General features: G+C 61.9%; 53 protein-coding genes, 1 tRNA gene and 1 pseudogene (1 of these 55 running past the window's edge). 46 read left to right on the plus strand and 9 right to left on the minus strand.

Going from position 1 to position 56497, the window contains the following annotated elements:
• Nucleotides 1–98 precede the first annotated feature (98 nt).
• The 4 genes from ACT3TS_RS01340 (at nt 99) to ACT3TS_RS01355 (ending at nt 4235) form a co-directional block, all read left to right on the plus strand.
• Complete coding sequence (locus ACT3TS_RS01340; RefSeq protein WP_444529697.1) at nt 99–701, plus strand: FABP family protein; 603 nt, start codon at nt 99–101, stop codon at nt 699–701.
• A 111-nt stretch (nt 702–812) separates the two neighbouring features.
• Nucleotides 813–1910, plus strand: a complete 1098-nt coding sequence (gene ygfZ, locus ACT3TS_RS01345) for a CAF17-like 4Fe-4S cluster assembly/insertion protein YgfZ (RefSeq protein WP_444529698.1) — start codon at nt 813–815, stop codon at nt 1908–1910.
• Nucleotides 1911–2070: 160 nt separating this feature from the next.
• Nucleotides 2071–2694 carry a PadR family transcriptional regulator gene (locus ACT3TS_RS01350; protein ID WP_444529699.1) on the plus strand — a complete coding sequence of 208 codons (624 nt, stop codon included), beginning with the start codon at nt 2071–2073 and terminating at the stop codon, nt 2692–2694.
• 35 nt (nt 2695–2729) lie between these two features.
• On the plus strand, nt 2730–4235 hold the full coding sequence (locus ACT3TS_RS01355) for a DHA2 family efflux MFS transporter permease subunit (RefSeq protein ID WP_444529700.1): 1506 nt from the start codon (nt 2730–2732) through the stop codon (nt 4233–4235).
• Here ACT3TS_RS01355 and ACT3TS_RS01360 read toward each other — a convergent pair.
• On the minus strand, nt 4174–4905 hold the full coding sequence (locus ACT3TS_RS01360) for a GNAT family N-acetyltransferase (protein ID WP_444529701.1): 732 nt from the start codon (nt 4903–4905) through the stop codon (nt 4174–4176). The two genes, ACT3TS_RS01355 and ACT3TS_RS01360, sit on opposite strands and share 62 nt — an antisense overlap.
• Before the next feature lie 340 nt (nt 4906–5245).
• Between ACT3TS_RS01360 and ACT3TS_RS01365 the strand changes: the two genes are divergently transcribed.
• The 3 genes from ACT3TS_RS01365 to ACT3TS_RS01375 all read left to right on the plus strand — a co-directional run bounded on the left by ACT3TS_RS01365 (nt 5246) and on the right by ACT3TS_RS01375 (nt 10515).
• Nucleotides 5246–7996 (plus strand): LPXTG cell wall anchor domain-containing protein, encoded by a 2751-nt coding sequence (locus tag ACT3TS_RS01365; RefSeq protein ID WP_444529702.1) that lies wholly within the window; start codon nt 5246–5248, stop codon nt 7994–7996.
• A gap of 80 nt (nt 7997–8076) precedes the next feature.
• Nucleotides 8077–9534, plus strand: coding sequence for a SpaH/EbpB family LPXTG-anchored major pilin (locus tag ACT3TS_RS01370; RefSeq protein WP_444529703.1), 1458 nt, complete (start codon nt 8077–8079; stop codon nt 9532–9534).
• Nucleotides 9535–9612: 78 nt separating this feature from the next.
• Nucleotides 9613–10515 (plus strand): class C sortase, encoded by a 903-nt coding sequence (locus ACT3TS_RS01375; RefSeq protein ID WP_444529704.1) that lies wholly within the window; start codon nt 9613–9615, stop codon nt 10513–10515.
• 215 nt (nt 10516–10730) lie between these two features.
• On the opposite strand, the gene ACT3TS_RS01380 is transcribed toward ACT3TS_RS01375, so the two are convergent.
• The 3 genes from ACT3TS_RS01380 to ACT3TS_RS01390 all read right to left on the minus strand — a co-directional run bounded on the left by ACT3TS_RS01380 (nt 10731) and on the right by ACT3TS_RS01390 (nt 13706).
• Nucleotides 10731–11756 carry a 6-phosphofructokinase gene (locus ACT3TS_RS01380; protein WP_444529705.1) on the minus strand — a complete coding sequence of 342 codons (1026 nt, stop codon included), beginning with the start codon at nt 11754–11756 and terminating at the stop codon, nt 10731–10733.
• A 127-nt stretch (nt 11757–11883) separates the two neighbouring features.
• Entirely contained in the window at nt 11884–12156 is a 273-nt protein-coding gene (locus tag ACT3TS_RS01385) for a hypothetical protein (RefSeq protein WP_444529706.1), read from the minus strand.
• Between the two features lie 80 nt (nt 12157–12236).
• A complete protein-coding gene (locus ACT3TS_RS01390) occupies nt 12237–13706 on the minus strand; it encodes a PspC domain-containing protein (protein ID WP_444529707.1) in 1470 nt (489 codons plus the stop codon).
• A gap of 115 nt (nt 13707–13821) precedes the next feature.
• Between ACT3TS_RS01390 and ACT3TS_RS01395 the strand changes: the two genes are divergently transcribed.
• Together ACT3TS_RS01395 and ACT3TS_RS01400 are read left to right on the plus strand one after the other, a co-directional pair.
• Entirely contained in the window at nt 13822–15141 is a 1320-nt protein-coding gene (locus tag ACT3TS_RS01395) for an ATP-binding protein (RefSeq protein ID WP_444529708.1), read from the plus strand.
• Nucleotides 15138–15794 carry a LuxR C-terminal-related transcriptional regulator gene (locus ACT3TS_RS01400; RefSeq protein ID WP_444529709.1) on the plus strand — a complete coding sequence of 219 codons (657 nt, stop codon included), beginning with the start codon at nt 15138–15140 and terminating at the stop codon, nt 15792–15794. The genes ACT3TS_RS01395 and ACT3TS_RS01400 overlap by 4 nt, the downstream gene beginning before the upstream one ends.
• Before the next feature lie 164 nt (nt 15795–15958).
• Here the strand turns inward: ACT3TS_RS01400 and ACT3TS_RS01405 are convergent, their stop codons facing one another.
• Nucleotides 15959–17194 (minus strand): pyridoxal phosphate-dependent aminotransferase, encoded by a 1236-nt coding sequence (locus ACT3TS_RS01405; RefSeq protein ID WP_444529710.1) that lies wholly within the window; start codon nt 17192–17194, stop codon nt 15959–15961.
• A gap of 279 nt (nt 17195–17473) precedes the next feature.
• Between ACT3TS_RS01405 and ACT3TS_RS01410 the strand changes: the two genes are divergently transcribed.
• From ACT3TS_RS01410 to rplL, 9 genes are all read left to right on the plus strand, one after another.
• Nucleotides 17474–17546, plus strand: a tRNA-Trp gene (locus tag ACT3TS_RS01410).
• A gap of 120 nt (nt 17547–17666) precedes the next feature.
• Nucleotides 17667–17957 (plus strand): preprotein translocase subunit SecE, encoded by a 291-nt coding sequence (gene secE / locus ACT3TS_RS01415; protein ID WP_444529818.1) that lies wholly within the window; start codon nt 17667–17669, stop codon nt 17955–17957.
• 87 nt (nt 17958–18044) lie between these two features.
• Nucleotides 18045–18851 (plus strand): transcription termination/antitermination protein NusG, encoded by an 807-nt coding sequence (nusG, locus tag ACT3TS_RS01420; protein ID WP_444529711.1) that lies wholly within the window; start codon nt 18045–18047, stop codon nt 18849–18851.
• Nucleotides 18852–18981: 130 nt separating this feature from the next.
• Nucleotides 18982–19413 carry a 50S ribosomal protein L11 gene (rplK, locus tag ACT3TS_RS01425; protein WP_444529712.1) on the plus strand — a complete coding sequence of 144 codons (432 nt, stop codon included), beginning with the start codon at nt 18982–18984 and terminating at the stop codon, nt 19411–19413.
• A gap of 168 nt (nt 19414–19581) precedes the next feature.
• Nucleotides 19582–20289, plus strand: a complete 708-nt coding sequence (rplA, locus tag ACT3TS_RS01430; protein WP_444529713.1) for a 50S ribosomal protein L1 — start codon at nt 19582–19584, stop codon at nt 20287–20289.
• A gap of 114 nt (nt 20290–20403) precedes the next feature.
• On the plus strand, nt 20404–20967 hold the full coding sequence (locus ACT3TS_RS01435) for a GNAT family N-acetyltransferase (protein WP_444529714.1): 564 nt from the start codon (nt 20404–20406) through the stop codon (nt 20965–20967).
• Between the two features lie 4 nt (nt 20968–20971).
• The gene (locus tag ACT3TS_RS01440) at nt 20972–22108 is read left to right on the plus strand and encodes a GNAT family N-acetyltransferase (protein WP_444529715.1); all 1137 of its coding nucleotides are present in this window, start codon (nt 20972–20974) and stop codon (nt 22106–22108) included.
• 347 nt (nt 22109–22455) lie between these two features.
• Nucleotides 22456–23043 carry a 50S ribosomal protein L10 gene (gene rplJ, locus ACT3TS_RS01445; RefSeq protein ID WP_444529716.1) on the plus strand — a complete coding sequence of 196 codons (588 nt, stop codon included), beginning with the start codon at nt 22456–22458 and terminating at the stop codon, nt 23041–23043.
• A gap of 163 nt (nt 23044–23206) precedes the next feature.
• A complete protein-coding gene (gene rplL, locus ACT3TS_RS01450) occupies nt 23207–23584 on the plus strand; it encodes a 50S ribosomal protein L7/L12 (RefSeq protein ID WP_444529717.1) in 378 nt (125 codons plus the stop codon).
• Nucleotides 23585–23685: 101 nt separating this feature from the next.
• Here the strand turns inward: rplL and ACT3TS_RS01455 are convergent, their stop codons facing one another.
• Nucleotides 23686–24201, minus strand: coding sequence for an aminoacyl-tRNA deacylase (locus tag ACT3TS_RS01455; protein ID WP_444529718.1), 516 nt, complete (start codon nt 24199–24201; stop codon nt 23686–23688).
• A complete protein-coding gene (locus ACT3TS_RS01460) occupies nt 24201–25397 on the minus strand; it encodes an acetyl-CoA C-acetyltransferase (RefSeq protein WP_444529719.1) in 1197 nt (398 codons plus the stop codon). Before ACT3TS_RS01460 ends, ACT3TS_RS01455 begins: the two co-directional genes overlap by 1 nt.
• A gap of 503 nt (nt 25398–25900) precedes the next feature.
• Between ACT3TS_RS01460 and rpoB the strand changes: the two genes are divergently transcribed.
• The gene (gene rpoB / locus ACT3TS_RS01465; RefSeq protein ID WP_444529720.1) at nt 25901–29419 is read left to right on the plus strand and encodes a DNA-directed RNA polymerase subunit beta; all 3519 of its coding nucleotides are present in this window, start codon (nt 25901–25903) and stop codon (nt 29417–29419) included.
• A gap of 104 nt (nt 29420–29523) precedes the next feature.
• Nucleotides 29524–33426: a DNA-directed RNA polymerase subunit beta' gene (locus tag ACT3TS_RS01470; RefSeq protein WP_444529721.1), complete on the plus strand. Its 3903-nt coding sequence runs from the start codon at nt 29524–29526 to the stop codon at nt 33424–33426.
• A gap of 139 nt (nt 33427–33565) precedes the next feature.
• Here ACT3TS_RS01470 and ACT3TS_RS01475 read toward each other — a convergent pair whose 3' ends face one another.
• Complete coding sequence (locus tag ACT3TS_RS01475) at nt 33566–34564, minus strand: patatin-like phospholipase family protein (RefSeq protein WP_444529722.1); 999 nt, start codon at nt 34562–34564, stop codon at nt 33566–33568.
• Between the two features lie 419 nt (nt 34565–34983).
• Between ACT3TS_RS01475 and rpsL the strand changes: the two genes are divergently transcribed.
• From rpsL to ACT3TS_RS01510, 7 genes are all read left to right on the plus strand, one after another.
• Nucleotides 34984–35358, plus strand: a complete 375-nt coding sequence (gene rpsL / locus ACT3TS_RS01480; RefSeq protein WP_038464715.1) for a 30S ribosomal protein S12 — start codon at nt 34984–34986, stop codon at nt 35356–35358.
• 1 nt (nt 35359) lies between these two features.
• Complete coding sequence (gene rpsG, locus ACT3TS_RS01485) at nt 35360–35830, plus strand: 30S ribosomal protein S7 (protein WP_038464713.1); 471 nt, start codon at nt 35360–35362, stop codon at nt 35828–35830.
• A gap of 72 nt (nt 35831–35902) precedes the next feature.
• Complete coding sequence (gene fusA / locus ACT3TS_RS01490) at nt 35903–38017, plus strand: elongation factor G (RefSeq protein ID WP_444529723.1); 2115 nt, start codon at nt 35903–35905, stop codon at nt 38015–38017.
• Between the two features lie 161 nt (nt 38018–38178).
• Entirely contained in the window at nt 38179–39369 is a 1191-nt protein-coding gene (tuf, locus tag ACT3TS_RS01495) for an elongation factor Tu (RefSeq protein WP_444529724.1), read from the plus strand.
• Between the two features lie 226 nt (nt 39370–39595).
• The gene (locus ACT3TS_RS01500; protein ID WP_444529725.1) at nt 39596–40147 is read left to right on the plus strand and encodes a hypothetical protein; all 552 of its coding nucleotides are present in this window, start codon (nt 39596–39598) and stop codon (nt 40145–40147) included.
• Between the two features lie 4 nt (nt 40148–40151).
• Entirely contained in the window at nt 40152–40637 is a 486-nt protein-coding gene (locus ACT3TS_RS01505) for an SRPBCC family protein (RefSeq protein ID WP_444529726.1), read from the plus strand.
• Nucleotides 40638–41151: 514 nt separating this feature from the next.
• On the plus strand, nt 41152–45138 hold the full coding sequence (locus tag ACT3TS_RS01510) for a hypothetical protein (protein WP_444529727.1): 3987 nt from the start codon (nt 41152–41154) through the stop codon (nt 45136–45138).
• A gap of 81 nt (nt 45139–45219) precedes the next feature.
• On the opposite strand, the gene ACT3TS_RS01515 is transcribed toward ACT3TS_RS01510, so the two are convergent.
• Nucleotides 45220–46509 (minus strand): MFS transporter, encoded by a 1290-nt coding sequence (locus ACT3TS_RS01515; RefSeq protein WP_444529728.1) that lies wholly within the window; start codon nt 46507–46509, stop codon nt 45220–45222.
• Nucleotides 46510–46939: 430 nt separating this feature from the next.
• Between ACT3TS_RS01515 and rpsJ the strand changes: the two genes are divergently transcribed.
• The 19 genes and pseudogenes from rpsJ to rpsE form a co-directional block, all read left to right on the plus strand.
• On the plus strand, nt 46940–47248 hold the full coding sequence (gene rpsJ, locus ACT3TS_RS01520; protein ID WP_038464699.1) for a 30S ribosomal protein S10: 309 nt from the start codon (nt 46940–46942) through the stop codon (nt 47246–47248).
• 17 nt (nt 47249–47265) lie between these two features.
• The gene (gene rplC / locus ACT3TS_RS01525) at nt 47266–47916 is read left to right on the plus strand and encodes a 50S ribosomal protein L3 (protein ID WP_444529729.1); all 651 of its coding nucleotides are present in this window, start codon (nt 47266–47268) and stop codon (nt 47914–47916) included.
• Nucleotides 47917–47920: 4 nt separating this feature from the next.
• Nucleotides 47921–48586: pseudogene (gene rplD / locus ACT3TS_RS01530) on the plus strand (50S ribosomal protein L4); the annotation flags it as partial.
• Between the two features lie 6 nt (nt 48587–48592).
• Nucleotides 48593–48757, plus strand: coding sequence for a sunset domain-containing protein (locus tag ACT3TS_RS01535; protein WP_444529819.1), 165 nt, complete (start codon nt 48593–48595; stop codon nt 48755–48757).
• Entirely contained in the window at nt 48754–49059 is a 306-nt protein-coding gene (gene rplW / locus ACT3TS_RS01540; protein WP_038464693.1) for a 50S ribosomal protein L23, read from the plus strand. Before ACT3TS_RS01535 ends, rplW begins: the two co-directional genes overlap by 4 nt.
• A 30-nt stretch (nt 49060–49089) precedes the next feature.
• Nucleotides 49090–49929, plus strand: coding sequence for a 50S ribosomal protein L2 (gene rplB / locus ACT3TS_RS01545; protein WP_444529730.1), 840 nt, complete (start codon nt 49090–49092; stop codon nt 49927–49929).
• A gap of 12 nt (nt 49930–49941) precedes the next feature.
• Nucleotides 49942–50223, plus strand: a complete 282-nt coding sequence (rpsS, locus tag ACT3TS_RS01550; RefSeq protein ID WP_018773666.1) for a 30S ribosomal protein S19 — start codon at nt 49942–49944, stop codon at nt 50221–50223.
• Between the two features lie 38 nt (nt 50224–50261).
• Nucleotides 50262–50627: a 50S ribosomal protein L22 gene (gene rplV / locus ACT3TS_RS01555; RefSeq protein WP_038464687.1), complete on the plus strand. Its 366-nt coding sequence runs from the start codon at nt 50262–50264 to the stop codon at nt 50625–50627.
• Nucleotides 50628–51476: a 30S ribosomal protein S3 gene (gene rpsC, locus ACT3TS_RS01560; RefSeq protein ID WP_444529731.1), complete on the plus strand. Its 849-nt coding sequence runs from the start codon at nt 50628–50630 to the stop codon at nt 51474–51476.
• The gene (rplP, locus tag ACT3TS_RS01565) at nt 51477–51893 is read left to right on the plus strand and encodes a 50S ribosomal protein L16 (protein ID WP_444529732.1); all 417 of its coding nucleotides are present in this window, start codon (nt 51477–51479) and stop codon (nt 51891–51893) included.
• Between the two features lie 2 nt (nt 51894–51895).
• Nucleotides 51896–52219 carry a 50S ribosomal protein L29 gene (gene rpmC / locus ACT3TS_RS01570; RefSeq protein WP_444529733.1) on the plus strand — a complete coding sequence of 108 codons (324 nt, stop codon included), beginning with the start codon at nt 51896–51898 and terminating at the stop codon, nt 52217–52219.
• Nucleotides 52216–52512, plus strand: coding sequence for a 30S ribosomal protein S17 (gene rpsQ, locus ACT3TS_RS01575; protein WP_444529734.1), 297 nt, complete (start codon nt 52216–52218; stop codon nt 52510–52512). The genes rpmC and rpsQ overlap by 4 nt, the downstream gene beginning before the upstream one ends.
• Before the next feature lie 566 nt (nt 52513–53078).
• The gene (gene rplN / locus ACT3TS_RS01580) at nt 53079–53447 is read left to right on the plus strand and encodes a 50S ribosomal protein L14 (protein WP_363843321.1); all 369 of its coding nucleotides are present in this window, start codon (nt 53079–53081) and stop codon (nt 53445–53447) included.
• 3 nt (nt 53448–53450) lie between these two features.
• Complete coding sequence (gene rplX / locus ACT3TS_RS01585) at nt 53451–53813, plus strand: 50S ribosomal protein L24 (RefSeq protein WP_444529735.1); 363 nt, start codon at nt 53451–53453, stop codon at nt 53811–53813.
• Complete coding sequence (rplE, locus tag ACT3TS_RS01590) at nt 53810–54394, plus strand: 50S ribosomal protein L5 (RefSeq protein WP_444529736.1); 585 nt, start codon at nt 53810–53812, stop codon at nt 54392–54394. The genes rplX and rplE overlap by 4 nt, the downstream gene beginning before the upstream one ends.
• A gap of 103 nt (nt 54395–54497) precedes the next feature.
• Nucleotides 54498–54896 carry a 30S ribosomal protein S8 gene (rpsH, locus tag ACT3TS_RS01595; RefSeq protein WP_444529737.1) on the plus strand — a complete coding sequence of 133 codons (399 nt, stop codon included), beginning with the start codon at nt 54498–54500 and terminating at the stop codon, nt 54894–54896.
• Between the two features lie 22 nt (nt 54897–54918).
• Nucleotides 54919–55455, plus strand: a complete 537-nt coding sequence (rplF, locus tag ACT3TS_RS01600; RefSeq protein WP_444529738.1) for a 50S ribosomal protein L6 — start codon at nt 54919–54921, stop codon at nt 55453–55455.
• A gap of 1 nt (nt 55456) precedes the next feature.
• Nucleotides 55457–55828 carry a 50S ribosomal protein L18 gene (rplR, locus tag ACT3TS_RS01605; RefSeq protein WP_444529739.1) on the plus strand — a complete coding sequence of 124 codons (372 nt, stop codon included), beginning with the start codon at nt 55457–55459 and terminating at the stop codon, nt 55826–55828.
• Nucleotides 55829–55854: 26 nt separating this feature from the next.
• Nucleotides 55855–56497 carry the 5' portion of a 30S ribosomal protein S5 gene (gene rpsE / locus ACT3TS_RS01610; RefSeq protein WP_444529740.1) on the plus strand. 38 nt of this gene lie beyond the right edge of the window, so 643 of the gene's 681 nt are visible here — the first part of the coding sequence; the start codon lies at nt 55855–55857; its stop codon lies beyond the right edge, outside the window.

The raw sequence follows: 56497 nt of genomic DNA on the forward strand, positions 1-56497 counted from the left end.
TCTTCTTCATTTGCCTATTGGCGTTGGCCGGCGTGGCCATGGCCTGGTTTGCCGGACTGGTGGTGTGGCGTCTCTTCAAGGGTCAGCAGTAACCTGCCATGGCCATTGAGATTCCCACTGATCTGACCCCGGAGCTTGTGCCGCTGTCATGGCTGCTTGGAACCTGGACGGGTGCCGGCCGCCTTGGCGCCGGCGAATCCGATTCCGAGTACTTCACCCAAACGGTCACCTTCGCCTCGAACGGGCTGCCCTATCTGCAGTACACGGCCGAGTCGTGGCTGACGGATGAACAGGGCACTGTTTTGCGGCCGTTGTCCGTTGAAACGGGCTTTTGGCAGCTTGACCGCACCCTGAACGATGCCGACGGCGGCCCGGGCCTGATCCCCGCGGACATGGTCCCAGCGCTGAGGACGGCCGACGACGTCGAAGCCCTGCGCAATGCGGACGGCGGCTTTGACATCATGGCCAACATTGTTCACCCCGGCGGCATCTCCGAACTGTACTACGGCACCATCAAGGGCCCGCAGATCCAGCTTTCAACCGACGCTGTCATGCGAGGCGCCGGGGCCAAGGACTACACCGCGGCAACCCGCATCTTCGGTCTGGTCAACGGTGACTTGTACTGGCGCTGGGACGTTGCCGCCCAAGGCAAGGCCCTCGACGCCCACGCCTCTGCCGCTTTGCACAAGACGGCTTCCTAACCGTCCCGTCCGGCGCTTTCCGGTACAGCTGATGTGCCCGTTCGACGTCGAACCCGGCGCGGCCTGCGGTCCGGGCGGAATAGGCCACCAAGAGAAGGCGTTGCAACCCGTATGAGCTATTTGAGTCCTTTGCTGAACCGAGCCGGCGCCGTGCAAGCCGGCGGCCTTGACGCTGGCGTTGCCTCCCACTACGGGGATCCGAACCGTGAACAGCGCCTGTTGGCGGGCTACCTGGGGAAGCCGGGAACCGCCGTCGTGGATCTTTCCCACCGCGGCGTGGTCACCGTGACGGGGCCCGACAGGCTGAGCTGGCTTAACACGCTCTCATCCCAGGAGCTGACCCAACTGGCACCCAATGTAGGCACCGAGCTGTTGCTGCTCACCGTCCAGGGTCGCATTGAATTTGACGCACGGGTTGTCGATGACGGGGAATCCACCTGGCTGATAGTGGAAACAGAAGAAGCCGCACCGTTGGCGCAGTGGCTAAATTCCATGAAGTTCACGTTGCGGGTGGAAATTGCCGATGTCTCGGCGGAATGGGCTGTTGTTGGTTCCGTGGCGGAGGTTCCGGAATGGGACAAGTTCCTGGCGTGGGTCGACCCTTGGCCTCACATTGGTGCCGGCGGCTACAGCTATGCGGCAATACCGGAGGACAAGCACCCCGGACTTGAACGCCCATGGCGCGAGCACTTGATTCCTGCCGCAGAGCTGGTGGCGGTTGTGGGTGAGCGCCCGCTGGCAGGGATATGGGCGGCTGAAGCCCTGCGTGTGGCGGCATGGCGCCCGCGCCGCGGTGCTGAGACAGATGAGAAGACGATTCCGCACGAACTTGACCTGATGCGCACTGCGGTGCACCTGTCCAAGGGTTGCTACAAGGGGCAGGAAACTGTCGCCCGCGTCCACAATCTGGGGCGCCCCCCGCGCCGGTTGGTGTTCCTTCAGCTCGATGGTTCCCTCCATACGCTCCCGGCAGCCGGCAGCAGCGTGATCTTGGATGACCGTGTGGTTGGAACTGTCACCTCTGCTGCCCAGCACTTTGAAATGGGCCCCATCGCGTTGGCGCTCGTCAAGCGCTCGGTCGACCCGGAAGCCGTGCTGACGGTTGACGACGACGGCGAAAAGTACCCTGCCAGTCAGGAAACCATTGTTGCCACCGACGCCGGCCAAGTGGTGGGCAGGCAGACGGGGTTCCTCCGCGCGCCCAGGTGACGGGACGCAGCAGACCGCGGCTCGCTGTACTGGTTGATGGCTGGCCGCGGTGGTAAAATTGGGCGCCAGTGTTCCACGTGGAATACTTCTTGTGGAACAGATCAGGGCCGAGGAAAAGCCGCGGCCCCATGATCGCGGCACAGGTACGTAAGGACGGTCAATGGCGGCAGTGAAACAGCTCTCGCCACTGGCCATGGCGGCTCTGGGCCTTCTGGCCGAGCGGGCAATGCACCCCTACGAGATGTACCAGCTGCTGGTGCAACGTCATGAGGAACGCGTGCTCAAGGTCAGGCCCGGGACGCTGTATCACGCGGTTGGCCGGCTGGCCGTGGCTGAACTTGTTGAAGCGGTTGGCACCGCTCGGGACGGCAACCGGCCGGAACGCACCACATACGCAATTCTTCCTGCGGGCCGGGCCAAACTGACGGACGGACTGCGCACGCTTCTGTCCCAGCCGGTCAAGGAATACCCGCGCTTCCCGCAGGCGCTCTCCGAAGCCCACAACCTGCCGGCAGGGAATGTCATGGAGCTCCTGGCGGAACGCACCGAGTCGATTGAAGGGGAATTGGCTGCGCTGGAAACAGAAAGTGCAGCGACCCGTGCACGCGGAGTGCCACAACAGTATTGGGTCGACGTGGGCTACCAGCAACACCAACTGCAGGCCGAACTTCAGTGGGTGCGAAAGCTGTGCGCCGACATTGGCGACGGGACGCTGCCTTGGACGCGAGACGCCCCACACGACCCCGACTCCCCAGGGGCCCAGGAAAACGCATCATCAAACTAGCAATGAATCGCAGTTCTCAACACTAAGGAACACCCATGGAAACCGTGGCAAAACCGTGGCCCGCGTTATGGGCACTAGTCCTGGGCTTCTTCATGATCCTCGTCGATTCAACCATCGTTTCGGTGGCCAATCCCAAGATCATGGACGGGCTCAACACCGACATCAACTCGGTGATCTGGGTGACCAGCGCCTACCTCTTGGCGTATGCAGTGCCCCTGCTTGTCACCGGCCGTTTGGGTGACAAGTATGGTCCGAAGAACCTCTACCTCATAGGCCTGACAGTCTTCACCCTGGCTTCGCTGTGGTGTGGGCTCTCGGGCGACATCGGCACGCTCATCCTCGCCCGCGTGGTCCAGGGCCTGGGCGCTGCCATGATGACTCCGCAAACGATGGCCGTCATCACACGGATCTTTGCCCCCGACAAGCGTGGCCCGGCCATGGGCCTGTGGGGTGCCACTGCCGGCGTTGCCATGCTGGTTGGCCCGATCCTCGGCGGTGTTTTGGTGGATGGCCTGGGCTGGGAATGGATCTTCTTCGTCAACGTCCCGGTTGGCGTGGTCGCCTTTGTGCTGGCATGGCGGCTGGTGCCCACACTCAAAACGCACGACCACAAGTTTGACCTGCCGGGCGTTGCCCTCAGCTCCGTGGGCTTGTTCCTGTTGGTCTTTGGCATTCAGGAAGGCGCCACCTACGACTGGGGAACCATCAAGGGCCCGCTGTCCGTCTGGGGAATGATCATTGCCGGTATCGTCCTGCTTATTGGCTTCGTGTGGTGGCAGGCGGTCAATAAAGGGGAACCGCTGGTGCCGCTGCACTTGTTCAAGGTGCGCAACTTCTCCCTCGCCAACATCGCCATCACCACCATGGGTTTCAGCGTCACGGCCATGAGCCTGCCGCTGTTCTTTTACTATCAGTTGGTGCGCGGCATGACGCCCACCCAATCCGCGCTCATGATGGTCCCCATGGCGTTGTTCTCCGGTGTCCTTGCCCCGTTTGTCGGCAAGCTGGTCGACATCGTGAACCCGCGTTACGTGGCCTGCACCGGCTTCATTCTCATGTCAGTCTCGCTGGGTTGGACGGCGCTGCTGATGAGCCCGGACACACCCATTTGGCTGTTCCTGCTGCCAAGCGGACTGCTGGGCATTGCCAGCTCCGGCATTTGGGCTCCGCTTTCGACGACGGCGACCCGCAACCTTGGGCCGCGCGAGGCTGGCGCCGGGGCCGGGGTGTACAACACGACACGCCAGATCGGTTCGGTTCTGGGCAGCGCGGCGATTGCTGCCTTGATTTCAGCCAGGCTGGCCGTTGAAATGCCGGCGGGTGCTGCCGGCGGCGCCGCTGGAGCTTCGGGGCCGCTGCCGGAAGCGCTGCACGCCGGCTTCCAGACGGCGATGTCCCAGTCAACCCTGCTGCCGGCGGCAGCCGTGCTGCTGGGCGCTGCCGTGGCGATTTTCTTTGCCAAGCCCCGCGAGGTCTCGGCTATTTATGCGGAGTTTGGTGAGCCTGAAGGGAAACCTGAGTCTGCAACCCGGCCACGTTGAGACCCATTGACGTGGCCAGTGCGTGGGCGCCGGCATTGTTGATGTCGGCCTGCCACTGCACAATGAGCCCGGCGGCAAGGGCCTCGTGGGCGGCAATGCTTGTGGCAAGGCTGCCCACGCCCTTGCGTCGGAAATCCGGTGCCACCAGTGTTCCCAGCTGAGCCAGGAGCCCCTGATACTCGCCGTAGGCGCTGCAGGCGACTGGGCCGGCGTCGGGGGCTCCAGACTCCATGACAGTGAATTTGTGCTCCCTTGAGGCCAGGGCCACATCGTTTGCGTCATCCGGGGGACACAGGGATTCCAGGGCGGCGGCCTGCTCCGGGCCCGTGGCGACATGGACGGTGTCCTGGGGCTGGTGCAGGGCCAGGTCATCGGCGTAGTACAGGGCCTGCGTGCCCAGTCCGCGTCCGCCGTCGTGCCTTGTCAGGCGCAGCATGGTGGAATGATCGCTGAGTTCGTCGTCGTCATAGGCATCCGCGGCGGCCAGCAGGTGTTTCGGCCCCGTGAGGATCGACTGGTCCCACAACCGGACGAAGGTCAGCGTCTGTGCCGGGACCGGGTGGCAGATCCGGCCATGCCCCGCCCCGGTCAGGAGCGAATCCGCAGGTAGCCCCAAGCCACGTTCCCAGGCGAGGAAAACGATGGGCGCGGAGGAAATATCGAAAGTCATGGCTTCAACGTTAGCGCCCCGCAGCACTTGAGTGCTCCGGGGCTTTTCCGTCGTCGAAGCATTTCTTGTTCGAGCCGGCGGGCGGCTCCGCAACTGGCCACCTCAGTTGCCGGGCGACACTCGTTTCGTGGCTCGAATCACAAATAGAGTGGTTTTGTCAAGAAATAGAGTGGTTGCTGCTGGAAATTAGAGTGTTCCCCACTCGTGTTTCAAGAGCACGCTTCTCCCTACGATAAGTTCGCGCACTTCGCGCCAACCATTATCTCTCTGGGGGAGTGTCATGCGTTTTTCCTCGTTTGCCCGACGCCGGCCTGAAGGCCGGCATTATTCCGGGCCTGCGATGTCGGTTTCCCGACCAATCACGCTGCGCGTCGCGACCGGTGTGCTCGGCCTGGCCTTGGTGGCCGGCCTTGGCGCCGGTGGGGTGGTGTCAGCGCCGCTTTCGGCACAGGCGTCCACTCCTGAAGCCACCGCGGCAGCCACGGACCCTGCCAACACAGGAGTCGCTTCGGCGAAGGCTGTCGACGCCCCGGCCGAGTCGGTTGACGACGCATCGCCCACTGCCGGCGCAATGCCCGCCGAGGACACTGCACCCGCCGAAAGCGCTGCGCCAACTGAGAGCGCGACATCGACCGAAAGCGCTGCTGGCGTTGAAGATGCAGAGCCTGCTGAGGGTGCTTTGCCTGCTGATGCGACGCCAACAGAATCAGAGCCTGCTCCCACAAAGGACGTGAAGAATCCGGAGACTGCCAAGGCGCCACTAAAAATCCAGGCACTGGCCGCGCCGAAGGTGCGAATGACTTGTGATGCGGACGTTGTCTACACAATTGGCGACGACAAAAAAATCCGCCGGGTCAACACCGGCACTGGTGGACAGACCGACATCGGCACCATCAACAGCCCAAATACACTCAACGGATTGGCCCTGACGAAAGACGCCAACTATGCGTTTGCAGTGCCTGCCCAACCCGACTCCGGCAATGACATGACGGTGTACCGCTATTCGGCAGATGGCGACACCCGCTCCTTTAAAGGCGTGCAGAACATTTCCAGCGGTGGCACCTTCGTAATGGGCGGCATCAATCCGGTCACTGGAATCTATTACTACGGACGAGTTAACGCCACGACCCTTGAACTTTATGCCTTCAACCCCGCGACAGAGTCCAGTATCGGCAAGGTGGGAACCATACCGGTGTCTAAGGATTCTGGGTCCTGGGTTCAGAATTGGCTAGGTGGCCGGAACTGGGTGAAGACCGATCGAGCCAACGGTGACCTTGTGTTCAGCTCTGACGGCACCATGTACTTCGTGGCCAGCTCGAACACAACGGCAGACGATTCAAACGTCTTGATGCGTGTAAACGAGCCGATTCCCTCGCGAGCCGGCATCGCGGCGCTGACAGCCACAGAGATCACGCCGCTAAACATCAATAACCAGCAGCGGCAGTTCAACGGAATTGCCTTTGCGGGCGGTTACCTCTACCTCGACACATCGGCCGGCCATCTTTACAAAGTGGATCCAAGCACTGGCAACCTGGTTGGCGGAGGGGCAATAACTAGCGGCTTGTCCAGCCCCGTGGACATGGCCTCGTGCCAGTACAACAACTCTCTGAAGGTTCAAAAGAACATCGTTAACCGTGTCGCAGGATCGGATCAGTTCACCATGACGGCCACAGTCGATAACAAGCCGATCGGTGCACCCGGAACAACCACGGGTACCACCACGGGTATGCAAACTGGCCCGGGCACTTTTGCTTCCAGCGTCCCCATCAGCGGCACCACCATTAAAATCCAGGAAACCGGCGCGTCCGGGACCAACCTGGCTCAATACACCTCCACTTGGGTCTGCACGGACGGAGCGCTGTGGAACGTCGTCGGTGAAGGCGCATCCGGCACGTTCGCCTTCCCTGACCAGTCCGGCGACGGCGTCAATGTCACCTGTGTATTCACCAATACTCCCAAGACCGCAAAAGTGACTGTCGCCAAGACTTGGATCAAGGCGGTTGCAGGCGACACGGCAGGCTTCAACGCCAACGGCGAAACAGGAACGTCCACAGCGCCCACGAACGGCAATGTCATCACTGCCACCTTCGCCCAGGGCACCACGGTGAATGTCGCCGAGGTTCTGGCCACGAACAACAAGGGCGTGTACACCACTACGCTCAGGTGCACCAACGCTGCAGGCACAAGCGTGGCTACGGGAGTGCTGACGGGTTCGTTTGTTCTCGGTGCCAGCGATGTCAACTGCGCCTTCATCAACACCAACACGGCGGCCACAGTCGTGGTCGAGAAGAAGTGGATCGTGGACGGCAAGCGTTACGACAACGGCCAGCAGCCTGCCGGCATTTTTGCCGCACTGACCCTGACCGGACCGGATGGTGGAGGCGCCCCCACGCCGGAGTGGGCGACCTTGCGCAGCGGCTACTTTGCAGGCAACACCGTGACTATCGGTGAAACCACGTCCATCGATGCGTCCATGGCCTGCAAGGTCATAGAATCCCAGGTGACCCTCGCTAATGGTAGTACGACGTCGGGCAAGGTCCCGTTTGCTGCGGTGCTGGCGCCCGGCGCCAACAGCTATACCGTCACCAACACGGTGGATTGCACAACGGTGCTGACGCTCCTCAAGTTCATCGACGACAGCAACGGCGGCGGCTTGGTCCCCGGCGACTTCACCCTGACGGCCAAGCCAACGGACGGCGAGCCTTGGGACGTTGCCGGAGCCAACACCGTTGCCGAAACAAACACGAAGTCCGTGACCGCTGGCTTGAACTACGCACTCAGCGAGTCGAGCGCCGACAAAGCCGCATATCTGCAGCTGAGCCTGCAGCGCTACACCGGCACCCTCAACTCCGACGGCAGCCTTGCCGATCCGGATGCATGGGCCGATGCCGGATCAGCATCCGTGTCCGTGGCGACAGGCCACCACGAGGTTTACCGCTTCGTCAATGCCAGCGCCCCGGCATTCGCCCTTCCGCTGACCGGAGGAACCGGACAATCGGCGTACATGTTTGTCGGCGGAGGCCTCATTTTGCTGGCGGCCCTGACCGGCGCCTGGCTCATTGCCAGACGAATCAAGTCCAAGCGAACCTGAACCCGGGCCAGCGCGGTCCACGTCACACCCAACTCCTCTTCATCTTCGATCGTCACCCACACCCGATAGGAAAGAATCACATGTCAAAAGCAAGAAACCCCCTCGCGCGGCGGTTCACCGCCGGCCTCGGCATTGCAGCCCTGGCCACCGCAGCACTCTTCGGCAGCATGCTGCCGGCCAGCGCCGCGGATGCCGGGAACATCAACCCGGATGCAGCAAAGTCACTGACGATCCACAAGTTTGTGCAGCCGACCGTGAAGGGCGATGCCCCCGATGGCAATGAGCTCCCGGCCGCGGATACGAGCGAGCTGACAGCACTCGAGGGCGTTGAGTTCACCATTCAGAAGGTGACCAACATTGACCTGGCCACCAACGCAGGGTGGGCAGCCACGGTTGGCCTGACTCCCGCCAGCGTGGATGCAGGCAATCTCGGTACCCCAAGAGCAGGCAAGACCAATGCGGCCGGCGTCTTGACCTTCGACGGTCTCGACCAGGCCGTGTACTTGGTGACGGAGACGGGCCCGGGTGAAAACAACATCGCCTTCGCCGCCCAGCCGTTCCTGGTGACGCTGCCGCTGCCCAACGAGAGCGACAGCACCTGGATCTACGACGTCCATGTGTACCCGAAGAACTCACTGGCCTCGGTGACAAAGACGGTTGACGATTCGGCGGCCACTGGCCTCGGATCCGATGTCACGTGGAACATTGGCGCCAAGGTGCCCAACGCATCAGAGGGCAATGGGCTGAAGAGTTTCGCCATCACCGACAAGCTTGACTCCCGGTTGAAGTACAAGAGCGAGACAGTGACCTTGTCAGCGGGAACTGTAGTGACCGCGGCGGCCGACTACACGATCGACACCAGCACCGTTCCGGGCACCGTTTCCTACACGTTTACGGACGCTGGCCTGGCCAAGCTCACGCCCGGTGACACAGTCAACGTTGCACTCGTGACCACTGTGGTCTCCCTCGGTGCGGAATCCGGCATCATCACCAACGAGGCAACAGTTTTCATCAACGACAAGAACTTCACCTCCGACCCGGCGCAGACCACCTGGGGCAACTTGGTCATCCACAAGGTTGCAGCCAACGACACCAGCAAGTCGCTGCAGGGAGCCGAGTTCGAGATCTACACGAATGAAGCTGACGCCAAGGCAGGCAACAACCCGGTCTCCGTCTCCGGCGAAACCACCTTTACCTCGGGCAACGAAGGCAAGGTGGCAATCGCTGGCCTGCGCGCAACCGTGAACGGCACAGCAACGTCCATTGACTACTGGCTCGTGGAAACCAAGGCCCCGACCGGCTACAACATTTCCGCCAGCGTCAGCAAGGCAACCCCGATGAAGTTCACGGTCAAGGACGGCAAGGTTTCAACCACCGTTGACATCGAAGTTTTGAACCCCCAGACCCCGCCGTTCACCCTCCCGCTCACGGGTGGGCCCGGCACGGTTGCCTTCATGATCGTCGGCCTCGGGCTGCTGTCCATCGCCGGTGGGGTAGCCATCCGCAAGCGCAGCACCCGCCGCGTTTCACAGGCATAGTCCACACCCGCAGTGTCCTGGCGGCAGACGCACACCGCGCCCGCCGCCAGGACCCTTGATTGAGGAGTCCGTCCGCGCATGGGACGACAAGACACACTGGAACATGCCGCCCCGACGCCCGGCCTGCGGGCCAGGGTCTCCGGTTCGGTGGTATTTATCGCAGTGCTTGCCTTTGTCGGAGTCAGCGTGCTTCTCTACCCGAGCGCAGCGAGCTGGTTTTCTGCGCTGCAGCAGTCGAAGGATGTCAACAGTTACGGCAACAGCGTCGAGATTCTTGGCCCGGAAGGCAGAGCCGCGGCGCTTGCTGCCGCACGCGAGTACAACACGACACTGACTGGTGGGTCCTTGCTGGACCCATTCAGCAACGCACCGGCCGGTGAACAAACCGGTGAACAAGCCGGCGCGGACTACCGCAAACAACTCTCGCTGAGCCCGGACGGAGTGATGGCGCGCTTGCGGATACCCTCCATCGACGCCGACCTGCCAATCTTCCACGGCACCAGCGATGTGGTGCTGCGGCGAGGCGTGGGACACCTGTTCGGAACCGCCCTCCCCGTGGGCGGATTGGGCAGCCACGCAGTACTCACCGGCCACACTGGAATTCCCGAGTCCACCCTGTTCACCCATCTTGACGACGTTAAACTGGGGGACACCGTTGAGATGGAGGTCTACGGGGAAGTGCTGACCTATCGCGTGAACAACATTGAGGTCGTCGAGCCAAGCGAAACCGAGTCGCTGCGGCCGGTTCAGGGTGAGGACCTGATCTCACTGATTACGTGCACACCAACAGGCATCAACACCCATCGACTGATAGTCACGGCGGAGCGTGTTCCCACCCCGTCCGGACAGACAGCAGCAGGGGCAGTGCCGGTGGACGTTGGATTTCCCTGGTGGGCGCTTGGAATTGGACTGGCTGCGGCCGGGTCCACCACAGTTTTGCTGGTTGCCGCCCGGCGCGGCCGCCAGCGCGAAGAGTCCTAGGACCTCCCCAAGGTTCAAGGATAGGACGCCGCACCCCCAGGCGGCGTCCGGATGAAGTTGCTGAGCGGTGCCCGATCTTCCCCCGGAGAAGGGCCCGCTCAGCAACGCCGCCCCGCCAGCGGGTGCGTGGAGACACAACAATGCCCCGCAGCACCGAGGTGCTGCGGGGCATTGTTGTGTCTCCAGTCGTATCCGGGCAGGAATACCCAGGAAGGTCAGCCGAACAGGATGGCGGCCTCGTCGTAGCGGTGCTGCGGCACAATCTTCAGATTGCCAAGGGCAGCCTCAAAGGGGACGTGCTCAATTTCGGTCCCCTTGAGCGAGACCATCGTGCCCCATCGCTCTTCCACGACCGAGTCGACTGCAGCCATGCCCAAACGGGTGGCGAGCACCCGGTCGAAACTCGAGGGGACGCCGCCGCGCTGGATGTGCCCCAGAATGGTGGCGCGGGTTTCGATGCCGGTGCGGGCCTCGATCTCCGGCGCGAGTTGCTCGCTGATGCCGCCCAGGCGGGGACGGCCAAACGTGTCCAGGCCGCGCTCGGAGTGGGCCGAGTCCTGATGATCCGGGACGAAGCCTTCGGCCACCACGACCAGCGGGGCACGGCCGCGGTCGTGGGCTTCCTGCACCCATTCAACGATCTGGTCCATGCTGGTTTTTTGTTCCGGGATCAGGACCGCGTGGGCTCCGGTGGCCATGCCCGCATGCAGGGCGATCCAGCCAACGTGCCGTCCCATGACCTCGGCAATCATGCAACGGTGGTGTGATTCACCGGTCGTGCGCAGGCGGTCGATGGCTTCGGTGGCGATCTGCACCGCCGTGTCAAAACCAAAGGTGTAGTCGGTGGCGTCGAGGTCGTTGTCAACAGTCTTCGGCACACCCACAATTTTCAGGCCGGCATCCGTGAGCCTGCGAGCCGCGGCGAGAGTGCCTTCGCCCCCTATGGCAATGAGTGCGTCAACGCCCAGACGGTCCATGTGGGCCTTGATTACCTCGGGACCGCCATTGCCTTCAAAGGGGTTGGTGCGGGAGGTGCCCAAAATGGTGCCGCCCTGTTTGGAGATGCCGCGCACCATTTGGCGGGGGAGGTCCATGACATCGCCCTCAACCACGCCGCGCCAGCCGTCCCGGAAGCCAACAAATTCGTGGCCATAAGCCTTGATGCCCTTGAGTACGATGCCGCGGATTACCGCATTCAGGCCAGGGCAGTCTCCGCCGCTGGTGAGAATTCCAATCTTCATAAGTGTTAAGGTCCTTCGAGGGATGGAGTCAATGTGGTTTGAGCGCACCATTGAGCTCCTCTGTAGATCATTCTAGACGTAGATGTGATCTCGGCAACCTCGCGTTCGAACCGTGGACGCGTCCCGGCTACCGCTGCGTCTTCCGCAGGAGCTTGATGGCGCCGCCGGCAACCATGGCCACGCCGGCCCCCAGCAGGAGCCACATGGCTGTGAGCCTGGCGTCCAGGTCCAGGCCGGTGCGGCTGGCAATAATGTTCAGGACGGCCAGGACAACGACGACGGCGCCCCAGACTATGGTGCCGACCCTCGCCGGGTGCTTGGCTGGCTTGGTTTGCTGCGCGCTGGCGGCGTCGGCGGGGACGTTCAGGGATTCCGTGGGCTGGTCTGTGGGCAGTTCCATTGTGTGCTCCGTGGGGTTGATGGGTGTTGTGCCGGCTTCGGGTGGGGGCCCAAAAAGGAAGGGATCGCGGTCCGTGGCCATCACTTCACCGTCACGATCTCAATATTGCTGGCCGCGCCCTCCAGGGCGATGACAATGCCCGGGCCGGTGGCGTTGGGGTTGAGTTCGGTTGTCAGGTCCTGGGCGAGTGAGTCGCCGTCGTTCTTGCCATTGACGGAAAAGGAGACGGCGGCCAGCTCACTGTGGATGGTGACGGGCACGGTGGCAGGAACTTTGACGGTGACGCTGGCGGCGACGGCCTTGAGCGGGAGTGCCAGCTCGCTGTCGAGGGAGGAGACGCCGTCGAGCTTGGTCAGGTCGAAGGTGGCGTTGCCCAGCACGATGGTTCGTCCCGCCTCCGCCGCGCTGATGGTGGTGGGCGTCCAGGTGGTGTTGTTGAACGCGGTGAACGGGCCGGTCTGGGCCGGCAGGCTCAGCAGGGAGGCGAACACGAGCGCGATGATGGAGAACGTTCCCAGCCCGCCGGCACTGCGGCCCATGATCCCCGCGGCAACGATGCCAACGCCGGCCGTGATGGCTGCGGCGGCTGCGGCGATCCCGGCCTGGTAGCCGTTGAGGTCAATGACGCCGGTGGCGTCCAACAGCAGAACCAGCGCGCCGATCACGGCGGCCAGGCCCAGCACGAGCAGGCTGGCCGCCGCGCCCAACCGTGGGGTCGTTTTAACCGGCCGGTGCTTGATGTACATCTGCGGATTGGGGACAAACTGCGGCCGGGTGGCGAAGCTGGTGGCACCCGGGCCAGCATTGCCCGCCTGGACCGGCGCCTGCCACGCGGTCTGGCTGTAGTCGTGGCCCTGCCAGTTGCTCCCGGGCCAGCTTCCTTCGGGCGGGGTCGCGCCCTGCTCCGGAATGCCGGCCGGGGCGTGGCCCTCCTGCGTTTTGCTGTGCTGCGATTTGCCGTGCAGTTCCTTGGACTTGTTGTAGTTGACGCCCCAGTAAAGGAAACCGGCGACGACGGCAATCCAGAACAGCGGCCACGGGAACCAGCCGTCGTTCCTCCCGAAGATGAACCCCTGCCCGGGGCCGACCAGACCCAGAAGCGTCACCACTCCGGCACCTGTCATCCCGGTTGACCAGTTTCCGCGGGCAACTTCCTCAACGTGGATGCGCCCGTCGGGCTCGGGGAGCAGCGCCCAGGCAACACCGTAGGCCAGCAGCCCGGCGCCGAAGAACAAGGTGAGGACAACGGCAAGCCCCCGCACAATGACAGGGTCAATGCCCCATTTGTTGGCCAGCCCGCTGCACACCCCGCCAACCCAGCGGCTGCTTCCACGCTGGACGCCCAGACCGCGGAGCCACTGGAAGAATTTTGCGGAATTGGCTTGCCCGGCGTGGGTTCCTGCCGGGTATCCGGCAGCGTCATTGGCCGGACCGCCCTGTCCCGGGATCGGCCCGGGGTTCTGGCCGGGGGCGGCTGCTTCCGGGCCGGGTGTGGGAGCTGCCGGTTGTTCTGGGTTGTCTTGCTCTGGGGTGTCCTGAGGATTGTTCATACTTCAATGGTGGCGGTCCACAAGGGCTGCTGACCATCGGTGGTGACCCTGAAAGAACCCTGAAGCAACCCCGGGAATCGCTGCGGGTGGGCTGTGGGCGTGCTTGGATTGAACCATGAGCGCAAAGATGTACCGTTCCCAAGAGCGCGTTGTCGCCGGGGTTTGCGGTGGACTGGCCGAACACCTCGGCATCAAGGTGGGGCATGTGCGCGCCATCATGATCGGCACCAGCTTCTTTTTTGGTGCTGGTCTGGTGTTTTACGCCTGGTTGTGGCTGCTGGTGCCCATGGCCGGCGAGCAGACCGATGCCGGAAGCAAGCTGCTCGACGCCGACGGGAACCCGCGGCTCAAACTCTTCCGCCCCACAGCGGCAGTGCCCGACGGCGGAGCACTGCCCGAGTCCGGTGTCACCAGCGACGACAACAGCAACACAAACAGCACTGGCGGGCGCCGGAAACCATCGCTCGCCTTCAAGGACGTGCTCATCGGCGGCGGTCTTGTCATAGCCGCCATCATCGTGTTTGGCCAGCAGATGGGCTGGAACCTGCAGCTGGGAACCCTGATCCCGCTGCTCGTCATTGCCCTGGGTGCCGTCCTTGCCTGGATGCAGCTGGACAACACCCGCCGGGTGGGGCTGCTCACCGCGGCAAAAATGGACACCCCCATGGCCATGCTCCGTTTGGGCGGCGGGGTCGCCTTAGTCATTGCCGGCGTCATTGTCATTGTGGCCGGTTCCGGTTCCTGGCAGCTGCTGTGGTCATCGGTGGTTGCCTCCCTGGCTGTCCTGGCCGGTGTCGGCCTCGTCCTTGCCCCCTGGGCGCTGAAATTTTGGCGGGAGTTTCAAAGCGAACGCGCCGGGCGCATCCGGGAAACCGAGAGGGCGGAGATCGCCGCGCACCTGCACGACTCCGTGCTGCAAACCCTGGCCTTGATCCAAAAGAACGCCGGCTCCGCCGTGGATGTGACCCGGTTGGCCCGGGCCCAGGAACGTGAACTGCGTGAATGGATTTATCAAGACAACGCGCACAATTCCGGGGCCCTGGTGGAGCGCGTCAAGGCTGTGTGCGCGGAGGCTGAGGACCTGTACGGGCAGGTTGTGGAAGTTGTTGCAGTGGGCGACGCCGAACTGACAGAGCGCGGACACGCACTGGTCCAGGCGGTGCGGGAGGCCGTGCTGAACGGCGTGCGCCACGGCGGAACCACCGTTTCCGTGTACGTTGAAGCCGGCGCCAAGGGCGTTGATGTGTTCGTCAAGGACCGTGGACAGGGTTTTGATGTCGGTGCAGTGCCGGCGGACAGGCTGGGAGTCCGGGAGTCCGTCGTGGGACGCATGCAGCGCAATGGCGGCACTGCTGAGATCATTAGTTCAGCGGAGGGCACCGAGGTGCGGCTGCACCTGCCCAGCGAAACACCTGCCACCGAGGAGGCCAAATGACATTGCCGGCAACACCCATCAGGGTTGTGATTGTGGATGACCATGCAATTTTTCGGTCCGGGCTCAAGGCCGACTTGGCCGCCGACATCGTGGTGTTGGCGGAGGCCGCGACGGTGGAGGACGCCATTGCCGCGGTCAACACGCAGCAACCCGACGTGGTCCTGCTTGACGTCCACCTGCCCGGCGGCCGCGGACAAGGCGGGCGGGAAGTCATCGCCGGCTGCACAGCCCAGCTGGCGACAACGAAGTTCCTGGCATTGAGCGTTTCCGATTCCGCGGAGGACGTGGTCTCGGTGATTCGGGCCGGCGCCCGCGGCTACGTCACAAAGTCCATTTCAGGTGCTGAAATTTCGGACGCCGTGCGGCGGGTGGCCGGCGGCGACGCCGTGTTCTCGCCTCGACTTGCAGGCTTTGTGCTGGATGCCTTTGGCACGGCGGAGGTTGCGGTTGAGGATGAGCTCGACAAGCTCTCGGCCCGCGAACTTGAGGTCATGCGCCTGATCGCGCGCGGATACTCCTACAAGGAGGTGGCGAAGGCGCTGTTCATCTCCATCAAGACAGTGGAAACCCACGTCTCTGCCGTGCTGCGCAAGCTGCAGCTGTCCTCACGCCATGAACTGACCCGCTGGGCGGCCGACCGGCGCCTGCTGTAACCCCCGGGCTCCCGCTGGAGGTCTCTCGCGGCGCTTCCGCGGGAGGTCCCTCGCGGGCAGTAAGATTTCCTCGGTCGCGGGGCGACCTCAAAAATCCATCCCCGCTCCGGGACCTCCCGCTGCAGCTTCGGCGAGGGACCTCCCGTGGACGCATGGAACAGGGACTATGCCTTGGCGGAGCCCAGGAACTCCTGCAGGCGGCCGACGCCCGTTGCCAGGTCCTCGTCGCCCAGGGCGTAGGACAGGCGCATGAAGCCGCTGGGACCAAAAGCCTCGCCGGGAACCACGGCAACCTCAACCTTGTCCAGGATCAAGGCAGCCAACTCGGCGGACGTCGCCGGGCGGATGCCGCCAATTTCGCGGCCAAGCAGGCCGCGGACATCCGCGTAGGCGTAAAAAGCTCCGTGCGGGTTGGGGCACTCCACGCCGTCAATGGCGTTCAGCGCGGCAACCATGGCCTTGCGGCGGCGGTCAAAGGCAAGCTTCATCTCGTCCACGGCGGTCAGCGGTCCGGACACGGCGGCGAGGGCTGCCATCTGGGACACATTGGCCACGTTGGATGTTGCGTGGGACTGCATGTTGGTGGCGGCCTTCGTGACATCCAAGGGTGCGATCATCCAGCCCACCCGCCAGCCGGTCATTGCATAAGTCTTGGCGACGCCGTTGAGAATGACGACGCGATCGCCCAGCTCAGGGGCGGCCGTGGCAATCGAGGTGAACGGAACGCCGTCGTAGGTCAGGTGCTCATAGATTTCATCCGTGATGACCCACAACCCCTTGGCTGCGGCCCACACACCAATCTCACGGGTCTGCTCGGGGGAGTAGACGGCGCCTGTCGGGTTGGACGGGGACACGAAGAGCAGCACCTTGGTGCGGGGTGTCAGCGCGGCTTCAAGTTGCTCGATGCTGACCAGGTAGCCCTGCTCCGGTCCGGCAAACACCTCAACGGGGACGCCGCCGGCCAGGCGGATGGCCTCCGGATAGGTCGTCCAGAAGGGGCTGGGCACGATGACTTCATCGCCCGGGTCAAGAAGGGTTGCAAAGGATTCGTACACGGCCTGCTTGCCGCCGTTGGTCACCAGCACTTGGGCAGGATCAACCGTGTAGCCGGAATCGCGCTGTGTCTTCGCGGCGATGGCGCTGCGCAGCTCCGGCAGTCCTGCCGCGGGGGAGTACCTGTGGAACTTGGGCTGGCGGGCCGCGGCAATGGCCGCCTCAACAATGTAATCGGGCGTGGGGAAATCGGGTTCTCCGGCGCCAAAGCCAATGACGGGGCGTCCTGCAGCCTTCAAGGCCTTGGCTTTGGCGTCAACGGCGAGGGTGGCAGATTCGGCGATGGCGGCGATCCGGGCGGAAACGCGGCGCCCGGAGGCTTGGTTGGCTGTCGGTTCGGCAGGCATCAGGATTCTTTCTTCGGGGGAGGCTCAAAATGCAAACTTCTGCACTATCCACTTTAGGCGCATACGGTTTGGGGCGCATACTGTGTCCAGTTCGACGAACCGCCCCAAGGATGCGTAGAATGGGTAACCGGTGTTCAAGCACGATGATGATCCACGCCTTGATGTCGGTCTCCAAGTCCGTTTGGAAAGACGGCTTTCAGACTGTAGGTTATTCATGGTTCTTAGCATCGAATGGATTTTTGGCCGCAGAAGACAGTGTGTTCTGTGAACGGATTCCAAAGGGTAGTGGCGCAATTGGTAGCGCAGCGGTCTCCAAAACCGCAGGTTGCAGGTTCGAGTCCTGTCTGCCCTGCGCATGGACGCAAGGGGTTTACTGCACAAATTCAACGTGCAGGCAGCCCGAGGCGTCCGGGCGAATATTTTGCACAATGCACGGTCCGGAATGCCGGAGGTGCTGGCATCCCAACAAATGATGAGTGAGGCACTGGTGACCGAAACTGCGGCAAGCAGCTCCAAGGGCCCTGCCAAAAAGACGGCAAAACCCGGCAAGCCCGGATTTTTCAGCCGGATAGCCATCTTCCTGCGCCAGGTCATCGGCGAGCTGAAGAAGGTTGTCACCCCCACTCGCAAAGAGTTGATCAACATGACCCTCGTCGTGTTGGTATTCGTGGTAATCGTGATGGGTATCGTTACCGTCCTGGATCTGGGATTCGGCAAGGCCGTGCTTTGGATCTTTGGCGGAAACATAAACGTCGAACAGTAAGACGCTCAACGTGGCCGACCCCGCTGAAATCTTTGGCATGGGGTCGGTTTGAGCCATTTAAGAACGCACAAGGAAAGCAGGAAATTCGTGTCTGAGCTGGAGCCCGAGGCAACAAACAGTGAGCAGGACCAGGACACTGTGGTTGCTGATGCTGCCATCAGTGCCGACCTTGCTGCACCCGCGGACGACGTCGCAACTGACGAAGCCCCTGAGGTCACCAACGCCGTGGCCGGCGAAGAGGGCGATTCAGCGGCTGACGCTGACGCCGCCGTCGAACCCGCCGAGCCCGAAGTTGACCCGGCAGAGGAATTCAAGGCCAAGCTGCGCCGCCAGGAGGGTGACTGGTACGTCATCCATTCCTACGCCGGCTACGAAAACCGGGTCAAGGTAAACCTTGAGTCCCGCAGCCTGTCGCTGAACATGGAAGATTACATCTTCGAAATTCAGGTCCCCATGGAAGAAGTCGTGGAGATCAAGAATGCCCAGCGCAAGGTTGTCAGCCGCGTCCGCATTCCCGGCTACGTCCTGGTGCGCATGGAACTGACCGACGCTTCGTGGGGCGTTGTCCGCCACACCCCCGGTGTCACAGGATTTGTTGGCAACGCCCACAACCCCGTCCCGTTGCGCCTGGATGAAGTCTTCTCGATGCTTGCCCCCATCTTTGAGGAGCAGCAGGCTGAAGAAACCGGCGTTCCGCTGCGTCACGATCCCGTTGACGCCGTCATCGACTTTGAAGTTGGCGAAGCTGTCATCGTCAAGGACGGCCCGTTTGAAGGCCTGTCGGCGTCGATCTCCGAGATCAAGCCCGAAGCCGCGCAGCTCGTTGTGCTGGTTTCCATCTTTGAGCGTGAAACACCCGTCACGCTTGCTTTCAACCAGGTCACCAAGATCTAGTTGTCCTAAAAATTTCGTTGCACGCGAACTTGCTTAGTTCTGCGTGTTGCGTTCGGCCGGACGCCATTCGGCCACCCACCTGGGACGCGCTCCGTCGTCCCAGGAAAGATATTGAGAGAAGGACCCTACATTGGCTCCCAAGAAGAAGGTCACCGGCCTTATCAAGCTGCAGATCCAGGCAGGCGCCGCCAACCCGGCACCGCCCATCGGACCCGCGCTTGGTCAGCACGGCGTCAACATCATGGAATTCTGCAAGGCGTACAACGCTGCAACGGAATCCCAGCGCGGCAACGTCGTTCCCGTTGAAATCACGGTTTACGAAGACCGTTCATTCACGTTCATCACCAAGACCCCGCCGGCTGCAGAGCTCATCAAAAAGGCTGCAGGCGTCGCCAAGGGTTCAGCTACCCCGCACACCGTCAAGGTTGCCCAGCTGACCAAGGCACAGGTCAACGAGATCGCCACCCAGAAGCTGGTTGACCTCAACGCCACCAGCATCGAAGGCGCAGAGAAGATCATCGCCGGCACCGCCCGTTCCATGGGAATCACCGTCGAGGCTTAATTCCCTCACCTGGTGCCAGAACCCGCAGCGTGCAGGTTCCAGTCACCGAAGCACCACCTATTTTATTAAGAACGACGCCGGTCAACCCGCCCAAGGCGGGCAGCGGCGGACGTAGTGGCAGGGCCCGCGCGGTCCTAACGACCACAACTGCACAAGGAGAAACGCAGCATGGCAAAGCGCAGTAAAGCATATGAGGCAGCTCAGGCCAAGATCGATGCGGAGAACGTATACGCACCCTTCGACGCCATCAAGCTCGCCAAGGACACCAACCCGTCCAAGTTCGACGCCACCGTTGAGGTTGCCTTCCGTTTGGGTGTAGACCCCCGCAAGGCCGACCAGATGATCCGCGGAACGGTCAACCTGCCTCACGGTACCGGTAAGACCGCCCGCGTCCTGGTTTTCGCAACCGGTGACCGTGCCGAGGCAGCAATCGCCGCCGGCGCCGACTTCGTTGGCACCGACGACCTGATCGAAAAGATCCAGGGCGGCTGGACCGACTTCGATTCCGCCGTTGCCACCCCTGACCTCATGGGCAAGGTTGGCCGTTTGGGTAAGGTATTGGGTCCCCGCAACCTCATGCCCAACCCGAAGACAGGCACCGTCACCAACGACGTGGCCAAGGCTGTTAATGACATCAAGGGTGGAAAGGTTGACTTCCGCGTCGACAAGCACTCCAACCTGCACTTCATCATCGGCAAGGTTTCCTTCGACGCCGTGAAGCTGGCTGAGAACTACGCAGCTGTTCTGGAAGAGGTGCTTCGCTTGAAGCCGTCCGCTTCCAAGGGCCGCTACCTGCAGAAGGCCACCGTCTCCACGACGTTCGGCCCCGGCATCGCGGTTGATTCCGCGGCAACCAAGGTTGTTATCGAGGGCTAGTCTCGATTGATTGACGGGAGGGCCGTTGTAGCACATTTGCTACAACGGCCCTCCCTTTTTTGTAAACTGTGGGGTAAGGCCCCGTCAGGGCCCGGTGGCAGGAGGAACACACGCATGGAAGTGACCATTCGCACGGCGGAGCCATCCGACGCCGCCGCCCTGGCCGAACTGGCTGCCGTCACGTTCCCGCTGGCGTGCCCGGTCGGCAGCGACGCCGACGATGTCGCTGCCTTTGTCAAGGACAAGCTCGGCAGCCAAGCCTTTGCAGGGTATCTGGCGGATCCGCGACGGGTGGTGTTTGTCGCCCAAGAGGGCGCAACAAAAGGTGCCGGCCCCCTGCTGGCCTATACGATGCTGGTGGACTCCCCGCCGTCGGACGTGGACGTTGCCTCCGTGGCAGAGCCGGATGCGGTGGAACTAAGCAAGTGTTACGCCCACCCCGACACGCATGGCGGAGGCGTCGCCGCGCAGATCCTGCGCACAAGCCTTGACTGGGTTGCCGGGAACGGCAACCGGGCGGTCTGGTTGGGCGTCAACAGTGAGAATGGGCGGGCCCGGACTTTTTACGAAAAGCACGGGTTCACCATTGCAGGAACCAAAAGTTTTCAATTGGGGAGCAGGGTCGAGCATGACTACGTCATGATGCGGCCTCGAGGAAAGTCAACTACGGGGTATTGAAGACATGAGTGCAGCAACCATCGAACAATTGCGGATTCCGGAGACGCTGGACGGCGACGCCGCCCAGGACTTCCTGCAGGCCGTTGAGGTCTCCCGACAGGTGCGCGTGCATACCTGGGGCAATGATGTGTTGGCCTACACGGCACAGGAATTGTTCGCCCAATGCCATGATCCCTACGAGTGGTATGTGGTGCTGGTCGCCCGCAACGCCGGGACAATTGTTGGCCGCGCCGGCATTGCGATGCCCCTGGATGACAACACCGAGCTGGCCCACGTCACCCTTGATGTGCTGCCCTCCGCCGCAGGTGCCGGGCTGGGACGGAAGCTGCTGGAGGCCGCCGAGCTGTTTGTCAGGGGCGAGAACCGCAAAATCGTCATGGTTGAAACGAACCATCCGGTGGCGGCGCTGGTGGATGGTGTAAGCGACCCCATCACAGCCACCCATGGCAGCGGGTCCCTGCCGCTGAGCAGCAGGGAAGCCCGGTTCGCCTACAGCGCCGGGTACGACCTTGAGCTGGTGGAACAGTTCAGCGCCTGTGCGCTGCCGCTGCCGGCCGGTGTCGCCGCCCAGCTGGCCGACAAGGCTGCAGCAAGGCAGGAGCCGGCCTACGCTGTGCACCAGTGGATGGACAGCTGCCCGGAAAAATGGGCGCAGGACTTCGTCCGCCTGGAGCAGGACGTCAGCGGCAACGACGACGCAGCCCGGGGCCAGGGACTTCACCGGGGCCAAGATCAGGAGCCGGAGCAGGCCCAGGAGCTGGACCAGTGGGACGTGAACAGCTTGCGTGAAGCTGAGGAACTGTCCGCGCGCACAGGCCGCCATACGCTTGTCAGCGCCGCCGAGTGCCTGGCAACGGGGGCCTTGGTCGGCTTCACCTCGATCTCCATCCTGGGACATCGCAACGACGTGGCCTTCCAAGACGACACGATCGTGGAAAAGGCCCACAAGGGCAAGGACGTCGGGCTGCAGATCAAGGTGGCGAACATGGAAATGCTCATGCGCGAGTTTCCGCAGACCAGGGCCATCTACACCTGGAACGCACCCGAAAATTCAGCCATGCTCTCCGTCAACGCCCAGCTGGGTTTCGTCAGCGCAGGGGCGACAGGGCAGTGGCGCAAGGACTTCAACGCCTTGGGGTAACGGCCGTGGCCACGGACACACGCCCCGGATTTGGAATCCAGGCCCGGCCTCCTGTAATCTGAAGGAACCAAAGACCGTCGGTCGATGTCAATCTCCCCCAGCCAGCAAGTGCAGCATGCATCTTTCTGCGTTGGATTCGGGCCGGTTTGCATCCGAAAGTCCTTTACATGGACGGCCAGCGCAGGTGCACAAAGCTTATGCCCAGTGTTGAACCAAGGAGAATATCCCTGGATCCGCTGCGCACAACGCCCCGTACATCTGTGCGGGGCGTTTTTGTTTGTCCACAATCCAGCGCGCTGGGGGCGGGCGGACCGGAAAGACTGGCACCAATTCCCGGAAGGAGGGTTATGGCAACGCCAACAAAGGTGGCTGCAGTTGCAGAAATCACACAGGATTTCAATGATTCAACTGCCGCAGTCCTAACCGAATACCGTGGGCTCACCGTAGCTCAGCTCAAGGAGCTGCGCGTTTCTCTCGGCCAGGACACCAAGTTCTCGGTTGTAAAGAACACCCTGACTGCCATTGCGGCCAAGGAAGCCGGTGTTGACGCTTTCGAAGGTCAGCTGTCCGGTCCCACCGCCATTGCTTTCATCAAGGGTGACGCTGTTGCAGCAGCAAAGAGCCTCACGGATTTTGCAAAAGCCAACAAGCAGCTGGTCATCAAGACCGGTTTGTTTGAAGGCAAGGCTCTCGACGCCAATGGGCTTGTCGCACTGGCTGCCCTTGAGTCTCGTGAACTGCAGCTGGCCAAGGTTGCCGGCATCCTCAAGGCACCGATGGCCGCCGCTGCGCGCACCCTCGAGGCCCTGCGTTTGAAGCTGGCCGATGGCGCTCCCGCTGAAGAGGCTCCGGCCGCTGAGGAAGCACCCGCCGCTGAAGAAGCAGCTGTTGCCGACGAGGCGCCTGCTGCTGAAGCTGAGACCACCGAGGCTTAGTCCCCACCTGCCGGCCTGAAAATTGTTCACACGATCTTCCAGGACATGGCAGGCGGGGCATCAAGCCCCAGGGGGAGACCCCACAGTACTTCCCTAAGTCCAGCAGGATTTAGGTTTATGGATTCGGCCCAGGTTGGGCCAGTGAACAGAAGGAGCGCCACCCATGGCTAAGCTCACCAACGACGAGCTCATTGCAGCTTTCAAGGAACTGACCATCATCGAGCTCTCCGAGTTCGTTAAGCTCTTCGAGGAGACCTTCGAAGTTACTGCAGCTGCTGTTGCAGTTGCAGGCCCCGCCGGTGGCGGCGCTGCAGAAGCTGAAGAAGAGCAGACTGAATTCGACGTCATCCTCGAAGCAGCCGGCGACAAGAAGATCGCTGTTATCAAGGAAGTTCGCTCGATCACTTCCTTGGGTCTGAAGGAAGCCAAGGAGGTCGTTGACTCGGCTCCCAAGGCTGTTCTCGAAGGTGCAACCAAGGAAGCTGCCGAGAAGGCCAAGGAAGCTCTCGAAGCTGCCGGCGCCACGGTTACTGTCAAGTAATCTCCTCGCACTTCAAAGAAAGCCCCGCACCGATTGGTGCGGGGCTTTCTTGTGTCCGGGCGGGGCCCACGAGCGCGAGGGAACCTCCACTCGCGGTGCAGCTACTCCGGAACGGAGATGTCCGCCACTGTCGCGCCGAAGGCGGCAATCAAATCGTCGCCCGCAACGAACAAACTGTAGCCGTGCTCACCGGCGCCCATGGCGACCCGGCGTCCGCGGATGCCTTCGTCAACGAAGACGGGCCACGCCGTCGTGCTGCCCAGCGGGGTGATGGTGCCGCGTTCGTAGCCTGTTGCCGCCAGGGCGACGTCAGCGGCCGGCATCTGCAGCTTGTTGACGCCCACCACTGTCCGGAGCTTGGGCCATGAAATTGACCGCCCGCCGGGCACCAGCGCAAAGAGGAAAGTGCCGTCGCTGCGCTTGACCACGAGGGACTTCACAATGTCCGACGGCGTGACTCCCAGAAGATCTGCTGCTTCCGCAAGCGAGGACGCCGCGGGCCGCACAACCAGCTCCACCGGCAGGCTGCGTGCGGCAGCGTCCGCTGCCACACGTTCCCGGCCCGTCAAGTCTCCGCCTGCCAAGTCCCGGCCTGCGGGTTCGGGCCCTGCGCCCACTATGCGTCCCGGAACAAAAGCAGCGCTTCGCCCTGGCCGCCACCGCCGCACAGCGAGACAGCAGCCCTGCCGGAGCCCCGCCGGCTCAACTCAAGGGCCGCGTGGAGTGCCAGCCGGGCGCCTGAGGCGCCGATGGGGTGGCCCAACGCGATGGCACCGCCGTGGATGTTGCATTTCTCCAGCGGCAGCTTCAAATCATGCAGTGACTGGACGGCAACGGAGCCAAAAGCCTCATTGATCTCGATGAAGTCAAGGTCGTCCACGCCCCAGCCTGCAGTGGTCAGGGCTGCGGTGATGGCGTTGGATGGCTGGGAATGCAACGAATTGTCCGGTCCGGCCACCTGGCCCGGTGCCCCGACAACGGCCAGCCAGGCCAGGCCGTGCTCCTCGGCGTAGGCACGTGAAGTCAGGACAAGTGCGCTGGCGCCGTCGGACAGGGGCGAGGAGTTCCCTGCCGTGATGGCGCCGTCCGCTGTAAAGGCTGGACGCAGCCCGGCCAGGCTGTCCACCGTTGTTTGCGGACGAATGCCCTCATCGTCGCTCAAGACAAGCGGTTCACCCTTGCGCTGGGGGACCGTGACGGGCACAATTTCGTCGTTGAAAACGCCGGCGGCAACTGCTGCCGCCGCACGCTGGTGCGAGGCGGCAGCCACCTCGTCCTGCGCGGTGCGGGAGATGCTCAGGCGGAGATTGCCACGCTCGGTGGACAACCCCATCGAGTCGTCGTCAAAGGCGTCCGTCAATCCGTCGCGGGCCGCCACGTCCAGGGCCTGGATGGCCCCATAGGTCCAGCCTTGTCGGGAGCCGGGCAGAATATGCGGTGCCCGCGTCATTGACTCCTGTCCGCCCGCCACAACCACTGCAGCCTCGCCACTGCGGATCAATCGGGCCGCATCGATGACAGCTGTCAGGCCTGACAGGCACACCTTGTTGATGGTTGTAGCCGGTACATTCCAGCCGATGCCAGCCCCAATGGAGCTCTGCCTGGCCGGGTTCTGCCCGGCGCCGGCCTGCAGCACCTGGCCCATGATGACAAAATTAATGTCTGCGGCATCAACACCGGATCGGGTGACTGCCGCGGCGATGGCCTTCGAACCCAGCTCGACGGCGGTAAACGGTGCCAGCTGCCCGTTAAGTCGGCCCTGGGGTGTGCGGGCCCCCGCGAGAATTACAACATCATTTGTTTGTGCCGTCATGGCCGCCGCGCTCCTTGAAACTTGTGCCGTACAGTTCCTCGTTGAGCTGTACGCGTCCTTCCTAAAACCTAACAGCAACCGCTGTCAGTCATGGAATTCAACGGCTTTCGGCGGCAGAAAATTTCCAGGTTGCCCGCCCACCGAATCCTCCGGTGTGACGCGCCCAACTGCGGGCACTATTTGCCCGAAAAGTCCCGGGAAAACAGGCGTCGATGTGTCGTGGCATATCGATACTTGCAGTTTTTGGGATCCTGGGGTAGACACGATGGGGCAGTTGCCTGTAGAGTAGATCTTTGCGTATCCCTCTTAACCTCCAGCCTTCATATAGCGGTGGGCTTTGTTTCGGTCAAGAGCCAAGGACAACGTGCAAAAAGGGCAGTTTAACTGCGCCTTGAAGCATGTTCTGCGGCTGCTTGGCCAGCGTTCGTCCGGGTTTGATGACCAGGAGTGGAACGGGTGAGGGTTCGTAAGAACAAGCCTGCAGGTCTGTGGAAGGATCCCTCTTGGTCGCCTCGAGCACCTCTAATGTAAATAACGCTGCAACCGCTATCGATTCAAACAGCACCGACGGTGCAAAGAGTCGCCTCTCATTCGCAAAGATTCACGAGCCGCTTGACGTGCCGAATCTGCTTGCGCTCCAGACCGAGAGCTTTGACTGGCTCGTAGGCAATGGACGCTGGCAGGACCGCATGCAGACGGCAGTGGACGCTGGCGATGACAGCGTGGCCGTCACGTCGGGCCTGTCCGACATTTTCGAAGAAATCTCCCCCATTGAGGATTTCCAGGGCACCATGTCCCTGTCCTTCACGGAGCCGGAGTTCTCTGACCCCAAGTTCACCGTTGACGAATGCAAGGACCGCGACGCCACGTACGCCGCCCCGTTGTACGTCAAGGCCGAGTTCATGAACAACTTGACCGGTGAAATCAAGCAGCAGACTGTCTTCATGGGCGATTTCCCGCTCATGACCAACAAGGGCACCTTCGTGATCAACGGCACCGAGCGTGTCGTTGTATCGCAGCTGGTGCGTTCGCCGGGTGCTTACTTTGAGCGCACCGCGGACAAGACCAGCGACAAGGAAATCTTCACCGCCAAGATCATCCCCTCACGTGGTGCATGGTTCGAGCTGGAGATTGACAAGCGCGACCAGGTTGGCGTCCGTCTCGACCGCAAGCGCAAGCAGTCAGTCACCGTACTGCTGAAGGCCCTTGGCTGGAGCGAAGGCCAGATCCTGGAGGAGTTCGGCGAGTTCGACTCCATCCGTGCCACCTTGGAAAAGGATGCCACCACCGGTCGCGAAGATGCCCTGCTGGACATCTACCGCAAGCTGCGTCCGGGCGAGCCGCCCACCGTTGACGCCGCCGACGCGTTGCTGCACAACCTGTACTTCAACCCCAAGCGCTACGATCTGGCCAAGGTTGGCCGTTACAAGATCAACCGCAAGCTGGGCATTGACCTGCCGTTGAGCGACGAGAAGGCTTCAGTGCTGAGCGTGGACGACATTGTCGCCATGATCAAGTACCTGGTCGCCCTGCACGCCGGCAACAAGACCACCAAGGGCCAGCGCGACGGCGCCGAGGTTGACTTGCGCGTTGATGTCGATGACATCGACCACTTCGGCAACCGCCGCATCCGCGCCGTGGGCGAGCTCATTGAGAACCAGATCCGCACGGGCCTGTCCCGCATGGAGCGCGTTGTCCGCGAGCGCATGACCACCCAGGACGTCGAGGCCATCACGCCGCAGACGCTGATCAACATCCGTCCCGTTGTGGCAGCGATCAAGGAGTTCTTCGGAACGTCTCAGCTCTCACAGTTCATGGATCAGAACAACCCGCTGGCCGGTCTGACGCACAAGCGTCGTCTGTCCGCGCTGGGCCCGGGCGGTTTGTCCCGTGACCGTGCAGGCATGGAAGTTCGAGACGTTCACCCGTCCCACTACGGCCGCATGTGCCCGATTGAAACTCCTGAAGGCCCGAACATTGGTCTGATTGGTTCCTTGGCATCCTACGGACGCATCAACCCGTTCGGCTTCATCGAGACCCCGTACCGCAGGGTCAAGGACGGCGTTGTTTCCGACGAGGTTGATTACCTCACAGCCGATGACGAGATGGATGTTGTGATCGCGCAGGCCAACGCGCCGCTCGATGCCAACAGCCACTTTGTTGAAGAGTCCGTGCTGGTTCGCCAGCGTGGCGGTGGCGGCGAGCCCGTGCTGATCGCGGCAAACGACGTCGAGTACATGGACGTTTCACCGCGCCAGATGGTGTCTGTGGCAACCGCCTTGATTCCGTTCCTGGAGCACGACGACGCCAACCGCGCCTTGATGGGTGCGAACATGCAGCGTCAGGCAGTGCCGCTGGTCCAGTCCGAGGCCCCGTTCGTGGGCACCGGCATGGAGCGCGCCACAGCCGTTGACGCCGGTGACGTGGTCATCGCGAAGAAGGCAGGCGTGGTCTCGGAGGTTTCCGCAGACGTTGTTGTCATGTTGAACGACGACGGCACGGAGATCAGCTACCCGATCGCCAAGTACCAGCGTTCCAACCAGGGAACTGCCTACAACCAGCGCGTCCTGGCCTCCGAGGGCCAGCGTCTGGAAGTTGGCGGCATCATCGCCGATGGTCCGGCAACGGACCTGGGTGAGCTCGCCTTGGGCAAGAACCTGTTGGTTGCCTTCATGTCCTGGGAAGGTCACAACTACGAGGATGCCATCATCCTTTCGCAGCGCATTGTTGCCGAAGATGTGCTCTCCTCCATCCACATCGAAGAGCATGAGATCGATGCTCGCGACACCAAGCTTGGTGCCGAGGAAATCACCCGGGACATCCCGAACGTTTCCGAGGAAATCCTTGCCGGTCTCGACGAGCGCGGCATCATCCACATCGGTGCCGAGGTTGAAGCCGGCGACGTCCTGGTAGGCAAGGTCACCCCCAAGGGCGAAACCGAGCTGACCCCGGAAGAGCGCCTGCTGCGTGCCATCTTCGGTGAGAAGAGCCGCGAAGTTCGCGACACTTCCCTGAAGGTTCCCCACGGCGAGTCCGGAACGGTTATCGGTGTCCGCGTCTTTGACCGTGACTCCGAAGATGACCTGCCCCCCGGCGTGAACCAGCTGGTTCGCGTCTACGTGGCCAACAAGCGCAAGATCACCGATGGTGACAAGCTTGCCGGCCGCCACGGCAACAAGGGTGTTATTTCCAAGATCCTCCCGATCGAGGACATGCCGTTCCTTGCGGACGGCACCCCGGTGGACATCGTCCTGAACCCCTTGGGTGTTCCGGGTCGAATGAACGTCGGCCAGGTCCTGGAAATCCACCTCGGGTGGGTTGCCAAGACCGGTTGGAAGGTTGAAGGCGAACCAGACTGGATTCAGAACCTGCCGAACCTGCCGCGTGAAATCGGTCAGACCCGGGTGGCAACACCCGTGTTCGACGGTGCCCGCGACTCGGAAATCACCGGTCTGCTGGATTCAACAAACGTGACCCGCGACGGTGACCGCCTGATTGACTCTTCAGGCAAGACCCGCCTGTTCGACGGCCGCTCCGGCGAGCCGTTCCCGGATCCGGTTTCCGTCGGCTACATGTACATCTTGAAGCTCCACCACTTGGTGGACGACAAGATTCACGCCCGCTCCACCGGCCCGTACTCCATGATCACCCAGCAGCCCTTGGGCGGTAAGGCCCAGTTCGGTGGCCAGCGCTTTGGTGAGATGGAAGTTTGGGCACTCGAGGCGTACGGCGCTGCATACACCCTGCAGGAATTGCTGACGATCAAGTCCGATGACATCCATGGCCGTGTGAAGGTCTACGAAGCCATCGTCAAGGGCGAGAACATCCCGGAACCGGGCATCCCGGAATCCTTCAAGGTTCTCATCAAGGAAATGCAGTCGCTGTGCTTGAACGTGGAAGTCCTTTCCACCGACGGCACCACGATTGAGATGCGTGACTCGGATGAAGAAGTCTTCCGGGCCGCGGAGGAGCTGGGCATCGACCTGTCACGGGCCGAGCCTAACTCTGTCGAAGAAGTCTAGGCGGACGACGGCGGCACCCAGCCGTGCCGCCGTCGCACCTTCCCTTCCTCCCGTAACCCGCTTAGACATTCAGACTTTAGAGAATTAGAGAGAACAGGACCCATATGTCCAGCGAATCCTCCTTCGGCCTCATGCAGATTGGCCTGGCCACCGCGCAAGATATCCGCGACTGGAGCCACGGCGAAGTCAAGAAGCCGGAAACCATCAACTACCGCACGCTCAAGCCGGAAAAAGACGGACTCTTCTGTGAGAAGATCTTTGGCCCGTCCCGCGACTGGGAGTGCTACTGCGGCAAGTACAAGCGCGTGCGCTTCAAGGGCATCATTTGTGAGCGTTGTGGCGTGGAAGTCACCCGCGCCAAGGTGCGCCGCGAGCGCATGGGCCACATTGAGCTTGCCGCACCCGTAACCCACATCTGGTACTTCAAGGGCGTCCCCTCGCGCTTGGGCTACCTGCTGGACCTGGCGCCGAAGGACCTTGAAAAGGTCATTTACTTCGCCGCCTACATGATCACCAGCGTTGACGACGCCGCCCGCCACGAAGAACTGCCGAACCTCCAGATTGAGCACGACCTGGAGAAGAAGCGCATGGTGGACACGCGTGACAACGACATCGCCACGATCGCCCGCGATCTTGAGGGTGAAATTGCACGCCTGGAAGGCGAAGGCGCGAAGGCTGCCGACAAGAAGAAGGCCCGTGACTCCGCGGACCGTCAGATGGCGAACGTGCGCAAGCGCGCCGACGCCGACATCGACCGCCTCGAGCAGGTTTGGGACCGTTTCAAGGCCCTGAAGGTTGCCGACCTCGAAGGTGACGAAGCCCTGTACCGCGAATTGCGTGACCGCTACGGCATGTTCTTCGAAGGTGCCATGGGTGCCGAAGCCATCAAGAGCCGCCTTGAGACCTTTGACATGGCCGGTGAAGCGGAGATCCTGCGCGACATCATCGCCAACGGCAAGGGCCAGCGCAAGACCCGTGCCCTCAAGCGTCTGAAGGTTGTCAACGCATTCCTGACAACCAACAACAGCCCGCTTGGCATGGTTCTGGATGCTGTCCCGGTGATCCCGCCGGAACTGCGCCCCATGGTTCAGCTTGACGGTGGCCGTTTCGCCACTTCCGACTTGAACGACCTGTACCGCCGCGTGATCAACCGCAACAACCGTCTCAAGCGCCTGCTTGATCTGGGTGCTCCGGAGATCATCGTCAACAACGAAAAGCGCATGCTGCAGGAAGCTGTTGACTCCCTGTTCGACAACGGTCGTCGCGGCCGTCCCGTCACCGGGCCGGGCAACCGTCCGTTGAAGTCCTTGAGCGACATGCTCAAGGGCAAGCAGGGTCGTTTCCGTCAGAACCTCCTCGGCAAGCGTGTCGACTACTCCGGCCGTTCGGTCATTGTTGTTGGTCCGCAGCTGAAGCTGCACCAGTGTGGTCTGCCCAAGCAGATGGCCCTGGAGCTCTTCAAGCCGTTCGTGATGAAGCGCCTGGTTGACCTCAACCATGCACAGAACATCAAGAGCGCCAAGCGCATGGTTGAGCGTTTCCGTCCCCAGGTGTGGGATGTTCTCGAAGAGATCATCACCGAGCACCCGGTGCTGCTGAACCGTGCACCAACCCTGCACCGTTTGGGTATCCAGGCGTTTGAGCCGCAGCTTGTTGAAGGCAAGGCAATCCAGCTTCACCCGCTGGTTTGTGGCGCCTTCAACGCCGACTTCGACGGTGACCAGATGGCAGTGCACCTGCCGCTGAGCCCCGAAGCGCAGGCTGAAGCCCGCATCTTGATGCTGTCCTCGAACAACATCTTGAAGCCTTCCGACGGCCGCCCGGTCACCCTGCCCTCGCAGGATATGATCATCGGCTTGTACCACCTGACGACCAAGCGTGAGGGTTCAGCCGGCGAAGGCCGTGTGTTCTCCACCTCGGCCGAAGCCGTCATGGCCCACGACGCCGGTGAGCTGCACTTGAATTCCCAGGTGAAGATCCGTTTGGAAAACTTCATCCCGGGTGCCGAGCGCAAGGGGCCGGAAGGGTTTGAGGCTGGCGGAACCGCCATCGTCGACACCTCGCTGGGCCAGGTCATCTTCAATGAGACCCTGCCTGCGGATTACCCGTGGGTTGAGTCTGTTGCGGACAAGGGCCAGCTCTCCGAGATCGTGAACGATCTCGCCGAGCGCTACCCCAAGGTTGTTGTGGCAGCAACACTGGATAACTTGAAGGATGCCGGTTTCTACTGGGCAACCCGATCAGGAATCACCGTTGCCATCTCCGACATCAAGGTGCCCGACTCGAAGCCCGCCATTTTGGAGAGCTACGAGGTCAAGGCTGCTAAGGTCCAGGCCCAGTACGACAAGGGTTTGATTGCTGACGACGAGCGCCGCCAGGAGCTCATCGACATCTGGAACCAGGCAACCAACGAGATCGCTGATGTGATGCGTGCGTCCTTCGCCGCATCCAACACGATCAACCGCATGGTGTCCTCCGGTGCCCGTGGTAACTGGATGCAGGTTCGCCAGATTGCCGGTATCCGTGGCTTGGTGGCAAACCCCAAGGGTGAAATTATTCCTCGCCCGATCAAGTCCTCCTACCGTGAGGGCCTGTCGGTTTTGGAGTACTTCATTGCCACTCACGGTGCCCGTAAGGGTCTGGCTGACACCGCTCTGCGTACAGCCAACTCCGGTTACCTGACGCGTCGTCTGGTTGACGTTTCGCAGGATGTCATTGTTCGTGAAGACGACTGTGGCACCGAGCGCGGACTGACCCTGCCGATCGCCGTGGTTGATTCCATGGGTGAGATCGTGCTGCACGAGGAGGTCGAGAACAGCGTTTACGCCCGTACTTTGGCTTCCGAGGTGGTCGACTCGGATGGTGCGGTTCTGGCTGAGGCCGGCGCCGACGTCGGAGATGTCCTCATTGCCAAGCTGTTCGCAGCGGGTATTGAAGAGATCAAGGTCCGTTCGGTGCTCACCTGTGAGTCAACTGTTGGCACCTGTGCGCTGTGCTACGGCCGTTCCTTGGCCACCGGCAAGACCGTGGACATCGGTGAGGCTGTCGGCATTATTGCCGCCCAGTCCATTGGTGAGCCCGGCACCCAGCTGACCATGCGTACCTTCCACACCGGTGGTGCTGTTTCCGCCAGCCGTGGCGAGGACATCACCCAGGGTCTGCCCCGTATTCAGGAGCTCTTCGAAGCACGCACCCCCAAGGGTGTTGCTCCGATCGCAGAAGCTGCCGGACGCATCAACATTGATGAGTCCGAGAAGACCATGCGATTGATCCTGACACCGGACGACGGCACCGAAGAAGTCGCGTACCCGGTGCTGCGACGCGCCCGCCTGCAGGTTGCTGACGGCGAGCACGTTGAAGTTGGCCAGAAGCTCATTGTGGGTGCTGTTGACCCCAAGCAGGTTCTGCGCATCCTCGGCCCGCGTGCCGCTCAGAAGCACCTCGTTGAGGAAGTTCAGGGCGTTTACCGCAGCCAGGGTGTGGGCATCCACGACAAGCACGTCGAGGTTATTGTCCGCCAGATGCTCCGCCGCGTGACGGTCATCGAGTCCGGTGACTCGAAGCTGCTGCCGGGTGAGCTTGCCGAGCGCGGCCGCTTCGAGACGGAAAACCGTCGCGTCGTGTCCGAGGGCAAGAAGCCGGCTTCCGGCCGTAACGAGCTCATGGGTATCACCAAGGCCTCCCTGGCCACCGAATCATGGCTCTCCGCCGCTTCCTTCCAGGAGACCACCCGCGTTCTGACGCAGGCGGCCATGGAAGGCAAATCGGACCCGCTGCTGGGTCTAAAGGAGAACGTGATCATCGGTAAGTTGATCCCCGCAGGCACCGGTCTTCCGCGCTACACCGACGTTACGGTGGAGCCCACGGAAGAAGCCAAGGCCAATCTGTTCACCGGTCCGAGCGCTTTCAGCGACTTTGACTACGTGGGCGGCGTAGGCGACTTGGGTGCCGAGTTCCGTGCCATCCCGTTGGATGACTACGACCTGGGCACCAACTTCTCCGGCTGACACATAGCTGAATAAGGGAGCTGCCGAGGCAGCGAACGACGGCGGTTGGTGAGTTTCCTTGCGAAACTCACCAACCGCCGTCGTGCTTTAACCAAACGCTCCTGCAGCTATGGCGGGATTATCGGCAACGCTCCTGCAGCTATGGCTGCATGGTGTAGTCGCCGGCTTTCCACTTCTCCCAGTCCCAGGTGGCCAGGAATTTCTTCCCGCCGGCCAGGCCCAAGGCGTACAAGGCGTCCTTGTCCTGCCGGGAGAGGCGGAAGTCGGTGGCGCGGTAGTTGGAGGTGTCGATGAAGATGGTGCGCGACGACGCCTGGGGGTCACTGACATAGGCGCGGTCATGGGCGCCCAACATGGTGGTCAGCAGGGACATGGCCAATTCCAGGTTGTTGTTGTCAGGACGCCAATCCTGGGCGCGGATGGTGCTCCGGCCTGAAAGCTTGACGCCGATGGTCGGCCACCGGGCGGGCTTGCCGTCGTGCCTGTCGAAGATGGCCATGGGATAGTTCGAGAGCAGGCCGCCGTCGGCACACACGATGTGGTCGTGCCCCGTGACGGCAGGGTTCGTGGGCATGATCCACGGACGGAAGAAGAACGGGATCGAGGCTGATGCCCTGATGGCGTCGGCCACCGACGCGGTGTCTGGATCCACACCCAGCAGTTCCTCGTAATCCCACGGCAGGCGCAGCATGAGGCCACGGGAAATGTCCGACACAATCACCACCAGTTTGTAGCGCCGCGACGGCGGCAGGGCGCTGTGGGGGTCGTCGTCCTTCAGGTCCGCCCAGGTGTGCACGCCCTGCGCGGCGAGGGTGTCCTGCAACCAGCGGTGCAGGAATTCCCCGGCGTACAGCCCCTGGTGGAACAGCAGTCCGGCAAGCGGGCCAACAATTGGAACGCCGGCCAGGAACCCTGCCTGGTCCTCAAACTGTGAAAAGTCGAGCTTGTCCATGGTGGCCTTGACCCGGGCCAGGTCAAGTCCGGAGGCCAGCAGCCCGGCCACAATTGCACCAGCCGAGGTGCCGGCAACCCTGTGTATGGAATACGGGTCCCGGAAGTCCGCCAAGGCAGCGACTGCACCGACCAGCGCCAACCCCTTCACCCCGCCGCCTTCAAGCACCAGGTCCGCATCAGCCATGACGTGCCTCCATCCGCCGGAAAACGCTCCACAGCGGGCGCCGAAAGGACCTCAAGCGCCGTGACCCGTGGGGTATCCCCGACACTGGGGCATGCACCCCGTGCTGTCAACAGGCGCGGGTGGCAAGGGGCGGTCACGTGTCCGGGCACCGATTTCAGTGTCAGGCTTAACCCGTGGTAATGTAAGAGGTAATTGTTAGTGTGGCAGTGGATAAGAGCGTCAGTTTCCTTCGTTTATCCGAAGGAAGTGGATGCGGGTCCGGGTTGTACGGTTCTTGTACAGCGAATGCCACATTTTTGCATGCCTAGGCGCTGTGAAGTCGCCAAGCCTGCGACTACCAGTAAACGGCTTACCCTCAGCGGCTGAATCATTCCGGCCGGCGGGGCAAGCAACACGATAAAACAACGGAGAACACGAAAGTGCCTACGATTAACCAGCTGGTCCGAAAGGGCCGGACACCCAAGGTCACAAAGACCAAGGCTCCCGCACTAAAGGGCAGCCCCATGCGTCGCGGCGTTTGCACGCGCGTTTACACAACCACCCCGAAGAAGCCGAACTCGGCTCTGCGTAAGGTTGCCCGTGTGCGCCTCAACGGTGGCGTGGAAGTTACTGCTTACATCCCCGGTGTAGGCCACAACCTCCAGGAGCACTCCATCGTGCTTGTTCGTGGAGGCCGTGTTAAGGACCTTCCCGGCGTTCGCTACAAGATCGTCCGCGGCGCATTGGATACCCAGGGCGTTAAGAACCGCAAGCAGGCTCGCAGCCGCTACGGTGCAAAGATGGAGAAGAAGTAATATGCCTCGCAAGGGTCCGGCCCCCAAGCGGCCGCTAGTTGTAGATCCCGTATACGGTTCCCCTTTGGTCACTCAGCTGATCAACAAGGTTCTGGTAGACGGCAAGAAGTCCACCGCAGAGCGCATCGTTTACGGCGCACTCGAGGGTGTACGTGAAAAGACCGGTGCTGATCCCGTTGTTGCCTTGAAGAAGGCCATGGAGAACATCAAGCCGAGCCTTGAGGTCAAGTCCCGCCGTGTTGGTGGCGCCACCTACCAGGTTCCGGTTGAAGTGAAGCCGGGTCGTCAGACCGCGCTGGCACTTCGCTGGTTGGTTGGTTACTCGAAGGCTCGCCGCGAGAAGACCATGACCGAGCGTTTGCGCAATGAAGTTCTGGATGCCTCCAACGGCCTTGGTGCCGCTGTCAAGCGTCGCGAAGATACCCACAAGATGGCAGAGTCCAACAAGGCCTTCGCTCATTACCGCTGGTAACTAGAGCCTTGAGGATGTCGGCGGCAACTCCGCCGGCATCCTTCCAACTCATCTCTAGAAAAGGGAGAAACCGTGGCACAGGACGTGCTTACAGACCTTAAAAAGGTTCGCAACATTGGCATCATGGCCCACATTGATGCTGGCAAGACCACAACAACTGAGCGCATCCTGTTCTACACGGGTGTGAACCACAAGCTCGGCGAGACCCATGATGGTGCTTCGACGACTGACTGGATGGAACAGGAAAAGGAACGCGGCATCACCATCACGAGCGCCGCCGTGACCTGCTTCTGGGACAACAACCAGATCAACATCATTGACACACCCGGCCACGTTGACTTCACGGTGGAAGTTGAGCGCTCCTTGCGTGTGCTTGACGGTGCCGTTGCTGTTTTTGACGGCAAGGAAGGCGTCGAGCCGCAGTCAGAGACTGTTTGGCGTCAGGCTGATAAGTACAACGTTCCGCGTATTTGCTTTGTCAACAAGATGGACAAGCTCGGTGCTGATTTCTACTACACGGTGGACACCATCATCAACCGTTTGGGTGCCAAGCCCCTCGTTATGCAGCTGCCGATCGGCTCTGAAAGCGAATTCACGGGTGTCGTTGACCTGCTCACCATGAAGGCCTTCGTCTGGGCCGGTGACTCCAAGGGTGACGTCACCATGGGTGCCGCCTACGAAATCCTGGAGATCCCCGCGGATCTGCAGGAAAAGGCTGAGGAATACCGCGCATCCCTCGTTGAGGCAGTTGCCGAGGCTTCCGAAGAGCTCATGGAGAAGTACCTCGAGGGCGAAGAGCCTTCCATCGAGGAACTGAAGGCCGGCATCCGCCACCTGACCGTGAACTCCGAGATCTACCCGGTCTTCTGTGGTTCTGCATTCAAGAACCGCGGCGTGCAGCCCATGCTCGATGCTGTCATCGACTACCTGCCGAACCCGCTGGATGTTGGTGCCATGGTTGGCCACGACCCCCGCGATGAGGAAATTGAGCTCACCCGTGAGGCCAACGAGGACTCACCGTTCTCCGCATTGGCATTCAAGATTGCCGCACACCCGTTCTTCGGCCAGTTGAACTTCATCCGCGTGTACTCCGGCAAGGCAACTTCCGGAACGCAGCTGTTGAACTCCACGAAGCAGAAGAAGGAACGTCTGGGCAAGCTGTTCCAGATGCACGCCAACAAGGAAATGCCTGTGGATGAAATCCACGCAGGTCACATCTACGCCGTTATCGGCCTCAAGGACACCACCACCGGTGACACCTTGTGTGATCCGGCAAACCCGATCGTGCTTGAGTCCATGACATTCCCGGATCCCGTGATCTTCGTCGCAATTGAGCCGAAGACCAAGAGTGACCAGGAGAAGCTGTCCACGGCTATCCAGAAGCTCTCCGCTGAGGACCCGACGTTCACCGTCAACCTCAACGAAGACACCGGCCAGACCGAAATTGGTGGCATGGGCGAGCTCCACCTGGATGTCTTGGTTGACCGCATGCGCCGCGAGTACAACGTTGAAGCCAACGTTGGCAAGCCTCAGGTTGCATACCGCGAAACCATCAAGCGCGCCGTTGTCAAGCACGACTACACGCACAAGAAGCAGACCGGTGGTTCAGGTCAGTTCGCGAAGATCCAGATTGCCATTGCGCCGCTGGATACGCACGATGGCGAGTTGTACACGTTCGAGAACAAGGTCACTGGTGGCCGTGTTCCCCGCGAATACATCCCCAGCGTTGACCAGGGCATCCAGTCCGCACTGCCTGACGGCGTGCTGGCAGGGTACCCGATGGTTGGCATCTCGGCCAAGCTGCTTGACGGCGCGTCCCATGATGTTGACTCTTCCGAAATGGCCTTCAAGATCGCCGGTCGCATGGCGTTCAAGGAAGCCGCACGGATGGCCAACCCGATTCTGCTTGAACCGTTGATGGAAGTTGAAGTCCGCACCCCTGAGGAATACATGGGTGAAGTTATTGGTGACATCAACTCACGTCGCGGCCAGATGCAGTCCATGGAGGACGCAAGCGGAGTCAAGGTCATCACGGCCCTGGTTCCCCTGTCCGGCATGTTCGGTTACATCGGTGACCTGCGTTCCAAGACCCAGGGTCGCGCAGTCTACTCGATGAAGTTCGACAGCTACTCTGAGGTTCCGAAGGCAGTAGCCGACGAAATCATCCAGAAGGCCCGCGGCGAGTAGTCGCCCTTTTGCTTGGCGTCTGGTTCAGGTTCTACACTTGATCAGACGCCAAGCAGCAGTAATTTCATAAATATCAAAAGCCCCCAGTAGACTTACTACGATTTCAGTGACGAATAGCGTCGCTGAGAGTATGTCATCTGAAAACGTTCTAGGAGGAACCCGTGGCGAAGGCAAAGTTCGAGCGGACCAAGCCGCACGTTAACATCGGTACCATCGGTCACGTTGACCATGGTAAGACCACGTTGACGGCTGCCATTTCCAAGGTACTTTACGACAAGTACCCCGATCTCAACGAGGCGCGTGATTTCAGCACCATCGACTCGGCACCCGAGGAGAAGCAGCGTGGCATCACGATCAACATCTCCCACGTTGAGTACCAGACTGAGAAGCGCCACTACGCACACGTAGACGCCCCCGGTCACGCTGACTACATCAAGAACATGATCACCGGTGCTGCCCAGATGGACGGCGCTATCCTGGTGGTTGCTGCGACTGACGGTCCGATGGCCCAGACTCGCGAGCACGTTCTGTTGGCCCGCCAGGTTGGTGTTCCCTACCTGCTGGTCGCGCTGAACAAGTCCGACATGGTTGACGACGAAGAACTCCTCGACCTGGTCGAAATGGAAGTTCGCGAACTGCTCTCCTCACAGGGCTTCGACGGCGACGAGGCACCAGTTGTGCGCGTTTCCGGCCTGAAGGCACTGGAAGGCGATCCGGTTTGGGTCAAGTCCGTTGAGGACTTGATGGATGCCGTTGACAACAACGTTCCGGACCCGATCCGCGACAAGGACAAGCCGTTCCTGATGCCGGTTGAAGATGTCTTCACCATCACCGGCCGTGGAACCGTTGTTACGGGCCGCGCCGAGCGTGGAACCCTGAAGATCAACTCGGAAATCGAGATTGTCGGCATCCGCCCGGTCCAGAAGACCACGGTTACCGGTATCGAGATGTTCCACAAGCAGCTCGACGAGGCTTGGGCCGGCGAGAACTGCGGACTGCTGCTCCGCGGCATCAAGCGCGAAGACGTAGAGCGTGGCCAGGTTATCGTGAAGCCGGGTTCCATTACCCCGCACACCGATTTCGAAGCCAACGTCTACATCTTGGCCAAGGACGAAGGCGGGCGTCACAACCCGTTCTACTCCAACTACCGCCCGCAGTTCTACTTCCGCACAACGGATGTTACCGGCGTCATCACCCTGCCTGAGGGCACGGAAATGGTTATGCCTGGCGACAACACCGAAATGTCAGTCGTGCTGATCCAGCCGATCGCCATGGAAGAAGGCCTCGGCTTCGCTATCCGCGAAGGCGGCCGCACCGTTGGTTCAGGTCGTGTCACCAAGATCCTCAAGTAGTCTTTAGACTTACCTGATTCTTGTAGGAAGGGCCCCAGCTTCGGCTGGGGCCCTTCCCTTTTAAACAATGAACCGCAGAAGTCGGCGAAATCCGTTGGATGGGTGCGATTCCCTCCACAAGGTCCTGCGCCACGTGTTCCAATCTCCAGCCTGGAGGGTGTACGCCATCTTGCCGATGGGCAGGAATCCCCATGGTGTGAATCCTGCCGCCCTATAGGGTGGAAATATGGCAATCAGCAAGCAACAGGTCCCGGCGGGAACACTCCGAACGGCATCCATCATCATTTTGGCGTTTGCCGCAGCCCTGCTGCTGTTTGGCCTGAACATGTTTCAGATTGGCAGCAACCCCGGAAATACCGCCCGGGAGCTGCAGGCAACCGGGCTGCGGGGGACGGTCGCCGATGCGCGGGTCAATGTGGGCTATACCAACAACGGCGTACACCACGTTTTCCGCGCGGAACTGACGTTCATCGGCAGCGACGGGGTGGAACACACACTCAACACCAACCACTTTCCCCGTCATCCTTCGCCCGGCACCAACACCGATGGCTGGATTGAGGAATTCCCCACAAAAGCTGAGATCGTGGGCCAATCCGTCAGCTATCGGCTGGGTGAGAATCCCGCCGTCGAACTTGACAGTGAAATTCCAGCCCTGGTCTCTGCTGGATGGAGCTTCCCGAACTATCTGGGGCTGGCGTTGATGGTCCTCGGTGCCGGCGCGGCCATTGGCGGAACCTTGAGCTTTGTGCGCGCGGTGCGCCGCATTCGAGTGGGCTGAGCGCGTGCCTCAGGTCATTGCCGAACGAACGGTGTCGCTGGATCCGGCCAGCGCGTTTGAACTTTCGCAGACTACGGGGGACTTGCGGCTGAAATGGGACCCGTTCATCCATTCGCAGCATTTTGAAGGCGGCGCCACTCGGGCGGCCAAGGGTGTGCGGACCCGGACCCGGTCACGGCTGGGGCTGCTGATGGTCAGTGAATACGTCTCCTACGCGCCCGGCCGAAACGTGGGCATGAAGATGGTGTCGGGGCCATGGTTCTTCGCCCAGTTTGGCGGCGGCTGGCGCTTTTCCGAGCACGACGGCGGAACCCGGTTGGTCTGGAAGTACACCTTTTCCTGCCGGCCCGGATGGCTGCGGTGGCTGGCCCATCCGGCAGGCAAGTGGTTGCTGGGGCGTGAAATTGAACGGCGCATCGCAGCTTTTGCGGAGGCGTGCGGGGACGACGGCCTGCTGGCTGAAATGCGGGCGAATTCCGGTGATGGGTAGTTATATCCATTTGATGGCCTAAGGTGATGTTTTGCACGCCCGGTGGCTTAGGATGGGAACTTACAGTCACTAGGGGAGTCGCATGAACCAACATTGGGAAGCCGAACCTCGGGCCCAGCAACCCGCGCCATCCGCAGTGCAAGAAGCTTATGGCCAAGGCTACCTGGCAGGCCACCTGGCCGGTTGGCGTGATGCGCTTGCGTCCCAGCCCACGCAGCACTCGCAGGCTGCCCCGACTTCCCGTGCCGCTCAGCCTCCCCGTGCTGCTCAGCGGGCCCAACCGGTCCCGCCTGCTCAGCCGATCCCGGCGGCCCAACCTCCGGCTCCCGTTCACCAGTTTGTTCCGGGACAGGCTGTGCCGCCTGTTCCCAGCATGCCGGCGCCGGCTGTGCCACCGCCGAAATTGATGCCGCAGCCGGTGCAGCGCCAGGCTGTTCCTCCTGTTCCTCCTGTTCCTCCTGTCCCTCCCGGTCCGCCGAGGATGCAGCAGCCCGTGCAGAGCCGGCTGCCGCCGATGAGCCCGCATCCTTCCCCTGCTCTCTTGGACCCTGCCGCGGTGGCGGCCCGGAAGAGCCGGCGGGAGACGCAGAATATCAACATCACCTTGTATGTTGCGAGCCTGCTGATGGTGGCCGCAGCGGCCTTGTTCGTTGGCAGCAGCCAACCGGTGGCCGTCCGTCTGGGTGGCGTCTGGCTGGCCACGGCGCTCTTCTATGCCGCAGGGCTGATGCTCCACAGCCAGGTTGCGCGGCTCAAGCCGGCGGCCGTCGCCTTTACCGGCACTGCCCTGGCGATCATCCCCTTCGCGGGCCTGGCCACGTACAATCTGGGATTCCCCGACGCTCCGGCCGTGTGGCTGGTGACATCGCTGATTGGCACCGTGGCCTATGTAGTTGCGGCGGTGCGGCTGCAAAGCCGGCTGGTGGTGTACCTTTCCCTTGCTTTCCTGCTCTCCACAGCATGGTCATCCGTGGCCGTCGTGGGCGCCGCCCTGGCCTGGTACTTTGCCGCTCTCATAGTCTTCTCGGCGCTCCTGTCCCTGGCCGGCCACCTGTTGCGCAAGGGGGAGGGCGAACCCAGCCTCTATGCCAAGCCGCTGTCCGATCTGGGCCCCTGGTTTGCCCCCGTGGGCATCGCCGGATCGCTGGTCTTTTCACTCGCATTGAATGCTGCCGACCACACCCTGGTGTTGCTCGCCGGCGCCATCTACTACGCGGTCATGGTAGGCATCTGTGCCCCGGCCATGCGCAGGTGGAATTACCTGGGCCTCAGGGCGTCCGTGACGCTTGCGGCACCGTTCGCAGGCTGGCTGATCCAGCCCGAACTCGCATGGTCGGCCGGGGCGTTCACGCTGGTGCTGGCCCTGCAGGCCATTGTCCTGGCCTACCGCCGGCACCAGCTGAGTGTTTTCCTTGGAGACGGGCGGTGGGTGGACGTGGACGTGTTCACCAGCGTCCCGCTGGTGGCCGCAAGCTCCATGGTGTGGACCGTTGCGCTGGCCGCACCCTTGGGGACGGCAATGGACAATGCTCCCTTTGCGGCACTGGGCCTGGCCGTTGCGCTGCTTACCGCCATGGCCGTGGTGCCGGCCTTCCTGCCCAAGGGGGAGTGGTTGCCGCTGCCGGCAGTTGCGCTCACTTTGGGGTGTTCGCCGTTCCTGTCAGCGTCGGACTGGATGGCACTTGCGGCGATCGGCGTGGTCTATGCGACCGCCCGGCACCTGTCTGCAAGAAACACCGCAGTGGGACATGCGATGTTGATTGTGGCACGGGTTTTGGTGAGCGCATTCGCCGCGGCAGTCCTGGCCCACTTCATCCCTGCCCAGCCGGGCAAGGTCCACCTGATCCTTGCCGTCATGGCTGTCATCTCGGCCCTGCAACTGCTGGCCGATGCCATGCTGGCCAAGTTTGGCGCCGCCAACCCGGCCACCAGCTATTCGGCCGCCGCATGGGCCGTGGTGGGAACCGGGTTGGTGGTGTTGCTCTCGGGAACGGCCACGCTGCCATGGCTGCGTGTGGAGTTCCTGGTCTCTGCCCTTGCCATGGGTGTGGCCACGGCCGTGCTTTCCTTGACCAAACTGCCCCGCGCCGGTGGATTCTCGCGCGCGGAGCTGGTGGCGCCGTCGTACCTTGTCATTGCGGCACTGTTCACGGGACCGGTGTTCGACGCCGGCGGGGCAAGCCTTGCCTGGGCCGTGGCGCTGGGCTACCTGCTGCTCGGGGGCAGTTTGGTGCACAAGCAGAAGGAAACACTGCACCGCTGGGCTTACTGGTGGGCGGCCAGGGCAGTGTCCCTGCTGCTGGCCATTGGACTTTTTCAGTTGTGGCGGGAATTCGATCCGGACACGGCCATCGCCGGCACGGCGGTGGGCCTTGGCGCCGTACTGCTCGTGGCCTTGATTCCGCAATTGGTGATCCTCACAGTCGTGGCGGTTCAGGGTCGGCGCGTCACCGGGCTGTCGGTCGACGTCGGGCTGACGCTGGCCGCCGTTGTTCTCATGGCGGCGCCGGGAATCCTGGCACAAGGCCCCGTGCCTTCGCCGGCGCGGACGGCCGTGGTGCTGGCGGCCGCGGCCGTGGCTGCCCTTGTCACGTCCGGCACGTTGCGCAGTGCCTTCATGCCCGCGGTGCTGTGGGCAGGACCAGCGGCGCTGGCCATGCTCTCGCTGCTGTCACTGGCCGACCGTCCGCAGGCAGCCATGGTGGTTGGGATCTTTGCCGCCACGTCTGGATTCCTTGCGGCCCGGGCCGGCAGTGGCCAGCTCAGGGGCCTGCATTTTCTGCTTGCCAGGGTTGCCGTGTTCGGACTGGCCTGGATTGTGGTCCGGGAGCTGACGGACCACCTGGAAGTGGTGTCGCTGGTGCTTACGGGCGTGCTGCTGCTTCAGCTGGGGCTGCAGTACGTTGCCGGCGTGCCCGGACGGTTCAATGCGGCGGTGGGGCAGGAACAGTTCCTGCGGGCCGGGTTGTGGCTGCTGCTCGCAGCACAGGTCCTGGTGCCCTTCACCTATGTAGCGCAGTCCCGCGGCTTCCAGGCTCCCGGCACTGCGCTTCGGTGGGTGGTTGCGGTTGAGCTGGTGGTCCTGGCCGTATCGGCGTTGGCAGCCCAGCTCTGGTTGAAACAGCGGGGCGCCTCCTACTTGGCCATTGTTGCCGTCATTGGCGGGGCGGCGGTGATTGCCCCCGTGATGTGGCCCGGAGCCACGGCGCTGATTCTGCTCGTGCTGTGTGTGGCCGCCATCGCCTGGCGCTGCACCAGCGAGCCGGACGCGCCGGAGATGCGCTGGTACTGGCTGGTGGCCACAGGCAGTTTCCTCGCCACGGCCACCATTGTGGACAGTGCCGCGGCGACCGGTATTTTTGCTGCGATGTGGCTGGTGGCGGGCCTGGCGCTCCTGGTAGGCGCCCATGCCATGAAGATTCCATGGCTGACACTGCCCGGCTCCCTCATGGTGTTGCTGTCCGCCTTCCTCTTCCGCAGCCAGGTCTCCGAGCTCGTGGAGCGCCCGGGGTATGCGTCCTTGGCCGGGTTCGTGGTGGTTGAGGGCGCGCTGTACATGGTGCGCATGATCCTGCTGTCGCTGGTCCGGGCCCCGCAGGTCCAGCGCGGATCCTTGATTTCCACGGCATTGGGCGGCGGAGCCGTCTTTGCGCTGTGGACCCTGACTGATGACACCACCGCACTCCTTGGCGCAACGGCCTTCACGGCAGTTGCCGTGCTTGGCTGTGTGGAAGCACCGGCAGTGCACCGCCGCCTGGCCATGGACTTGGCCGTGCCCGCCGCAGCCTTTGTCTGGTTCTGGGCCTGTAGTGTCCATGTTGACTTGGGCTTCTACTGGTTCGTCCAGTGGACGGCCATGGCGCTGGCCGCCCTGGCCGTGATCCGCTACCGGGCGAAGCAGGCACCCATCGGCAAGGGGCTGCTCATGGCCGCGGCAGCTGCGGCCAGCCTGGGTGGTTTCCTGACCATCTTCAGCGGCGACCCTCTGCAGCAAGTCGTTTCGCTGCTGGTCTTTGTGGCGCTGCTGGCCGTTGGCATGGGACTGGACGAACGCGTCTTCACCATCTGGGGCGCCATTGGCGTGGCAACCGCGGTCATCTGGTACCTGCGCGGCTTCACCTACATCCTGCTTGCACTGCTGGCGTTGGGCCTGATTGCTTTCGCCATATGGCGGTTGAACCGCAAGAAAACGCAAGGGAACGACGGCGCGCCCGCGAATCCCGCGGGCCAGGCACCCCCACCCCCGTACGGTGCCGGAGCGCCGCAGTGGCAGCAGGGCCCGCAGCCGCAAGCTGCACCCCAGCAACCCGCGCAGTGGCAACAGGGCCCGCCGCCACAATCTGCACCCCGGCAACCCACACCCCGGCAACCCGCACCCCAGCACCCCGGGCAGTGGCAGCAGGGCCCGCCGCCCCAATCTGCACCCCGGCAACCCACACCCCGGCAACCCGCACCCCAGCACCCCGGGCAGTGGCAGCAGGGCCCGCCGCCGCAACCCTGACCGGGACAGCCGACGGCGTCACCTGCCAGCCGATCGGCACCCGGGTGGGGCGGCAGCGGGTGCCGGGACGCGCCGTCGTGCTTACCTGACGCCCTTGACCCGCCCCACGGCCCAGGCCCCGGCCAGCGCGGTGACCCCGGAGACCAGAAAGAGCAGCGTGAAGCCGCCCACGGCGCTGACCAGCAGCGCCCCGAGCATCGGCGCGAACGCCTGCGGAACGGTCAGGGCGATGTTCATGATGCCCAGGTCCTTGCCGCGGGAGAGCTGATCCGGCAGCACTTCGGTCGCCAGGGCCTGATCGACCGAAAGGAAGCAACCGTAGCCCAGCCCCAGCAGGCCCGCCGCAACGGTGGCCGCCTCCAGGCTGGGCACGAAAGCCAATATCAAGGCTGCGACGGCCTGGAGCACGGAGGCGCCAAACACAAACGGCCGCCGCCGGCCCAGCTTGTCGGAGAGCCTGCCCAGCCACAGCGATGCGACGATGACGAACACCATGTAGACCAGTGTCAGCAGAATGAGCGAGCCCTCGGCGTCGGGCACCTTGAGGCCGTACATGAGGAAGTACAGCAGCAAACTGGTGCCAAAGGCGTTCCCGAGGTTGACCAGGATGCGGCTCAGCAAGGTCCAGCCGAAATCGGGGAACAGCCGGGGACTGATCCACATGCCCTGCAGCAGGGAACGCCAGGTGAGCGGCGCCATCATTCCCGGCGGGAGCACGGCATCGGGAACCAGGAGCAGAAAAGGCAGGCCAAGCACCACCAACAGGCCCGCCATGAGGGCGTAGCCGCCAAAGGTGCTCAGCCCCAGCGCTGTCACCAGGACCAGACCGGCGATGATGCCGATTGCCTGCGGCGCAGATATCCAGCCCGACACGTAGCCGCGCTGGCTGACAGGCACCTGGTCGGAGATCGCCGCCGTCAAGGCCGCCGTGAGGACGCAAAAGAACGTGCTGGCCGCCACCCAGCAGATCCCAATCCCCAGCAGGGACGTCTGGATGCCAACGAGGACAAGGGAGACGGCAAAACCCGCGGTCCCTGCCGCGATCCAGGGCCGGCGGCGGCCGAAGCGGGAGGTGGTGCGGTCGGAGAGTGCGCCGGTGAGCGGGTAGGCAACGAGGGCAAAGGCACCTGCTATGCCTGAAATCCAGCCGAAGCCGAGGACGTTTTGCACCCAGTCGGTCGTGTTGAGGAGCTTCTCCACTTGCAGGGGGAGGAGCAGCTGCACCGGGGTCAGCTGCGCAATCCACACCCCAAACCAGCTCAGCGCAAAGAACGAGATCCACCGGCCGCCGACCCTGCGCGTGGGGACTGCCGCCATTGAGCCCATGGTTGAGGGCCCGGACACCCCGCCAACTCTCGTGACTTTGCTCACGCCTGTAGCATCTCATGCCTGTCAAGGACGGCGCCGGGGCGGCATTTCCCGGCCAGGGCAGCGGCCGGGCCGGCGCACGCAACGACAGCCCCGATTGGCGTTCAGCCGCAGAATCCGGCATACTTATTGAGTTGTTCAAGTGCTTTTTCGTGTCCCGGTCGAGATAATGCTCGATGCAGGGTCCAAGTTGAAGCCCAAACATAACCTTTCCTTCGCATAGTTAGTGCGGGTACGTGCGCGAATATTCGCGACACGCCCGACCGCGGGGGTCGGAGCTTCGATGGATTGAGGAACCCGGAATTATCCGGATTCAGTTCATTGGAAGCGTGGCTGTGAATGCCACATTTTGAACAGGAAAAGTAAACAGCGTTTACGTCAACAGCATTGCTTTCGCAGAATGCTTCGTTACAGGAAAGAGAGTCACGACGCCATGGCGGGACAAAAAATCCGCATCCGGCTGAAGTCATATGACCACGAGGTCATTGATGTTTCAGCTCGGAAGATCGTTGAGACGGTCACGCGCGCAGGCGCAACGGTAGTAGGCCCAGTGCCGCTGCCCACCGAGAAGAACATTTACTGTGTAATTCGTTCACCTCACAAGTACAAAGACAGCCGCGAGCACTTTGAAATGCGCACGCACAAGCGTCTCATCGACATCATTGATCCCACGCCCAAGGCAGTTGATTCGCTCATGCGTCTCGACCTGCCGGCCGACGTGAACATCGAAATCAAACTGTAGGGAGGTGCTGAGAAACTATGACCGCGACCCGAAACACTAAGGGCATCCTGGGCACGAAGCTCGGCATGACCCAGGTCTGGGACGAGAACAACTTGCTTGTTCCCGTAACCGTCGTCCAGGCCGACTCCAATGTCATCACCCAGCTGCGCAACGCAGAGGTAGATGGCTACACCGCTGTTCAGATCGGCTACGGCCAGATCGATCCTCGCAAGGTGACAAAGCCTTTGGCTGGTCACTTCGCAAAGGCTGGTGTCACCCCCCGCCGCCACGTCGTCGAACTGCGCACTGCAGACGCCGACACCTACGCCCTCGGCCAGGAGCTCTCAGTTGAGATCTTCGAAGCCGGCCAGAAGGTCGACGTCGTCGGCACTTCAAAGGGTAAGGGCTTTGCCGGTGTCATGAAGCGTCACGGCTTCCACGGCGCCCCGGCTTCGCACGGTGCACACAAGAACCACCGCAAGCCCGGTTCCATCGGTGGCGCGTCCACCCCAGGCCGCGTTTTCAAGGGTATGCGCATGGCAGGCCGTATGGGTGCCGAGCGCGTAACCACCATGAACCTGACGGTTCACGGTGTTGACGCCGAGAAGTCGCTGCTGCTGATCAAGGGTGCCGTTCCCGGCGCCCGCGGCCAGGTCGTATTCGTACGCACCGCCGTGAAGGGAGCATAAGTAAATGGCTACTGTAAAGGTTGACCTGCCTGCTGAGATCTTCGACGTACAGACCAACGTGCCCTTGTTGCACCAGGTTGTCGTAGCTCAGCTCGCTGCTGCCCGCCAGGGTACCCACAAGACCAAGACCCGCGCCGAAGTATCCGGTGCAGGCCGCAAGCCGCATGCGCAGAAGGGTACAGGTCGTGCCCGTCAGGGTTCCATCCGCGCCCCGCACATGACCGGTGGTGGCGTTGTCCACGGTCCCACCCCTCGCGACTACAGCCAGCGCACACCCAAGAAGATGAAGGCTGCTGCTTTGCGCGGCGCCCTGTCCGACCGGGCACGCAACGGCCGTATCCACGTCATTGCTGAACTGGTTGCCGGCTCCGCGCCGTCCACCAAGGCTGCAAAGGCTGCACTGGCTGCTGTAACAACGCGCCGGAACGTGCTCGTTGTTATCGAGCGCGCCAACGACGTTGCCGCCTTGAGCGTACGCAACATCACCGACCTGCACGTGCTGTACGTTGACCAGCTCAACACCTACGACGTGCTCGTTTCCGATGACATTGTCTTCACACAGGCTGCTTACGAAGTCTTCGTCTCCGGCCGCGCCGCCTCTGAGGCTTTCGCCTCGAGCATGCTGCTGGTTGAAGACGTGGTTTCTGAAGATGCCGACGATGCTGCCGAAGGCACCATCAAGGGCAACAAGGACTCCATGAAGTACCACGTGCCTGGTTCACGCTGGTATGACGCCACTGTGGCCGAGGTTTGGTTCGCAACGGTTGAGGAGGCCAAGGCCGCAGGCTTTGTTCCCGCCGGCGGCGAAGCTGCCCAGACTATTGAGGAGGACGCCAAGTGAGCGCCGTCACCATCAAGGATCCGCGCGACGTAGTGCTTGCACCCGTCGTCTCGGAAAAGAGCTACGGCTTGATCGACGAAGGCAAATACACCTTCCTGGTCGACCCCCGCTCGAACAAGACCGAGATCAAGCTGGCCGTGGAGAAAATTTTCTCCGTCAAGGTCGACTCGATCAACACCATCAACCGTGCCGGTAAGCGTAAGCGCACCAAGTTCGGATGGGGACAGCGCAAGAACACCAAGCGCGCCATTGTCTCCCTCCGCGAGGGCACGATTGACATCTTCGGCGGTCCGCTTTCTTAAGCGGAGACCACTTTAACGAGGAAATATACTATGGGAATCCGTAAATACAAGCCGACAACCCCGGGCCGTCGCGGCTCGAGCGTTGCCGACTTCACTGAAATCACGCGGTCGACGCCGGAGAAGTCTCTGGTCCGTCCCCTGCCCAAAAAGGGTGGCCGCAATAACACTGGTCGTATCACGACTCGTCACAAGGGTGGTGGCCACAAGCGTGCCTACCGTCTGATTGACTTCCGTCGTCACGACAAGGATGGCGTCAACGCCCGCGTAGCTGAGATCGAATACGATCCCAACCGCACCGCGCGCATTGCCCTCCTGCACTATGTTGATGGCACCAAGCGCTACATCATCGCCCCGAACAAGCTCAACCAGGGCGATTTCGTGGAAGCCGGCGCCGCAGCTGACATCAAGCCTGGCAACAACCTCCCGTTGCGCAACATCCCCGTGGGTACTGTTATCCACGCTGTGGAGCTGCGTCCCGGCGGCGGTGCCAAGATGGCTCGTTCAGCTGGTGCCTCTGTTCAGCTCGTCGCCAAGGAAGGCAAGTTCGCCCAGCTGCGTCTGCCCTCCGGCGAAATCCGCAACGTTGATGCGCGCTGCCGCGCGACCATCGGCGAAGTTGGCAACGCTGAGCAGTCAAACATCAACTGGGGCAAGGCTGGCCGCATGCGCTGGAAGGGCGTACGCCCGACCGTCCGCGGTGTTGTCATGAACCCTGTTGATCACCCGCATGGTGGTGGTGAAGGCAAGACCTCCGGTGGACGTCACCCGGTCAACCCGAACGGTAAGCGCGAAGGCCGTACCCGCCGTCCCAACAAAGAGAGCGACAAGCTGATTGTTCGTCGCCGCCGTACTGGCAAGAACAAGCGATAGGAGCCTGGAGACATGCCACGTAGCCTGAAGAAGGGTCCCTTCGTTGACCAGCACCTCTTTGTCAAGGTAGCTCGGGAGAACGAAAAGGGTACCAAGAACGTAATTAAGACCTGGTCCCGCCGCTCGATGATCGTCCCCGATATGTTGGGTCACACGATCGCCGTGCACGACGGACGCAAGCACATCCCCGTGTTTGTTACCGAGTCGATGGTCGGGCACAAGCTCGGCGAATTCGCCCCCACGCGGACATTCCGCGGCCATGTCAAGGACGACCGCAAGGGCAAGCGCCGCTAGGCGCTTGCACTTACGGCTAAGACGAGAGAGAGATAGCAATGGAAGCCAAGGCAAGTGCGCGTCATCTGCGCGTCACGCCTATGAAGGCCCGGCGCGTCGTCAACCTGATTCGTGGCAAGCAGGCGAATGAGGCATTGGCGATTTTGAAGTTTGCCCCACAGGCAGCTTCGGAGCCGGTATTCAAGGTAGTCCAGTCCGCAGTGGCTAACGCCCGCGTTCTGGCGGATCGCGACAGCGTCGCGTTCAACGAAAATGATCTGTACATCAGCGAAATCTTCGTTGACGAAGGCCCGACCATGAAGCGGTTCCAGCCGCGTGCACAGGGTCGCGCATTCCAGATCAAGAAGCGCACCAGCCACGTCACCGTGGTTGTCGCGACACCCGAGAAAGAGGAGGTTCGCTAAGTGGGACAGAAAGTAAACCCGCACGGATTCCGACTCGGGATCACCACGGATCACCGTTCACACTGGTTCGCGGACAGCAACAAGCCCGGCCAGCGGTACAAGGACTTCGTAAAAGAAGACATCCAGATCCGCGCACTCATGTCCACGGGCATGGACCGCGCCGGCATTTCCAAGGTTGAGATCGAGCGCACCCGTGACCGTGTTCGTGTGGATATCCACACAGCACGCCCCGGTATTGTCATCGGTCGCCGTGGAGCAGAAGCAGATCGCATCCGCGGCGAGCTTGAAAAGCTCACCGGCAAGCAGGTTCAGCTGAACATCCTGGAAGTCAAGAACCCGGAAGCAGACGCTCAGCTTGTTGCCCAGGGCATCGCCGAGCAGCTGACTTCACGTGTGGCATTCCGCCGTGCGATGAAGAAGGCCATGCAGTCCGCTCAGCGCACCGGCAGCGTCAAGGGCATCCGTGTCGCTTGTGCTGGTCGCTTGGGTGGCGCTGAAATGTCACGCACCGAGTTCTACCGCGAAGGTCGTGTGCCCCTGCACACCCTGCGCGCCAACATCGATTACGGCTTCTTTGAAGCCAAGACCGTGTTCGGCCGCATCGGTGTCAAGGTCTGGATCTACAAGGGCGATGTCACGAGCAAGGAACTGGCTGCCCAGGCAGCTGCCGCTCCCGCCCGTGGCCGCGGCCCGCGCCGTGACGGCGATGACCGCGGAGCCCGCGGTCCCCGTGCCGGTGGCGACCGTCGTCGCAACGACCGTCCTGAGCGCACCGAGGCAGCTGCCCCGGTTCAGGCTCCTGTAGCTGCAGAGGTTGCGGCTCCGGCAGTAGAAGGAGGAGAGGCTTAAATGCTTATCCCACGTCGAGTAAAGCACCGTAAGCAGCACCACCCCGGTCGTTCGGGTCAGGCTACTGGCGGCACCGTGGTTTCGTTTGGTGAGTGGGGCATTCAGGCTCTCTCACCGGCGTACGTGACCAACCGACAGATCGAGTCCGCTCGTATCGCCATGACCCGTCACATCAAGCGTGGTGGAAAGGTGTGGATCAACATCTACCCTGACCGTCCCTTGACGAAGAAGCCTGCTGAAACCCGCATGGGTTCCGGTAAGGGTTCGCCCGAGTGGTGGATCGCGAATGTCAAGCCCGGCCGTGTTCTCTTTGAACTCTCCGGTGTATCAGAAGAGGTAGCACGCGAGGCATTGCGCCTGGCAATCCACAAGCTGCCGTTGAAAGCACGCATTGTGCGTCGCGAAGGTGGTGAGTAGAGATGTCAGTTGGTTCCAAGGAACTTGCCCCTGCACAGCTTGACGGGTTCGATAACGCACGTCTGGGCGAAGAGCTCCGTAAGGCTAAAGAGGAACTGTTCAACCTGCGTTTCCAGTCGGCCACCGGCCAGCTGGAAAGCCACGGTCGTTTGCGCGTTGTAAAGCGCGACATCGCCCGCATCTACACGGTGCTGCGCGAACGCGAGCTGGGCATTCGCCCGGACGTGGTTGCCGCTGCACCCGTGGAGAAGGCCTCCAAGAAGGCTGACAAGGAAGCCAAGAAGGCCTCCAAGAAGGCTGAAACATCTGAGGAGGACGCCAAGTGAGCGATTCTGTAAACAACACTGAAGCCGGCGCGGAGACTGTTGTCCGCGGCGATCGCAAGAAGCTCCGCGGCTACGTCGTCTCCGACAAGATGGACAAAACCATCGTTGTCGAGGTCGAAGACCGCGTCAAGCACGCCTTGTACGGCAAGGTTCTGCGTCGCAACAAGAAGTACAAGGCTCATGATGAAGAGAACAGCGCCGGCATCGGCGACCTGGTCATCATCAGCGAGACTCGTCCGCTGTCCGCCACCAAGCGGTTCCGCCTCGTCGAGATCGTCGAAAAGGCCAAGTAAGCAGTTCACGCACTTGTGCGTGGCTGAGTACTAGAATGTTGGGCCCGTTGCCACTTGTGGCGGCGGGCCCAACGCCGTTTAACATCCAATGCCCGACGGCGTGACGCCGAGAATCAGCGCTGGTGCCGGTGTTCTCGTAGGCGACGTAAAGGAGACAATAAGGTCGCCCGCGGCCGGTTGTCGGATAGTCGCCGAGAGAATTCCGATACCAGCGCGAAGGTGCGTGGTGTGGGGGAGGTAACGCTTTTGGCGGGCCGGCAGCGTACGGCCAGGTTCCGCCGTCGTGCTAGGATTATTTATTGCTGCGCTTTTTCTGTGTGGCCGTTTTCGGTCGCGGCAGTCAGGTGCGCAATTTCCTCGTAAATACTCGTGCCACTACAAACTGCCGTTCGGTCGTGGAATTTTTTCCATGCAGCCGGTGCGGAAAGTGCAGTTGGCATGACGTATTTAGGCGTGTTTTGGCAAAATCCAGGCACGTCGAGAGACATCCCGAACAATACGTTCCGCAAGGCTTGTCCATAGAAGTTTGTATGGCCAAGAACCGGCGCGACGAACAGGAGATACTAGTGATTCAGCAGGAGTCGCGGCTTAAGGTCGCCGACAACACGGGGGCCAAGGAAATCTTGACCATCCGCGTTCTCGGTGGATCTGGGCGCCGCTACGCAGGCATTGGCGACACAATTGTCGCCACCGTCAAGGATGCAATTCCCGGCGGTAACGTAAAGAAGGGTGACGTCGTCAAGGCTGTCATCGTTCGCACCAAGAAGGAACGCCGCCGTGCGGATGGTTCCTACATCAAGTTCGATGAGAATGCAGCTGTCATTCTCAAGACTGACGGGGACCCTCGCGGTACCCGTATCTTCGGCCCGGTTGGCCGTGAACTTCGTGACAAGAAGTTCATGAAGATCATCTCGTTGGCTCCGGAGGTGCTGTAACACATGGCAAAGATCAAGAAGGGTGACCTGGTTCAGGTCATCACAGGCGCCAAGGCTGAACGTGGCGGCGACCGTGGCAAGCAGGGCAAGGTCCTAAAGGTGTACTCCGAAACCAACCGCGTGTTGGTTGAGGGCGTAAACCGTGTCACCAAGCACACCAAGGCCGGTCAGACCGAACGTGGCACCAACACTGGTGGCATTGAAACAGTCGAGGCACCCATTCACATCTCCAACGTTGCTGTAGTGGATCCGTCCACGAAGAAGCCGACTCGCGTTGGCTACCGCATCGACACCGTTGAGCGCGATGGCCGCGAGCGTCAAGTACGCATCCGCGTTGCCAAGACCTCGGGGAAGGACCTGGCATGAGCGCCTCAGTTGCAGAGAACGCACCTACGATCACTCCTCGCCTGAAGGCCCGCTACGCAGCGGAAATCAAGGCGTCCCTGATCGAGGAATTCAGCTACGGGAACGTCAACCAGGTTCCGCGCCTGGTCAAGGTTGTTGTCAACATGGGTGTTGGAGATGCCGCCAAGGACTCCAAGCTCATTGACGGCGCCGTCCGCGACCTCACGGCCATCACCGGCCAGAAGCCGCAGGTTTCCAAGGCCCGCAAGTCGATCGCACAGTTCAAGCTGCGCGAAGGCATGCCGATCGGTTGCCACGCCACGCTGCGTGGAGACCGCATGTGGGAATTCCTGGACCGTCTCGTCACACTGGCACTGCCCCGTATCCGCGACTTCCGCGGCCTCAGCGGCAAGCAGTTCGACGGCAACGGCAACTACACCTTCGGTCTGACCGAGCAGGTTATGTTCCACGAGATCGACCAGGATGCCATCGACCGCACACGCGGCATGGACATCACAGTCGTGACCACAGCCAAGACCGATGACGAAGGCCGCGCACTGCTCAAGCAGCTCGGCTTCCCGTTTAAATCCGAAGATAAATAATCTACGTAAAAGGTCCGTTCTGCGGGCATGAAGAGTTGAAATCTGATTTCAGCCCTTCAGCGCCACGCGAAGGAAACCGTTACGAGGAAGGGCAAGCGCCCAAATGACAATGACAGATCCTGTCGCAGACATGCTTACGCGTCTGCGCAACGCAAACTCGGCACACCACGACACAGTGTCCATGCCGTTCAGCAAGCTTAAGGGCCACATCGCCGACATCCTCAAGGCACAGGGTTACATCTCTGCCTGGAAGGTTGAAGACGCTGAGGTTGGCAAGAAGATGACCATCGACTTGAAGTACGGCCCCGCACGCGAGCGTTCAATCGCCGGCCTGCGCCGCATCTCCAAGCCCGGACTGCGCGTTTACGCAAAGTCCACAAACCTCCCCAACGTGTTGGGTGGGTTGGGTGTCGCCATCCTGTCGACGTCATCAGGTCTTTTGACCGACCGTCAGGCTGCCAAGAAGGGCGTGGGTGGGGAAGTCCTCGCCTACGTCTGGTAGTAGAGAGAGAAGGGAAAGAAAAATGTCACGTATTGGACGTCTCCCCATCTCCGTGCCTGCCGGCGTCGAGGTCAAGGTTGATGACAACCTGGTTTCCGTCAAGGGCCCGAAGGGAACGCTGGGACTCACAGTTGCCAGCCCCATCACGGTTGCACTCGAAGAAAACACCATCACGGTCGCCCGTCCCAACGATGAGCGCAACTCGCGTTCACTCCACGGTTTGACTCGCACCCTCATTGACAACCTGATCATCGGTGTCACTGCTGGCTACGAGAAGAAGCTGGAAATTGTTGGTACCGGTTACCGTGTAGTCGCCAAGGGCAAGGACCTGGAGTTCGCTCTGGGCTTCAGCCACCCGGTCGCCATTGAGGCACCCGAAGGCATCACACTGACAGTCGAGAGCCCCACTAAGCTCTCCGTGTCAGGCATTGACAAGCAGCAGGTGGGCGAAGTTGCTGCCAACATCCGCAAGCTGCGCAAGCCCGACCCGTACAAGGGTAAGGGCGTACGCTACGCCGGCGAAATCATCCGCCGCAAGGTCGGAAAGGCTGGTAAGTAACATGGCACTGTCCGTAAGAGGAAAGTCCAAGGCCGCAGCACGCGGCCGTCGTCACCTGCGCGTTCGCAAGCGCGTCAGCGGCACCACTGTACGTCCGCGTCTCGTGGTCAACCGTTCAGCCCGCCACGTATTCGTGCAGGTCATCGATGACACCCAGGGTCTGACCCTGGCGTCGGCATCGACCCTGGAAGCAGATCTGCGCGCCTTCGACGGTGACAAGACCGCCAAGGCCAAGCGCGTTGGCGAGCTCGTTGCAGAGCGTGCCAAGGCTGCCGGCATTGAAGCTGTTGTCTTCGACCGTGGCGGTAACCGCTACCACGGCCGTGTCGCAGCCATTGCTGATGGCGCACGTGAAGGCGGTCTGGCACTGTGACCGAAAACATTAACAAGGAGAACACTGTGTCAGAAGCAACTGCAGCTGACGGTGCAGCCGCGAAGACCGAGACTGCTGCAGGCGCCGATAACGCCCGTGGCCGTGGCGGTCGCGACGGTGCTCGTGGAGGCCGCGAAGGCGGTCGCGACGGTGGCCGTGGCCGTGGTCGCGACGGTGGACGCGAGGCTGAAAAGAGCCAGTTCATCGAGCGCGTAGTCAACATCAACCGTGTTGCCAAGGTTGTCAAGGGTGGTCGTCGCTTCAGCTTCACCGCGCTCGTCATCGTTGGTGACGGCAACGGCCTGGTTGGCGTCGGCTACGGCAAGGCCAAGGAAGTTCCGGCCGCCATTGCCAAGGGTGTTGAAGAGGCCAAGAAGACCTTCTTCCGCGTCCCCCTGGTGGGCAAGACCATTCCGCACCGCGTACAGGGCGAGGCCGCTGCCGGCGTCGTCCTGCTGCGTCCGGCTGCTGCCGGTACCGGTGTTATCGCCGGTGGCCCGGTTCGCGCCATCCTGGAATGCGTTGGCATCCATGACGTGCTGTCCAAGTCACTGGGTTCCTCCAACGCCATCAACATTGTTCACGCAACAGTTGCTGCGTTGAAGGGCTTGGAAGACCCCAAGGCTGTTGCGGCTCGCCGCGGCCTGCCTTTGGACGAGGTTGCTCCGG

It is taken from the genome of Specibacter sp. AOP5-B1-6 (assembly GCF_052376555.1).
GTDB lineage: Bacteria > Actinomycetota > Actinomycetes > Actinomycetales > Micrococcaceae > Specibacter.

Excerpts from the sequence above, each read along its gene's own strand:
- rplJ (WP_444529716.1), top strand. The coding sequence starts at position 22,456 with ATGGCAACGCCAACAAAGGTGGCTGCAGTTGCAGAAATCACACAGGAT.
- ACT3TS_RS01440 (WP_444529715.1), top strand. The coding sequence starts at position 20,972 with ATGAGTGCAGCAACCATCGAACAATTGCGGATTCCGGAGACGCTGGAC.
- ACT3TS_RS01395 (WP_444529708.1), top strand. The coding sequence starts at position 13,822 with ATGAGCGCAAAGATGTACCGTTCCCAAGAGCGCGTTGTCGCCGGGGTT.
- ACT3TS_RS01400 (WP_444529709.1), top strand. The coding sequence starts at position 15,138 with ATGACATTGCCGGCAACACCCATCAGGGTTGTGATTGTGGATGACCAT.
- ACT3TS_RS01340 (WP_444529697.1), top strand. The coding sequence starts at position 99 with ATGGCCATTGAGATTCCCACTGATCTGACCCCGGAGCTTGTGCCGCTG.
- rplB (WP_444529730.1), top strand. The coding sequence starts at position 49,090 with ATGGGAATCCGTAAATACAAGCCGACAACCCCGGGCCGTCGCGGCTCG.
- ACT3TS_RS01380 (WP_444529705.1), bottom strand. The coding sequence starts at position 11,756 with ATGAAGATTGGAATTCTCACCAGCGGCGGAGACTGCCCTGGCCTGAAT.
- rplX (WP_444529735.1), top strand. The coding sequence starts at position 53,451 with ATGGCAAAGATCAAGAAGGGTGACCTGGTTCAGGTCATCACAGGCGCC.
- ACT3TS_RS01405 (WP_444529710.1), bottom strand. The coding sequence starts at position 17,194 with ATGCCTGCCGAACCGACAGCCAACCAAGCCTCCGGGCGCCGCGTTTCC.
- ACT3TS_RS01460 (WP_444529719.1), bottom strand. The coding sequence starts at position 25,397 with ATGACGGCACAAACAAATGATGTTGTAATTCTCGCGGGGGCCCGCACA.
- rplF (WP_444529738.1), top strand. The coding sequence starts at position 54,919 with ATGTCACGTATTGGACGTCTCCCCATCTCCGTGCCTGCCGGCGTCGAG.
- ACT3TS_RS01510 (WP_444529727.1), top strand. The coding sequence starts at position 41,152 with ATGAGCCCGCATCCTTCCCCTGCTCTCTTGGACCCTGCCGCGGTGGCG.
- ACT3TS_RS01435 (WP_444529714.1), top strand. The coding sequence starts at position 20,404 with ATGGAAGTGACCATTCGCACGGCGGAGCCATCCGACGCCGCCGCCCTG.
- rplA (WP_444529713.1), top strand. The coding sequence starts at position 19,582 with ATGGCAAAGCGCAGTAAAGCATATGAGGCAGCTCAGGCCAAGATCGAT.
- rplE (WP_444529736.1), top strand. The coding sequence starts at position 53,810 with ATGAGCGCCTCAGTTGCAGAGAACGCACCTACGATCACTCCTCGCCTG.
- ACT3TS_RS01500 (WP_444529725.1), top strand. The coding sequence starts at position 39,596 with ATGGCAATCAGCAAGCAACAGGTCCCGGCGGGAACACTCCGAACGGCA.
- rpsS (WP_018773666.1), top strand. The coding sequence starts at position 49,942 with ATGCCACGTAGCCTGAAGAAGGGTCCCTTCGTTGACCAGCACCTCTTT.
- ACT3TS_RS01390 (WP_444529707.1), bottom strand. The coding sequence starts at position 13,706 with ATGAACAATCCTCAGGACACCCCAGAGCAAGACAACCCAGAACAACCG.
- rplV (WP_038464687.1), top strand. The coding sequence starts at position 50,262 with ATGGAAGCCAAGGCAAGTGCGCGTCATCTGCGCGTCACGCCTATGAAG.
- rplC (WP_444529729.1), top strand. The coding sequence starts at position 47,266 with ATGACCGCGACCCGAAACACTAAGGGCATCCTGGGCACGAAGCTCGGC.
- secE (WP_444529818.1), top strand. The coding sequence starts at position 17,667 with ATGAGTGAGGCACTGGTGACCGAAACTGCGGCAAGCAGCTCCAAGGGC.
- ACT3TS_RS01470 (WP_444529721.1), top strand. The coding sequence starts at position 29,524 with ATGTCCAGCGAATCCTCCTTCGGCCTCATGCAGATTGGCCTGGCCACC.
- ACT3TS_RS01365 (WP_444529702.1), top strand. The coding sequence starts at position 5,246 with ATGTCGGTTTCCCGACCAATCACGCTGCGCGTCGCGACCGGTGTGCTC.
- ygfZ (WP_444529698.1), top strand. The coding sequence starts at position 813 with ATGAGCTATTTGAGTCCTTTGCTGAACCGAGCCGGCGCCGTGCAAGCC.
- rplP (WP_444529732.1), top strand. The coding sequence starts at position 51,477 with ATGCTTATCCCACGTCGAGTAAAGCACCGTAAGCAGCACCACCCCGGT.
- rpsG (WP_038464713.1), top strand. The coding sequence starts at position 35,360 with ATGCCTCGCAAGGGTCCGGCCCCCAAGCGGCCGCTAGTTGTAGATCCC.
- ACT3TS_RS01370 (WP_444529703.1), top strand. The coding sequence starts at position 8,077 with ATGTCAAAAGCAAGAAACCCCCTCGCGCGGCGGTTCACCGCCGGCCTC.
- ACT3TS_RS01350 (WP_444529699.1), top strand. The coding sequence starts at position 2,071 with ATGGCGGCAGTGAAACAGCTCTCGCCACTGGCCATGGCGGCTCTGGGC.
- rplL (WP_444529717.1), top strand. The coding sequence starts at position 23,207 with ATGGCTAAGCTCACCAACGACGAGCTCATTGCAGCTTTCAAGGAACTG.
- rpsH (WP_444529737.1), top strand. The coding sequence starts at position 54,498 with ATGACAATGACAGATCCTGTCGCAGACATGCTTACGCGTCTGCGCAAC.
- ACT3TS_RS01360 (WP_444529701.1), bottom strand. The coding sequence starts at position 4,905 with ATGACTTTCGATATTTCCTCCGCGCCCATCGTTTTCCTCGCCTGGGAA.
- ACT3TS_RS01385 (WP_444529706.1), bottom strand. The coding sequence starts at position 12,156 with ATGGAACTGCCCACAGACCAGCCCACGGAATCCCTGAACGTCCCCGCC.
- rpmC (WP_444529733.1), top strand. The coding sequence starts at position 51,896 with ATGTCAGTTGGTTCCAAGGAACTTGCCCCTGCACAGCTTGACGGGTTC.
- ACT3TS_RS01355 (WP_444529700.1), top strand. The coding sequence starts at position 2,730 with ATGGAAACCGTGGCAAAACCGTGGCCCGCGTTATGGGCACTAGTCCTG.
- rpsJ (WP_038464699.1), top strand. The coding sequence starts at position 46,940 with ATGGCGGGACAAAAAATCCGCATCCGGCTGAAGTCATATGACCACGAG.
- ACT3TS_RS01475 (WP_444529722.1), bottom strand. The coding sequence starts at position 34,564 with ATGGCTGATGCGGACCTGGTGCTTGAAGGCGGCGGGGTGAAGGGGTTG.
- rplR (WP_444529739.1), top strand. The coding sequence starts at position 55,457 with ATGGCACTGTCCGTAAGAGGAAAGTCCAAGGCCGCAGCACGCGGCCGT.
- ACT3TS_RS01375 (WP_444529704.1), top strand. The coding sequence starts at position 9,613 with ATGGGACGACAAGACACACTGGAACATGCCGCCCCGACGCCCGGCCTG.